Raw genomic sequence first — 57,671 nt, 5'->3', positions numbered from 1 at the left:
CAGAATGGTAGACCAGGATAGTCCGGCCTGCGCACCTTCGAGCACAAGCATCTCAAAAAGTTCACGGTCGTTGTGGGTTGGCACACCCCATTCTTCATCGTGGTATTTGGTGTATAACGGGTCATCAGCAGGTGCCCACCAGCAGCGGTTTTTATTTTCCTTCATCTTCTTCACGGTATGTATATCCGGCTTCTGTTTTAATGTCGGTATAGTAAATCAGCCAGTCGGCTTCTGTTTTAAAACTGGTAAAATAAATTATATAATCAGCTTCGGCTCGTATATCGGTAAAATACCATATACCACTTCTTTTTTTAGCTTCTGTTGGGATGTCTGTTAAATATACCCATACATCAGCCTCCGTTTTATACTCGGTTTCATAGGCAACAAAATCAGCTTCCTGTTTAAAGTCTGTTTTATAAATTTTTTGTGCGCTTGCATTAGTAGAAAACAAAATGCTTAATGCGATGAATATAAGAATTCTCATATCAATGGGCCTTTGTGTTTTTAATAGATGGCTTTTATTGCTGTAAAACATTACGTTTTCACTAAATTTTATACTAAATTCGCTAAAAAATTTCTAAAAGCACAATTATGAGAAAACATATTTTTAATGCAGGCCCTTGCAAATTACCAGAACAAGCATTGGAAAACACAGCACAGGCTGTAAAAGAGCTTGGCAAAGCCGGACAATCAATCATGGAAGTTTCACACCGCAGCAAAGATTTTCAGGCTGTGATAGACGAAGCACAGGATCTTTTTAAAGAATTACTCAACATACCCGGAAATTATGAAGTGCTATTCCTCGGAGGTGGTGCATCCATGCAGTTTGCCATGATTCCTTTTAACTTTATGAGCAAAAAAGCTGCTTATGTTGATACAGGCTCATGGTCTTCAAAAGCCATTAAAGAGGCTAAAATGTTTGGCGAGGTTGAGGTAATCGCCAGCAGCGAGGACAAAGATTTTGCCTATTACCCAAAAATCGAAGTGCCTAAAGATGTGGATTACCTGCACATTACTTCAAACAACACAATTCGCGGCACCGAAATTTTTGAAGATATCGATACCGGTGGTGTTCCATTAATTGCCGACATGTCGTCCGATATGATGAGCCGCAAAGTGGATGTGAGTAAATATGCCATGATTTATGGTGGAGCACAGAAAAATGTAGGTCCGGCTGGAGTTACATTCGTAATTATCCGTAAAGACATGCTCGACAAAGTGGTAGATCGTCCTATTCCAACCATGCTCAAATACGAAACACATGTGAAAAAAGGCTCTATGTTCAATACACCTCCTTGTGTAAACGTATTTGGTGTAAAAGAAACCCTCAAATGGGTTAAAGCCCAGGGTGGCGTGGAAGAGATGGAACGCCGCGCAAAAGAGCGTGCCGATATGCTCTATGGCGAAATCGAACGCAATCCTATGTTTAAAGGTACTGTAATTGAAAAGGCTTCACGTTCACGAATGAACATTACCTTTATTTTCGAAGAAAAATACCAGAACCTTCAGGACGACTTCCTGAAATATACCGCTGATAATAATATCGTGGGCATCAAAGGTCACCGTTCAGTGGGTGGTTTCCGTGCTTCTACTTACAATGCCAGCAACGTTGACGATGTAAAAGCACTGATAAACTGTATGCAGGAATTTGAAAAGCAACATGCATAAATGAATTCAACAGCAAGCATATAGCAGGTCACGCTTTCCAGGGGGAGAGTGTGACTTGTTCTTTTTACAAGTGTTAAACTAAAAAAATAAAAAATTATGGCTAAAATATTGGTAGCAACTGTAAAACCATTTGCCCCTGCGGCAGTAGAAGGTATAAAAGATATTGCCCAAAAAGCCAACTACGAAGTTGCGCTGCTGGAAAAATATGAATCCAATGATCAACTTCTTGAAGCAGTAGCTGATGCCGATGCGTTGATTGTTCGTAGCGACAAGGTTACAAAAGAGGTAATTGAAGCCGGAAAAAAACTGAAAATTGTAGTGCGCGGCGGAGCCGGTTACGACAATGTAGACCTTGAAGCAGCTACGGCCAACAATGTAGTGGTGATGAACACACCCGGACAAAACTCTAATGCAGTGGCCGAACTGGCACTTGGTATGATGGTTTACCTTGCCCGCGGTGGTTACAATGGCAAAGCCGGTACTGAATTGCGCGGAAAGTCCATTGGAATTCATGCATATGGCAACGTAGGACGCTATGTGGGCGAAATTGCCCAGGGTTTTGGCATGGAAGTAAAAGCTTTTGATCCGTTTAAAGAAAAAGTAGATATAGAAAAAGATGGCGTTAAGGTTGTCGACAGCGTTGAAGAACTATACAGCACTTGCCAGTATGTATCATTGCATATTCCATCGAACGATAAAACCAAAAAATCTATTGGTTACGACCTGTTGAATAAAATGCCTGAAAACGGTGTGTTAGTCAACACAGCCCGCAAAGAGGTGATTGATGAAGAAGGATTGGAAAAAGCAATGGAAGCACGCAGCGATTTGCAGTATATTTCAGATATTGCACCAGATAATAAAGATGTAATTGCTGAGAAATTTGAAGGCCGCTATTTCTTTACCCCGAAAAAAATGGGTGCCCAAACCGCAGAGGCCAACATCAATGCAGGCATTGCAGCTGTAAACCAGATTATTAACTTTTTGGAAAAAGACGATCGTACATTTCAGGTGAACAAATAAAAGTAAATTTATTGTGTAATGATGGCGCAAACCTTTGCGCTGAAATAATTGATATAAAAATGGCGAAAATTAAACCATTCAAAGGCGTAAGGCCTCCAAAAGAGTTGGCCAGCGAAGTGGCTTCGCGCCCGTATGATGTTATGAATTCGGAAGAAGCCCGTGAAGAAGCAACCGAAAAATCACTTTTACACATTATCCGTCCCGAAATTGATTTCGAACCCGGGTATGATGAGCATGCTCAGGAAGTGTATGACAAAGCCCGTGAAAATTTTGCCAAATGGCAGGAAAAAGGGTGGCTCATTCAGGACGAAAAAGAAAAGTACTACATCTATGCACAAACCATGGATGGCCGCACACAATACGGACTCGTAGCTGGTGCACATGCCGATGATTATTTTAACGGCATCATTAAAAAGCACGAACTTACCCGTCCCGAAAAAGAAGAGGACCGCATGAAGCATGTGGAGATTAATAATGCCAACATGGAACCGGTATTTTTCTCTTACCCTGCTGTGGACGAGCTTGATGGTATTGTGAAAAAAGTGGTGGAAAGCAAAGCGCCCGAATATGATTTTACTGCTGTAGACGGTTTTGGTCATCATTTCTGGGTGGTCGACAGTGAGGAAGATATCAAGCGTATTACTGAATTGTTCCAAACCAAAGTACCCTATACCTACGTGGCCGATGGTCACCACCGCACAGCTGCCGGTGCCAGGGTTGCCAAAAAGCAGGCCGAGAATAATCCTAACCATACCGGAAACGAAGAGTACAACTATTTCTTAGCTGTACATTTTCCTGATAATCAATTACACATCATTGATTACAATCGCGTGGTGAAAGACCTCAACGGCCATACAGCCACCCAACTTCTTGAGAAACTACAGAAAAACTTTGATGTTTCAGAAGTAGGCACAACTGCTTTTAAACCAGAAAAGCTACACAGTTTTGGCATGTACCTCGAAGGTAAGTGGTACAAACTGGAAGCCAAAGCAGGCACCTACGATGATGAAGACCCCATTGGTGTGTTGGATGTAACCATACTTTCGAACCTTGTATTAGATGAATTGCTCGGAATCGAAGACTTGCGTCGCGACAAGCGCATCGACTTTGTTGGTGGAATTCGTGGTTTGGGTGAATTGGAACGCCGCGTAGATAATGGCAAGATGAAAGTGGCCTTTTCTATGTACCCGGTAACCATGAAACAATTGATTGATATTGCTGACACAGGCAACATCATGCCGCCTAAAACAACCTGGTTTGAACCCAAGCTGCGCAGTGGTTTGGTAATTCACAAATTAGACCAATAAGAAACATATTTTATACGATAGAAAAGCTGCTTCATATTTTTGAGGCAGCTTTTTTTTCTAATAACATGCGATGCCTCGGGAATTGGATTTGTTTTTATAGATATGTGATGCCTCCGGCATCAGTACAGAGATTTTCAAAACAACCTGGCCACAGCCTGTACCTCAAAAAACACCACCGCACGGTTCCCGATAAAATTTAACTGGTCATTAGTCAACCATTCTATCAAACCACCAATCCAACCGCACACCCCTGACCTCCCGATTTAATATCGAGGCTCTAAAGGGGAACCCCAACGCGCAACTGGTGAGGGATAATGACAACGTCCGGAAAATTGAAACGGGATTGTTGGAAACGTACCGGATAATAATCACGAAACAAAATTTGGAAACGGAATTGTAGAGACGCACGGCCTGTTGAGACGCACGGCCGTGCGTCTCAACGTCGGAAACCCATTACCGGCCGTGCCAAAACCATCGAATGTGCGAAAATCACCGACCGTTGACAACAACCAACGTCGAAAACAATAATAACCAGTCAACCAATCACCCATTCACCCAATCAACCAATCAACGAATTAACCAATCACCCAATCTACCAATTAACTTACTAACTGAATTAACCACAATCACCTCTTTATCACCACCCGTTTTTGCTGTGGATTAAGTTCATGCGCTTTGTCGAGGGATTTTTGTGCTGCATCAATCTTGCCGAGTGCATTCAGGCTAAGGCCCAGGTTATACCAGGCACTGGCATCGTTGGGTTTGAGTTTTACCACCTTTTCCAACTGGGTTGCAGAAGCTTTGTAACGTTGGGTCAACCCATATACCACGGAAAGGTCTTTAAGTGCTTTCACATTTTTGGGTTTCACTTGCAGGGCTTTTTTTAGATAGGTTTCGGCATTCTTTAGGTCATTCAGGTGTTTGCCATAAATATTACCCATCTGGTAGTTGATTTCGAAGCGATTAGCATCTATATTAGATAATTTTTTGTACCATTTTAACCGTTTTTCAGGTTCGCCTTTCTGCAACACGGCCAGTGCATTTTTCCATGCACTTTGATGTCTTGAAGCACGACGGAGAATACTCAAATAGTGTGGCATAACCGAATCTAATGGCTCTTCTGATGCAAACCGGGTATTGCCGTATAAAAGATGGGCATCATTATAAGTTGGGTGTATTTCAATGGCCTTTTTGAGATGTGTCCGGGCCCGTTTGAGTAATTTCTGTTTCTTTGTTTTGTTTTGAGTATCTATGGCTTTTTCATAAAGCTGACCACCTGCCACACAGTTTCCCTTGGCACTGTTTTCAGAAATTTGCACATCATGTGTAAACAAGGTAAAATCATCTTTCCAGTCATTGTTGCGGTCGATGGCTTTTACACTGTAAGCCACACCAATTAGTATTATAGCTGCATATCCGGCCCGCGCAAATGCTTTGCGTTGCATGAGCCAGTAAAGTCCATAACCCAAAGCCACACAAAAGGCCAGGGAAGGCATAAACATGAAGCGCTCGTTCATGAAAGTACCTACTGAAAAAAACAGGTTCGACATCAATAAAAAGGTACCGATAAAAAACCAGATCCAATATCCATAAAACCTTCTGTTGATTAGGCTTCTGACAGCAAAAAACAGCATAATCAGCGCTATGAACACGGTAATCCACGGATAAATATTTTCCCAGCCGGTAACGGGCACATGGTAAGGATAATAGTCGTATGTAAGGGGATGGGGTACAACAAGTATCCGCAGATACCATATCCAGGTAAGCAAAATGGTAGCAAACCGTTCATTGATGTCCATTTCCACAAACGGATTATTCATCAGGGAGGAGCTTTCCTCTATTTGCATACCGCCAAGCACCTGGTAACGAACGAATACAAAAAGCGCAGCGGGGATAATTACGGTAAAAGCGGTTTGTACAATTTCATTGCGGGGCCGCTTCAGATAGTACAATGCCAACGGTAATAACACCACAAAAGCGATTGCATGTTCTTTAGACAGCATGGCCAAAAACATTGAAATTGCAGCAGCGCTGTATACCAATAACCTATTTTTTTGGCTATATAAAACCCATTTTACAGCAAGTAAAACAAAAAGAAACGCCAGTATTTCGTCTCTTCCTTTAATGTTGGCTACAGCTTCGGTGTGAATGGGGTGGAGCGCATAAAGCAAAGCAATGATAAAGGCCAGGTCTGTGGTAATCAGTTGACTTTTTCTCAGCACCTGGAAAATTAATAACACGACCAGGGCATAGAGTATGATGTTGATTGCATGGGAGATGTGTGGGTTTTGACCAAAAAATTCATATTCCACGGCAAATGTGGCTATGGAAAGTGGCCGGTAGCGACCACCGGCAACCAGTTTTTTATCAAAACCAAAAAAGCCGGTAAACGATTCGGTAGAAAAAATATCATCAATTCCATCGATACCTTTTTTTACAAAACTGTTTTCAGTAATTACAATGGCATCGTCGAGGGCATATTTATTAGTGAGGGTATTGCCGTAAACCAATAAAGTGAGGGTAAGCAAAATAACCTGCGGATATTTACGAATCCAATTCACCATATTCATAAAGCTATAAATTTCAGTTTATTGCACTACACTGATTAATTCAATGTCGAATATCAAATCGGATTTTGGAGGAATAAGGGGCGGATTACCCTGTTCTCCATATCCCAGCTGCCATGGTATAATCACTCTGGCCATTCCGTTTGGTTTCATTTGTTTCACAGCATTATTAAGTCCTTTAATAACCTGACCCTGATCAATGGCAAATATCACCGGATCATCGGTTTTGAGTGAGGATTGGAAAAGTTCTCCATTAGCAAAATAACCCGAAAAGTGAATTTTAACCACATCGCCTTTTTCCGGACTTGTTCCTTTTCCCTGTTTTACTGGAATGATCTGTAAGCCTGAATCGAGCTTAATGGTATCTTTCCCGGATACATCAAAGGGTTTCACTTCCTTTTTTTCGGAAACATGAATCAATTCAAGGTCAAAACGCAATTCAGTACCGGGAGGCACAACACCGGGCAGCCCGGCTGAACCATAACCCAAATCTGGTGGCACAATGATATGATAACGCCCACCAACCTTCATTTTTTGCACCATTTCGTCCCAGGCAGGAATGACATCCTCGGCTCCGGGATTAATCCGTACCGGCTCGCCCCGCAATTTTGACGCATCAAAAATTCGCTGGTCAGGCAGGTAGCCTGTATAATGTAAATAGGCCCATGAATTGGTATCTGGTCTTAGGCCATATCCGGAGTCAATAACCATATAACGTATGCCGGAAGCCGTACTGAGGGTATCTAAACCTTCGGTTTTAAAAGTATAAAAAGCTTCATTGGGCTGAATATCAATAAGTTCGATTTGAAAATATAGTGTTGAATTGGGCGGAATATCAAGCACCCGCCTATTTCCATAACCTAAATGTGGAGGTACAACCAACCTGGCCGATCCGCCTTTGCTCAACATTCCTATTGCCTGGTCCCATCCGCGAATGACCTGTCCAACACCATAGTTAAAAGTAAGTGGTTCTTCACGCTGGTACGAATTATCGAACGTTGTACCATCTTCAAGCTGACCGATATAATGAACCGCTACCATATCACCCGGCTCCGGCTTTGCATCACTGCCAGCATCAATGATCTGGTAGACCAGGCCGGTTTCTGTTGTATCCATATTTTTCGACCATTCATCTGGCGAATTGACTGGCGTTCTGTTTTGTGCCATTAAAAAAGTGGAGTATACAATCAAAAATGGCAAAAAAAGTATTTTGGTTCTATTTATCATGATTATTAGTTTTAACATTATCAGTAAGACTGCAATTTATAAAAAAGCAATGAATATTCGTAAACGTAATGCCGGTAATGAAAAATAAACAAAAGGGAGCTGCATCGAAATTCATTTATTACGTGAACGGATGAAGCAAGATAAAATCCAATGGTTTTCTTAACTTTGAAGTCTTGAGTACTAATAATGTATTACCTATGACCAGTAATAATGATATTTTAAGACGTATCCGCTATATTTTTGATTTTGGTGATGATGAAATGATTAAGGTTTTTTCAAACGCTGATTTCGTTGTTACCCGCTCGCAGATTAGTGAGTGGTTAAAAAAAGATGATGATCCGGAGAAACACGAAATTTCTGATCAATATCTTGCAGCATTCCTGAATGGACTAATCAATGTTAAACGCGGTAAAAAGGAAGGCACCCAGCCAATACCGGAAAAACGGCTAAATAATAACCTGGTCTTGCGAAAACTTAAAATTGCCCTTAACCTGCGCGACGAAGATATGATTGATATTTTTAATCGTGCCGGGATAAAAATAAGTAAACCTGAGTTATCGGCTTTTTTCAGAAAACCCGGTCACCAAAAATACCGCGATTGCCAGGATCAGTATTTACGAAATTTCCTGAAGGGTTTGCAAATTAAACACCGCAAATAAAAAAAACGCCACCTTTCTCAAGATGGCGTCCCAAAGGCTTATTTCAATTCCGGAAAATTTTCAATATTACTAGAGAGGATGTAGTAACTTAAATACATATTTACTGCATACTATTAGTAAAGCCTTCAAAGCCCGTTAAACTTATCAAATACATTTATTCTAATGTCCTTATCTTTGGGAGCTTTCCAGAATGAATAAACTTTCGGGCTAAAACAAAAAAGAGAATGCTCCAAATTAATTATTGTAAGTTATTACATTTATTGCTATAAGTCAAATTATTTCATTATTTTAAGTAATTTTTAACTTTTGACAATGAGGAAATTACGTATTTATAGGTATGAAAATAGGTAGGTTGCAACTGGCGAATTGTAACTTGTTTTCTTTACAACAATAGATTTAAAGTACAGTGTTTAACAAATGTTAATCGAAATTTAGACGTAAACATTTGAAAATTTCTATTGTATAAACTTTTTTAGGCATGCAAAAAAGTTGCAGATCATTAAAAATGCAGAACCGAAACAGGTTTATAAAAATAAATAGCGATATGACGAACTTAGTTTTATTCCAACGAATTAATCAGCCAATAGTTTTGTTTTTAATCATTGGTGTTTTGATGCTTAATTGCCCTGATTTGTTTGCACAAATCAACCAATCAAAGCTTAAGAATCCGGAATCATTGGAGTCAATATTTCCTAAAACGCTTGCTGATGGTATTAATAAGGCAGGCTTCAGTACCCGGAAAAGTGAAACGGTTAATTGGGCCGGCACAAGTTATATGAGTAACGGTGGGGCAATTTTGCAGGTAGGAATTTGGTTATATACACCCAAAACATTCAAGAAAACCAAACGCAAAGAACTAAAGAAACGCGATCTTATTAATTCCGCAAAAGGTAAAATTTATTACCGTGAATACATCGGACAACACGACCTCAAAATGTATTTTGATAAAGGTATGGCTGTACGCCTCACGGCAAGTCCTGATATAAGTAAAAAGCAAGCTGTTGCCATGTTTAAAGCATTGGCCATAGATGAGATAAAGGCCATTGACCCCAGGTAAAAAAAACATTTCTCATAAAATATGTGTTTGTTAGGGATGATTACACATGTTGTTGCTTTACTTGATTAAGCCAGTTAACAAGGGTGTCTAAAAAGTTTTGAAATCGTTAGATTTTTGACTTTTTAGACACCCTGCTAAGTTGAGTGGGAATCGCTCAATTTGGATTCTATTTAAAAGCTTTTTCCTGCAAACCGTCACCTTCAAGGGCCAGTCTTTTCAGGTAATCCGGCGCTTTTTTGCCCGTCACCGCATCCACATACATTTTGGCGAGATACATGCCCAGCATAAAGCCCTGTCCGCGCAGTCCGACGAATAGGCCTCTTGAAGGGTCAATAATCATGTGTGGTTCGGTATAATACCCCGACCAAACAGCCTGGAATCCAACAGAAGAAAGTTCCGGAAGCCAGTCTATAAAAACCTCAGAAACGATTTCAAGGAAATCCTTATCGTTAATTTTGAGGTTTTTGCCTGTTTGTAAAGGTTCTACACCTGGTGAGGCACAACCAATAATCTGTCCGGTTTCTGCAAGTTGCTGGCCATAAACGGCTGTGAAACCTTTGTAAGGTCTGCGGTCTATAACCATGTTCAACGGCTGATTATTCACACCTAAATAGGGCAGGCGGCGTGTAATAAAAGCCTGGTGTTTGACCGGGAATAATCCGGTGTCAATGCCAATCATATCAGCGAAGTCGCCCGCGTTACCACCCAATGCGTTTACGAAATGTTTGGCCTTATACTTCACGTATTTGCCTTCGTGGGTTTTAACCAGCGCAATGTATCCTTTATCGGTTTTTTCCAGGTCGATGAGTTTGGCATCTTCGTGAATCATTCCACCATGGTCGATTCCGATTTTGCGAATCAGGTCAATGACCAAACCCGGTGTGGCCTGCCAGCAGTCTTTTGTGACCAGAGCAGCCAAATATTTATCATTGCTTGTGCTGAATCCCGGTGCTATGTATTTTGGAAAGTCTTTCGGTTCAATCATCATGGCGTTGCTCCAGGCTTTTGATGCTTCCAGCGCGTCGTAAGTAGCCTGGTCGTGTGCCAGCGTAATATAATTAATGTCTGTTAGGTGAATATTGGAAATTTCTTGTAACTCCTTAAATATTTTGCGGTTATTGCCGGCAATATCGGCCAGTTCCGGTACGCTGAACACCGGACGGCCACCTGCAATATTGCGCCACGATGAGCCGCGTTCGTAATTTATAAGAATGGGGTTTTCACCGGCTTCGGCAAAGTACCGGAATAATGCGCTTCCACCAATGCCGCCACCTGCCACCAATACGTTGGTTTCTATGGTTTCAATTTTTTGTCCGTTCAGATTCGGAATGGTCTGCTCGTGCAGGTCATTTGGATATATTTCACCCATGCTTACCTGATTCGACATTGGTCCCCGCGGTGTAGCTTCTCCTACAATCTGAATTCCGGAACCTGCAAGTGCAGTTTTCAGTCGCTTAATGCATCGTTTACCGCGGCAGGCACCCATACCCAGACGAGTTGTGTGCTTAATTTCGTCTACCGAAATAAATTTACGGTCGCCAATAACTTTCATTACTTCATCCATGGTTACATCATCGCAATGGCAAATAAATTCTTTACTTTCAATATTGTTGGAAGATTGTGCAAATTCCACCTGTTCCGGGTAGTTTGCTTTGGTTATAAAGCCACGCGCATTTACCAAATCTTCACCATGAATATCTGTTGATTTGACTCGTGCCAGATTTGTTTTATTAGGTTTCTTCATGATTTTTTCCAGTATGCCTTCGCCTACTCTATTTCCCTCATTATCAACCAAAACCACTTCTTCTCCATGGTTCACTTCATATTCTACCGGAAAAAACAACCAGTCTTTTTTCAGGTTGTAACCAAAAATGGCCAAACCGGGGCAGAGCGTTACACATTGCATGCAGCCCACGCATTTATCGAAATCAATGACCGGAACCGTACTTGATGATGTTTTGGTTATAGCATCGTGTGGACAGGCAAATGCGCAGGGGTTGCAGGCAAATCCGTATGTGCAATCAGCTATCACAAAAGGCTTTTGCATGCGTTCCCGTTCCGGCATCTCCGGCTCTTCAATAACTTTTGTAGGATGCTGTTGAGAATCGATGTATTCTTTTGACAGTGCCAGATAATCGTCGTAATTATACCTGAGCGACATCTCTTCCATAATCTCGTACGCTACCTGTTTACCACGAAGTACAGCACTGGTACCTTCGCCAATGCGAATCGCATCGCCGGCCCCGTGTACATTTCGACCAAACACCTCTTTGCCTTTGCGCAATAATGCATCATCTGAAACCAGACCAGTACAAATATTAATGGTATCAATGCCTTCAATAATTCGCTCTGTGCCGGGAACAGGCATAAAATTTTTTGCTTCTGCCACCACGGCGCCAGTTATGCCCGTGTGGTCTTCGTTGGGAATAGCTTTCACAAGCATATTCGACAGATAAATCGGGATACCAAGCCTCCGCACCCGGTTGGCTTGCACAGGAAAACCACCTTCGCGGTCCTGTGCTTCAAGTATCGCTTTTACATTGGCGCCGGCCTGCACAGCCTGGTAGGAGGTGAGGTAGCCAATGTTGCCTGCACCTACAGTCAGTATGTTTTTTCCCAACAGGGTGAGTTCATTATTCATCATTTTCTGGACAACAGCAGCGGTATAAACACCAGGCAGGTCATCGTTTTCAAACGATGGCATAAAAGGTACAGCGCCTGTTGCAATGATGAGATGCTCAGCATCTACATAATAAATTTTGTCGGTTTTAATATTTTTAATGGCTATACGTTTACCTTCTAAAAGATCCCAAACAGTTGAATTGAGCAATATTCCTTCATTATTGTCCATTGTAAGTTCAGTGGGGATATCGAAGCCACGCATACCGCCATATTTTTTCTCTTTTTCGAAGAAGAAAAACTGGTGTGTTTGCATTGTAAACTGGCCACCAATGGTATCGTTATTGTCTATTACAAGATTGTCAACGCCATGTTCATTCAGAGTTGCTCTTGCAGCCAAACCTGCCGGCCCGGCTCCAATGATGGCAACGGTGGTTTTATGCACTTCAATGGGATTTTTGTCCGGGTAGTCTGTTTTTGATGGTTCATAGTCTTTGGGAATTTCAGAAACTTCTTTAATGCCATCGACCTTGGTGATACAAATTCGTCTGACTTCACCATCGACAAGCATTTCGCAGGCGCCGCATTTTCCAATACCGCACTCCAGGCTGCGATTGCGGTTGGTTAAACTGTGGCTATGAACCGGATAGCCAGCCTGATGCAGAGCTGCTGCAATGGTTTTGCCCTTTTGAGCTTTAATTTGCTGATCATTATATGTGAAATATACTTCCTTTCCTTTTGGGATATCTAAAATTGGGTGCTCGGTTATTTTATACATAACGATGTGTTTTATTTGTGCTGTTAAAGTGGCATTATAAATCGACACAATCAATGAGTTTTGTCAGGGTTTGAAAATTTCAAAGCAAATAGTTAGGGAGTAATACACCTGCATGAAAAACAAATCGGCTGCACAAAACTAAGTTATTTAGGCTAATAAAGGCCATCGAGATTCAGTTGGGTTTCTATTGCACTATTTTTGACAAAGAAATTGTTTGGCTAAAAAGAAATGACCGGAAATCCTTGGCTTTGGGTTTTATTGATCAACTTTGTTAGTTGGCTGTTTCTATTTAATAGGTTATGGCGCCAATGCGTTTTTTGCCATCAATCATGATTTTAATTGGTGCATTGAGCCGGTAGTGTTTAAAGTAATGCAGCTCCTGCTGAATCGGCTGATTTTCAATAAATTCCCAATTAATCATTTGTTTTTTATCATTTTGGTTAACGGAGAAATAGCCCACATTCATGGAGGTTACATTATGGAAAAAGTGGGATCCTGAAGATGCATCAAGCGGAAAACGCTCCATATCTGTTTCTACAATAACCTTGGCATTAGATATCTGTGGCCAGTCTACAGGTATTCCTATCCACCGATCGCGTGTACCCCAACGGCCCGGTCCAATAAGCAGGTACTGCCGGCCCTCTTTTTTCATGGTTTCATTGATTTGGTTGACTTCATTGGCCATTTCGATGGTTCCGGATTTTTCGAATTTTTCGCGATCTATGATAACAATATCTTCAATGTCTTCTATTATGCCATTACCCATTGCCTTATCGGTATAAAGTAGCATTTTTTCATCCTGAAGTGTTTCTTCATCAATTGAATATCCTTCCCAGGTGCTTATTTGTGGCTTTATTTGTAATAAATAAAATGAAGCTTTGCCATCCTGATCTTTGTTCAGGTCTACGGCCCATTCAATTTCTACTGGTGAGCCCAGTGCTTCTTCTACAATATCCAGAACTGCCTGCAGGGTTTTAGCCAGGGGAATATAGTTGTGTTGTAAAATATTGGCAAAGTTAATGATTCTGGGTCCGGCATGGTTTAAGCCTGGCATAAGCCGGTCTCCATCGGGTTCGTAAACTGATGCCAGGTGCTTTATAGTACCATGCATCTCAGCATCGTCAATATCCAGCCTGATGAGTCCGGCCATATCGCCTTTTTCAAAGTCAATTTGATCCCGTTTCATGTCCACCGCATAAAACTCTACCTGCGAATTTTTATACAAATCTTTCAGAGAGTGTACAAGAGTTTGGGGGTATTTGGGCGAAAAACGGTAAGCTTTTTCACCATCAACAACATATTTACCCAGACCGAGGGCAGCCACAGCCATTCCATCTTCGGGATTCATGTGTGAAACAGGGTAATAGTTATAAGATTGTGCTACTCCACTTATATGCGGGTAATAATAGTCTCCGAATTGGTTCCCCGCAACCTCCTGAATTATAACGGCCATCATTTCTTCTTCTATTTTATAACTTATGGCTTCCACATAACCTCTTGCTAATCCGGAGAATACCGAGGCGTATACCAGTTTCACAGCTTTTTCTAATTGTTTTAGCCTGATTAGAATATCGCTGTGGTTGTTGGGCAGTATATAAGTTTCAAAAATACCTGCAAAGGGTTGATGAAGGCTATCTTCAAACATACCGGAAGATCTCACGGCAATAGGTTTTTCGACAAATTTCAGCAGTTTATATAATTTGTCTTTCAGGTTTGCTGATAGCTCACCATTCAAAAACCATTTTTTTATTTTTTTCTCATCTTTTTCATTATAAACGGTTTTATTGAGCTTGTTTATTTCAAGAAACTGTTGAAATTCATCTGTTCCAATGATAGAGGTATTGGGTGTGCGAATATTGATACCCGGCACATGTTGTGAGAAATCGTAATTATAAATCAGCGTGTTAATGAAAGCTAACCCCCGGCCTTTACCTCCGAGGTTTCCTTCACCCAGCAGTACTATGCTTGTATCGTCGTCGATATCGGAGACATGAAAAGGTACTACTTTTCCTTTGTTTTGTTCATTTCTGAACTTAGAAAGCACATTAATGATAAATTGCCGCAAATCGTCGGTGCTGGGAAAATCTGCAATTTGCGCAGGATGAATAATATGAGCAACCTGTATTTCGCCACGAGCCATTAACCACAGGGAAAAGTGGTTTTTCTTGCCATGAAACAAAATGGAATCGTCTGGGACTGTATGCAACAGGTTTTCAAATTCCCTCAGTGTTTTGGCAACTGCTATTTCTTGCCCATGCATATTTCTGAATACAAAATTACCAAATCCAAGATTATGCAGAATAAAAGTACGCAAGTCCTGCATGAGGCTTTCTGACTGTTTATTGATAAATGCACATTCAAGTTCACCGGCAATTTCTGCATATTTTTCGTGCGAAGACTGTATAACGGTTGGTAGTTCCTTTCGGTCGGTTTTTATTTCTTTTACCAGTTTTAGGCCTGCCTTTTTATCGAGCTTACCCGCTCGTTCAAATTCTACATCGGTAATTAAACATAAAAGCTGGCTGCCATATTTTTCATAAATATTCATGGCTTCTTCATAGGTTGTTGCCAGCAAAATCTTAGGTCTGGTTCTGAGCCTCAAAACTTTGTAAAGGTCATCCGTACTTACGTCATCAATAATGCGCCGGGTTTGTTCCATAACAATATTGTAGAGCATGGGTAAATAGCGTGAATAATAAGGAACGGCGTCTTCAACTAAAATAATGACACGAACCAGGCCCAGGCGGGTATCATTGTCTACATTTATTTTATCCTCAATTAATTTGATCATGGTAAAAAATACCCTTGAATCGCCCTTCCAAACGAAAATCTTGTCGATTACGGGCGTTTTTTTTCTGCGTTCTTCGAGTCTAAGCAGGTTTTCATTATTATTGAGCAAAGCAAATACGGGCAAATATGGAAAAGATTCTTTTATGCGTGCTGCTAAATTGAAGGGTCTTCTGGTATCGAGTCCAACCATCATTATAACCATGTCGTAGTGTTTACTGCGTAAATGCTCCATGGCCTCTTCGGGGTCAGAAACTCCTGTAATGCGAGGAACTGAGGTAAGGTTAAGCCGCTCGTATTGCCTCAAAACATATTCTGAAAAACGGCCACCACTTTCAATACTGAAAGCATCGTAAAGGCTGGCAACGAGTATAATTTCTTTTATTTTAAAAGGCATCAGGTCGTGATAAAGGTCCCTGTTGTAATTGTTACGATTCAGGAATAACTGTAATAATTTTCGTCTACGGGGTTTTTCTACAGAAATGGTTTCAGGCGAGCTGTAAATTTGGTTAGGTCTGCTCATTTTATTGGCAATATCGCCATCGAGGTAACCTTTAAAAAGACTTGTCAGGTTGTCAATTAAATCGCGTTCTTCTTTAAGGAATGGACCTTCATCTATATCAGGATGCTTGCGTGTGTAAAAGATTTCTATTGCCCCAACACGTTTGTCAATTGTATCGAAGGTTTGTCGCAGTACCCATTGCGAACCCCTGAAATTTACACTGGTAAAAACTTTACCATCATAGGTAATACGTGCAGTGGTATCTTCCGGATATTGCATACCTCGAGGAATGGACTGTGTAATTTTTTGCATGGCCTCTTCTATATTTTTTGCACGCTTGAGAATTTGTGTAGTTTCATTAATGCATGCCAACTCCTTGAGTCGTTCTTTATTTTCTGCTTTGAGCTTTTCGTATTGTTGACGGGTTAGGTCTTTTTCAATGTCTCCATAACCTCTGTTATTCTCCTGATCACTTTTTTGATTCATTTGGTGCACTTTTATGCATTAATAGTCCTAAACAAGATTAACTTTTTCAATTTACATTTTTTGGAGTTCAATGACAAAAAAACCTATAGAATAAGATTGATAGGTACGGTATCGCATTGAAAAACAGAAAAAGGAATCCTAACTTCTTTCTGTTTATACAAAATACTATGAATCAGTTAAAATATGTTTGATTTTATCGATTTTATACTGTAAATTGAAAGTGCTAACTAAAATTTTACCTTATGGAAAACATGCATCAACAAGCACTAAATGTCTTCATGTCCAGGATTGAAATGAAAAATCCGGGTGAAGAGGAATTTCAGCAAGCGGTTAAAGAAGTAGCCGAATCATTAATCCCATTCATTGAAGAAAATCCGCAATACAAGGAGGCAAAGGTCCTTGAACGTATTGCAGAGGCGGAGCGCATGATTTTGTTCCGCGTACCATGGGTCGATGATAAAGGCAATATACAGGTGAACCGCGGCTATAGAATTGAAATGAACAGCGCCATTGGGCCTTACAAAGGTGGATTGCGATTTCACCCCACGGTGAACTTGAGCATCCTGAAATTTTTAGCCTTTGAACAGGTATTTAAAAACTCACTTACTACTTTACCAATGGGCGGTGGTAAAGGAGGTTCGGATTTCGATCCTAAGGGGAAATCTGATTATGAAGTGATGCGCTTTTGTCAAAGCTTTATGAATGAGTTACATCGTCATTTAGGACCCAATACAGATGTTCCGGCAGGTGATATTGGCGTAGGTGGCCGTGAAATTGGATTCTTATTCGGTATGTATAAAAAACTCAGAAATGAATTTGTAGGTGTATTTACCGGCAAAGCCAAGGAGTGGGGCGGATCTCTTATAAGACCCGAAGCTACCGGCTACGGAGCTACTTATTTTGCCGAAGAGATGTTAAAGACCCGTGAAGAAAGTTTTAAAGGAAAAGTGGTTGCTGTATCAGGTTCTGGTAATGTGGCGCAGTTTGCTACAGAAAAAGTAACTGAAATGGGTGGCAAAGTCATTACGCTTTCAGACAGTAGTGGATTTATTCATGATCCAAATGGGATTGATAAAGAGAAATTGAATTTTGTTATGCATCTTAAGAATGTAAAACGTGGTCGAATAAAGGAATATGCCAGTAAGTATGGAGTTGAATATCATGATGCTCAGCGTCCTTGGAGTGTAAAATGTGATGTGGCCATGCCATGTGCAACGCAGAATGAGATTAATGAAGATGAAGCCAAAACACTTGTAGCAAATGGTTGCTATGTGGTTTCGGAAGGAGCCAATATGCCTACTACACCTGAAGCAGTTGAGGTTTTTCAGGAAAAACGGGTACTGTATGGCCCGGGTAAAGCGGCAAATGCAGGTGGAGTAGCTGTTTCGGGGCTGGAAATGACCCAAAACAGTATGCGCCTGCCATGGAGCAGGGAAGAAGTGGATAACAGGTTGCAAAAAATTATGAAAGATATCCATTCTACATGCGTAAAATTTGGAAAACGTGACGATGGTACGATCGATTACGTAAAAGGTTCTAATATTGGTGGATTTGTAAAAGTTGCTGATGCTATGCTCGATCAGGGTATCATTTAACAACTATTTTTATATTTGTTATATCGAATTGAGATAACTTTATAGAACCTGTCATTAAGCTCCGCCTGAAGTGGGGCTTATTTTTTACATGTCATTTGTATAAGCATATAATCTCGAAAACCAAGGGGCAAAGCACAAATATCAACACAGACATTTTTTCGTAACCCAATTCCTTCGTAAATTCGTTCCGCCATAAGAACAATAAATCTATGAGGTTGTACCGGTTATATTTTCCTTTTCTGATGTCTGTTTTTTGTGCCATAGGCGCTGCTGGCCAGTCAACTATGCTGGATAAATATGTACATGAAGGTCTGCAAAATAATATAGTTTTAAAACAAAAAACACTCGACTACCAAAAAAGTCTGGAAGTCATTAAGCAAGCTAAAAGCTATTATTGGCCTGAAATAACAGTAAATGCCAGATTTTCTAAAGCCGACGGCGGTCGTACAATCGACCTTCCAGTGGGAGATATGCTTAACCCTGTATACAGCACCTTAAACCAACTTACCGGAACGACCATGTTTTCCCAGATTGAAAACCAGCAATTTGACTTTTTACGAACACAGGAGCACGAAACCAAAGTGAGGCTAACACAACCCATTTTTAATGGTGAAATTTATTACAATCACCAGATTAAGGAATCCATGAGTAATGTAAAAAGATACGGGCGCGATGCTTATGCCCGAAAACTCGTGTCTGAAATAAAACAAGCCTATTTTAATTATTTGAAAACTGCGGAGTTAATGGATGTGTTGCAGAATACAAAACGCATTTTAGACGAAAATTTGCATGTAAATAAAAAATTATATCAAAATCAGAAAGTAACCTTTGATCATGTATTGAAGTCAGAAACACGCCTTGCTGAATGGGAGGAGGCTTATGCCGAAGCAGAGGAAAAAAAACAAAAGTCCGGAGCATGGTTCAACTTCCTGCTAAATAAAACACTCGATGCTGAAATTGAAAAAAATGGAGTCTTTGATACCATTATGCCCATAAATAGAATTGATTCTTTCCAGCAAACTGCATCTCAAAGGGAAGAAATAGATCAGCTCTATGCTGCAACGAAAGCAAGTCGCTTGAATAAACAGTTAATGCATTCAAACTATTGGCCGGAATTAACATTTATTTTTGATTATGGTTTTCAGGGTAAACATTACCAGTTTGAAGGTGATGATGACTTTTACATTGCTTCACTTGTGCTTCAATGGCCACTATTTCAGGGGATGAGACGCAGTTCTAAAATAGAGGAAGCCCGTATTGCGCACCAAAAAACGAAGTTAGAAAAAGAAAAAGTACAGAAACAAATAGATATAGAGGTTATTAACGCCTATTATAGCTTACGGGCAACGTATAAAAAATACCACGCAAAATCTTTACAGGTTAAAACCACACGAGCCACCTGGGAGATTGTAAATAAACAATACAAACAAGGGATGGTAACTCAACTGGAACACACCAATGCACTGGAAAAATTTCGCATTGCACAGGAAGAACAGGTTATTGCCCGATATGATTTTTTTATAAAGAAGGCATTGCTGGAAAAAGCTGCTGCACAAGTAAACCTCGATCAAAAATATGATCAATATGAAGAATAAACTTTATTTAATGGCCTTGTTGTTTTCATTAATGGGCTGTGAGGTGGATAAGCCGGACAATAAAAGCCAGGCTTTACGCCAGGTTGCAATAAAACAGGTAGAAGCGGTAAACTTACAGAAGCCGGTTCGCACCGTAGGGACTATCCAGGCAGATAAAAACCTGAAGCTCAGTTTTAAAATCGGAGGTATTATCGATCGCATTAAAGTTGAAACTGGCGATCAGGTGGCGGAGGGGGAACCCCTGGCGTATTTAAATACAGTTGAAATTGACTCCAGGTTAAAGCAGGCCCGACTTGCTTTAGAAAAGGCTAATCGCGACTTTGAACGTGTAAATAATTTATACAACGACAGTGTAGCAACGCTGGAGCAATGGCAAAATGCTCAAACTGCCCTTGAGGTGGCACGCGCCGATCTGGAAATGACCAGGTTTAATCGTCGGTATGCTGTAATAAAAGCACCACGCGAAGGTATTTTATTAAAAAAATTGGCGCAGCCCGGTGAAATTATTGGTGCGGGATATCCAGTCCTGGTTTTGGGAACAACAGAAAAACAACACCGCATTGTCGCTCAGGTAACCGACCGGGAATGGGTTCTGTTGCAAAAAGGAGATAGTGCAACGGTATCTTTAGATGCTCATCCCGGCAAAAATTTTCCGGCTCGTATTGAACAAATAAGTCCTGTAGCTGAAAAATATACCGGTACTTATGAAACCAAACTGGTCTTTACAAAAGCCACTCTGCCGCTTACTACTGGTATGATTGGCCGTGTAAAAATATTTCCGGGAAAGCAACAACCTTATTTCAAAATACCTGTCGACGGCCTTGTGGAAGCAAGTGGGAAACAAGGGCATGTTTATGTTGTTAAAAATGGTAAAGCCGCATATCGCTCTGTGCAAATAGACCGCACAGACAAAAAAAATATGTACATAAAAAGCGGATTGAACAAGGGTGACAGTGTAATTACAAAAGGTAAAAGTTTTGTGTCAGCAGGAGAGCCGGTAAAAATTATAGAAAAAGATTAAAACTATGGGCATCACATCGCTTGTACTGAAACATCATAAATTTGCTACCATTATATTTCTGCTGTTATTGGTAACGGGAATGAACTCATTTTTGAATATGCCCCGTACTGAAAATCCTCAGATAACAGTACCTGCAGCCACTGTTTTTGCTATTTATCCCGGTGCCAGCCCCATAGATTTAGAGCAATTGATTGCCCAGCCCATAGAAAATGCCATCAGTGAGCTGGAAGATATTAAACGGGTTTCCACGTCTATACGTGATGGATTGGTAGTGGTAAATGTGGAGTTTTACTTTGGTGTTGATACCGATGAAAAATATGATAAGATTGTGCAGGAAATCAACGGCGTACGCGAAGATTTGCCGGATGATTTATACAGCCTTGAAACCATTAAATGGCGGGTTTCTGACCAGGTGCTCATGCAGTTGGCCCTAACAGCCGACAGTTTACCCTATCACGTTTTACGAATGAAGGCAGAACAAATTCAGGACGCCGTTAAAAAACTTTCATCCATTCGGAAAGTTGAGGTATTGGCAGCTCCGGAACAAGAAGTGCGGGTTGACCTTGATATGGGAAAAATGGGCGCCCTGAATCTTGGCATTGACCAGGTGGCGCAAGCTATTCGGAGTAATAATGCTAATATCCCGGGTGGTTCGGTAAAGCTTGGAGGGCGAAGTTTTGCCGTTAAAACCAGTGGTGCTTATGCTGATTTAGAACAAATAGCCAAAACTGTCGTGCATGTTCATGAAGGGCAGTTAATCAGGATACGCGATATAGCAACCGTACGAATGGGGGATGAGGATGAAAAGTATAAGGCCCGTTTCAAGGGTATTAAATCTGTTTTTGTCGCCATTTATCAAAAGGAGGGGCGCAATGTTTTTGAAACCACCGAGGCAGTAAATGATGTTTTAGATAAACTTAATGATCAATTGGGTAATGATATTCAATTGAACCACGTGTTTAAACAATCAAGGGAGGTCGAAAATAAGATTTTAAGCTTTCAGGGTAATTTATTTCAAGGCATTGTCCTGGTGGGTATTTTAATATTTCTTGCCCTTGGGATTCGTTCGGCTTTACTGGTCATTATTGCCATACCACTCTCAATAATTATTGGATTATTTGGGGTAGATATCTCCGGGTTTGCCATGCAGCAAATGACCATCGTGGGACTAGTAATAACACTTGGCTTGCTGGTCGATAATTCCATTGTAATGATTGAAGGGATCAACCGGTATATCGATAAAGGAAATAAACCTGCCAAAGCTGCTGTTTTAGCTTCAACAGAGATAGGCTGGCCCGTTATAACAGCCACATTAACCACTGTTTTAGCCTTTGTACCTATTATAGCCATGCCCGATAAAGCCGGGGTTTTTATACGAAGTATGCCGGTAACTATCATAATTACGCTGGCGGTATCGCTGCTGCTGGCACTTACACTAACACCTTTATTGGCCAGCCGTTTTTTCAGGAAACGCAGTGATTTGGCATCTTCGGGCTCGGCGGAAAAGGATGCGAAGGGCATTAAGCGTTTGTTAAAATACCTTGTGGAGCACAGCTACCGCGACACGATTATTTATGCATTAAAACACCGTTCGCTTGTGTTGTGGAGCGCCCTGGGCATATTTGTAATCACGATGGGTGTTGCAATTCTGTTTCTTGGTATTAGTTTTTTTCCAAAAGCCGAAAAAGGCCAGTTTTTAGTACGAACACATCTTCCGCAAGGTAGTACTCTAGAACAAACCAATGAAACTGTCAGGTACGTGGAAAATGTTCTTGACACAATTGCAGATGTGGCTTTTTATGCCAGTAATGTAGGCCATGGTAACCCGCGGATTTATTATAATGTGCTTTCAAAAAACTACCAAAAAAGTTTTGGGGAGGTATTTGTTCAATTGGAAGCATATGACGTGGAAGCATTTGATGCGCTGGTTAATCGGTTACGTGAATTATTCGATACTTATCCCAATGCACGAATCGAGGTCAAAGAATTTGAGCAAAGTCCTCCGGTTGATGCTCCCATAATGGTTTACATAAAAGGAAATGAGCTGGAGCGTTTGCGTGATATATCAGAAGTTTTTGAAAACCTGCTTGCCGGGCAGCCCGGCGTAATAAACCTGGACAATTCGCTATCGAAAGTTCGCACTGATTTATTTATTGATATAAACCGCGATAAAGCCAACATGTATGGAGTACCCGTACATGCTGTTGATAAAGCTGTAAGAACAGCTGTAGCAGGCATTCAGGTAGACAAATACCGTGATCAGAAAGGAGAGGAGTACCCCATTATACTCCGTATGCCCCAGGGAGATACATTTGGCCCCGACGATTTTAGAAAGGTGCATGTGAAATCAAAGGCCGGATATGCTGTTCCGCTCAACCAGCTTGCAACGTTGAAGTTCCAAAAGGCCCCCAACGAAATCAGACGCTTCAATTATGAACGTACTGCATTGCTCACGGCTGATCTTGAAAAAGGAGCGAGCCTCGACGAAGCTTTGGAACCCGTAATTGAGAAACTGAAAAATTATAAGTTCCCGGAAGGCTACGATTACTACATTGGGGGTGAACTGGAAAGCCGGAAAGAGAGTTTTGGTGGCATGCAACGCGCTGTGCTTATTGCAATTCTGATGATATTTGCGGTATTGGTGCTGCAGTTCAGGTCTTACACCCAGCCCTTAATAATTTATGCAACCATTCCACTGGCCCTGATTGGTTCAGTGTATGCACTGCTTATTACCGGCAATACCTTTTCTTTTACTGCGTTTATTGGCCTGACGAGCCTTGTGGGCATTGTCATTAATAATGCCATTATTCTTGTCGACTATACCAACTGGCTAAGAAAAGAAGGACACTCAAAATTTGATGCTTTACGCATGGCTGGTGAAACAAGATTTACACCCATTATTCTGACCACACTGACTACTGCCGGCGGATTATTGCCTCTGACCCTACAAGGCGGTGACTTATGGGCACCAATGGGATGGACCATCATTGGAGGATTGCTTATCTCTACATTTTTAACGCTTGTGGTAGTGCCGGTTTTATATAGTGTTGTGGTTAAGGAATAGTAGTGAACCCCTAATATAAAAAATTGGAAAAAGCAGGCAATTAAAATAATTATTGTGCATTTTTGTGTCATCATAAAAATCATCAAGGCTAAATGAAGAACTATTTGCTGGTTATAATTTTGCTGTTAACCATAAGTGCCAAATCCAGCAATGAGATTAAAATAAGCTTATTAACCTGTTCAGAAGGTGATGCCCTGTATAGCGCATTTGGTCATACAGCCCTCAAGGTCTATGACCGATCTACTCACAGTAACCTGGTCTACAACTTCGGACAGTTCGATTTTAATACACCCAACTTTTATTTAAAATTTCTCAAAGGGCAGTTACATTATCGGTTGGGAATACACAATTATTATGAGTTTGTGGCAAAGTACAGTGCCGATAACCGTGCAATTGTGGAACAAGAGCTTAACTTGCCGCGTGAAATAAAGCAACAACTGGCCGATACGCTAAGGATACTCTATAAGCCACAGCACAGGTACTATCTTTACCATTTTATGGATAAAAACTGTACTTCTAAAATACGCGATTTGATTTTTCATTTTTTAAACCTCCAATCATCTTTTGTTTCCCAAAAAACAGACCGCACCTTCAGGCAAATGCTCAATTATTATCTTGAAGATAAACCTGCTTTGCAGGTGGGTATAGACCTGATAACCGGTAGTGAATTTGATTCTGAATTAAATAAGTTCCAAACCACGGCCCTGCCATATACTTTAATGAATGCCATAGACACACTGCAGTACAAGGGAAAACCTTTGGTAAAAGAAAAAATGAATGTTGTAAGTTATGAACGGGAAAGTTCTCCATGGAGCCAGATTATTGTTTTTGGCATGATAGCTCTATTTACAATAATTTGGTTATCTACCCATTCCATTATACTGTCAAAATTTATTTGGATTCTTACGGCATTGCCCGGTATATTAATTTTTTGGTTACCATTTATTAGTATGCATTCTGAGGTTTTAAATAATTGGAATTTATTGTGGGTACATCCGTTTTATTTGTTGCTTTTAAGCGCTCGATTGCGCTCTAATAAGATGGCAGTAAGGACGTTAGTTGCTGTGTTTTTAATTGCTATAGTAATACGCATCCTGGTGGCGCTAACAGGTATTCAGGCTCTGAATCCCGTATTTGTATTTTGGATGTTACTGTTGGTGCTTACTTTAGCAGCATTCCCATCAATTAGGCAGTTGCGCATTGTGTCTATAAAGCGTGTAAAACCGGACTAAAAATACATCAAACTTAAAATTGTAATTGTGCCAGCCATGTATATCAGCGTGAGGGGAAACCCTATTCTGAAAAAGTTTTTGAAAGTGTAGCGCCCCGGACCATAAACCATGAGGTTTGTTTGGTAACCATGCGGGGTTATGAAGTTTGCAGCTGCAGCAAAAGCCACAACCAGTATGAAAGGCATAGGATTTAGGTCCAGGTTGGCTGCCAGTGACAATGAAATGGGGAAGATCAGGGCAACGGCAGCTTTATTGGTAATATAGGCAGCCAAAATCGCTGTTACAAAATATATACCTGCAAGTAGTGCGACATGTCCCCATGGCAGGAAAGCCTCAATAAAGAGATTTGCCACCATATCAGCCACACCTGTTTTGAGCATTGCATTTCCAAGCGCAATGGCCAGGGCTATAATCAGAATCAGGTCGTAATCTATGCTTTTATGCAGATCTTTGGGGCTGGTAATTTTCAATGGTAAAAGTATAAGTAATAACACCATTATCCCCATAAACAATGGAATTATCCGGAATGCCGAAAGCATAATAGCTACAAGTGTGCCGCCAAGCAACAGGGTGGTGCGGAAGACACCTAATCTGCGCACTTCCTTGATTTGTGAGATGTAGTACACATCGGAACTATAAGTGATGCGTTCTTCAAACAGGTCATCTACCAGCAACAGAAGGACATCGCCTGCACGCAATTTTTCATCATCAATAACTCCTGTTAAACGTTCACCATTGCGGTGTATAGCAATAAGTGCACCATTAAATTTAGATCTGAAATTAATCTGTTGTACCTCTTTAGAAATGAGTGTGGAGTTATGTGAGACCACTACTTCAACCAACTCGGTTTTACTTTTATGCTTGAGCATCCCAACCTTGGGGAAGGTCAACCCGCTGGTATCGCTCAGCAGGTCAGCCACATTGTTTGACTCTGCTGCAAATCGCAGCATGTCGTTCTCTTTCAATATAAGTCCTTCATCACTTACCTTGATGGTTTGTTTGTTGCGGATAATTTCAAATAAAAAGAGCCCTTCAATACCAATTAATCCGGATTGATGCAATGGCTTATTAATCAGATGCGATTTGGGGCGAATCTGTGCTTCGAGGATAAATTTTCTTGATGAACGCGAAATATCAGATAAAGCATCTTTATTCCAGGGCAAAAGCTTGTCGCTGAATAATGTCAAATAAAAATAACCCAATATTAGCATGGGAACGCCCACATAAGCAAAATCAAACATATTGAGCGGTTCCAGATTGGGTATAATGCTTTGATCTTCCACAAAACCACTCACAATAAGGTTGGTAGAAGTACCTATGAGCGTGGCACAACCTCCTAAAATAGCGGCGTACGAAAGGGGAATCAATAATTTTGACGGTGATTCGTTATGCTTTTTTGACCAATTGTGCACAAAAGGCATCATGATAGCTACAAGCGGGGTATTGTTTAAAAAAGCAGAGAAAAAACCTACCATGAGCATCATACGATTGCGGAATCGGGAAACTGTATTGGACCGTTTAAAAATGCGTTCAAAAGCAATTTCAATCACCGAAGTACGTCGTATGATATCGCCCAATAGTATCAGCAGAATAATCACGGCCAATTGCTCATTGGCAAAACCTGACAGTATTTCAGATGGTGACAATACGCCAAAAATCCCCAAAAATATCACGGCAACCAAAAATGTATAGGCAGGCCCGATCCATTCGAGGTAAAGGCTTAAAAGAATAAAAACCACAGCAATAATAACCAATGCACCACCAAATAGATCCATACACTAATGGTTTATTTCATTTACCGGACGAAGTAAATAATTCCGTTGAAAATTCAATAAAAGCATTTTTTCATTGATAAATCCTGTTCCGGGTTGTTGTTGCTCGAAATTGAACTGCATTTGAAGTAAGGTAGGATAGTACCGGTCAAGACAACAATGGAAACGCTCGCCAAATAATTGATAAGCATGCATAAAATAGTAACTTATATCGTACCCGTAAAAAGCATACTTGCCGGGTTCTTTTTCGAAAAATTTGCGGTATTTATAGATAAAATCAAGTACATCATCGGAATCGTAATCAATATAATTCAAATTAAATATATGGGTATTCAGGTTATGAAAAAACTGAACATCAATATTTTCAAAATTAATCATTCTTGGATGGCCAAATACCGTGATATGATGATCTTCACTTAAGGTATTGAGCCTGGCTATCACATCGCTAACAAAAGCTTTATCTGACGAGGGTAATATTACAAAATTGTGCAGGCTATCCACAAATGGATCAAGGTTGAGGTCTTCATCACCTGCGTAATAAGTGATTTCTGCGTAACCAATATGATCTATTTCGTCCAATGTTTTACCTTTAAAAAATTCATTTTTAAAGGCCTCGACAAAATCGTTTTCAGGGCGGTTGCCGTTTTTAATGATGATAAAATTATCGGCATTAAATGTTTTTGTCGTTGCGATGGTTTTTTTATTCAATATTTTCTCTGTAGGGCTTACCTGAAAACCATGAACATAATGCTGAAGAAATTTTTGTTCAGTACTCAAGGGGCTAACTACCGGTATTTTAAATTGTTTGGCTTTGTTTACAACAATGGGCAGGTTTTGGCTGTATACAGGGCCTATAATCAGGTCAAAATAGGGGAATAGCGATCCTTCTGTAATGGTTTTTACTTTTGATGTGTCGTTTTCTGTATCAAAAACATGTAAATCTATTTCAATGCCTTTTTTGCTCAATTCATCAATCGCGAGCAGCACACCTTCATAAAAGTCTAAAAAGATGCGGCTGTGTTTGTATATTTTCTGGTAAGTAAGATTCCGGTTCAATGTATCGTTTGTATAGCTGTATAATGGCAGCATTAAAGCCACCTGCATTCTGTCTTTACTGCCATCAGCAGGGCATTGACAGGTATCTTGCAACATTACAACTTCAGTCTTTCCAAGGGAATCGGCAAGTATGTGGCTTTTTTGCCTGGGCAGTGATATTTCGTTTCTCGGTAATTTAATATATTCGCCGGCAAGTAATTCGCGATTCAGGAGTTGAGGATTGTGCTCAATAATTTTTTCGTCGGTTGTTTCATAGCGTAATGCTATGGAATAAAGCGTTTCTGCTGGTTTAACGGCATGATAATAAAACTTCGTACTATCTTCCAATGGTTTTTTGTCTGTATACTTTATAATATTTTTTTCAAATTTTATTACCTGTCCGGGCTGTAAATCATCCGGATTAATATTGGGGTTTTCTTTTTTTAAACTTCGCGCTTTAACGCCATAGCTTCTGGCTATAGAGTATAAAGTTTCGCCTTTTTTAATAATATGATAAATGTAATTGTTGTCTTGTAGAACTTTAGTTGAGGTTGTATCGGGTTTATGCGGCAGGAATATTTTCTGACCACGATATATGGCTTCTTTAGCTCCTGGATTGAGTGCATATAAATTTTCAAGCGCAACACGATATTTTTTAGCGATAGAGTAGGCGGTTTCACCAGAGTCAACTACATGTACACGTGGCAAATCGTCTTGTTTATTGGTTGCATTCTGCTGCTTACTTATTGGAATTTTTACAGGTTGCCCAACAGATAATCCTTCAGCCTTGATATTGAAATTTTCTTTTTCAATATCTTCTACAGTAACATTATAAGCTTTGGCAATTCTGTAAAGCGTTTGCCCCCTTTTTACAATGTGTATATAAAAGGGTTTACCTGAAATAAATACCTTATTGTTACTTTTGTTTATATTCAGGGTATCCTGAGCTGTCATTGGCTTATGTAGCACAACAATGGCAAATATGGCTAACAATACATATTTGTTTAAACGCATTATATATGATTTTTCGTAAAGCTTTTCCAGCCTCAAACCTACATATTTTTTTTCATGTAGGTTAAATCAAATTGCTTAAAATTTATGTGTAGAAAGGGATTTTAATTAGTTTATTTATTTTTTCCTGGTTGTGTTTTGATTTACAGCGTATTAAAATAAAAGACCCGGAAATCGGGAGAAATCCGGGTCTTAATCACTAACTAAATTACTGCATATGAAAAAATAGCCATGAATCAGTCTAAAATGTACAAAACCTATGCCACAAATTATGAATATAAGTCATCATCGGTATAGGTATTTTCAAAATAAAATGTTCGTCTTATTTGTAAAATATTATTAATCATGTTAATTGACGTGGTTGCTTTTTTATAATCAGGTTTAATTTCCAATACATGTTTATAAACATTAAGCGCATCGCCATATTGCTGTTGCTTGGTCAGGATTTTTCCTCTCAAACACAGGGCTTCAATATTCGTATTATTTTCTTCTAAAATGTTATCAATTTCTTGCATGGCAACTTCCAGCTTGTAATGCTCAATAAGGTCATATATTTTTTCCATTCTTAATGGTTTATCCATATCTTTATATTTTTATCAGGGGATTCGAAATTATATATTTTTGTTTATCATAAAATACTAAACTAATATGGGTATTTATATACATGAAGCTACGTCAGATTTACCATCGATTACATTAGATAAACGCACCGGAACTTTTGAAATTGGTGGTGCATCTTTTCCGGAAGATGCACGTGATTTTTTTAAGCCGGTTCTGCAATGGATCAATGATTTTATGGATGATCCGCTCGATGAACTCTGTCTTTGTTTCAAATTAACATACTACAATACCTCTTCTTCAAAAATAATTCATACAATATTAGAAAAATTCGAGGATCTGTATGACAAAGGTTATGCCATTACTATTAACTGGTATTACGAAGCCGAGGATGAAGATATGTATGAGTCCGGCTTAGCTTATAAAGACCGTATAGATATTCCATTTGAAATTATAGAAATGTAGATTATGCAAGATTTTTCAGCACTACTCAAACGTCAATCTGTATTTTTCTATGAAGAGGCTGATTTGAATATAGATTTTCGCATTAAAGCACTGAATAAACTTTCTGAGGTTATAAAAAAATATGAAGACCCCATTCATGCTGCCCTTAAAACGGATTTGGGTAAAAGCAGTTATGAATCATTTATTACAGAAACCGGTTTTGTGCAGCACGAAATAAGTTTCGTGAAAAAACATTTGAAAAAATGGGCCAGACCTAAAAAGGTAAAACGGTCGTTAAGAATGTTGATCACTGCTAAAAGCTTCATACATTACGAGGCCCGTGGACAGGTGCTTATTTATGCGCCATGGAATTATCCTTTTCAATTGTTTATGTCACCGCTGATAGGCGCCATAGCAGCCGGCAATACAGTGGTACTTAAACCATCAGAACATGCACCTGCAGTATCAGTCGTATTGGCAGAAATGATTGCAGAGATTTTACCTGAAAAATATATTGCTGTGGTGCAGGGAGATGCCGGAGTGGCTCAGGAACTATCCAAACTTGACTGGGATATGATTTTCTTTACTGGATCCACTGCAATAGGACAAAAGATTTATGAACAGGCAGCCAAAAAAATTATACCTGTGGTTTTGGAGCTTGGTGGTAAATGCCCGGTGCTGGTGCATAAAGATGCGAACCTCAAAGTGGCTGCAAGGCGTATCGCATGGGGTAAAATCCTTAATGCCGGACAAACTTGTATAGCGCCCGATCATGTTATTGTACATAAGTCAGTTAAAGATCGTTTGTTAAAGCTTTTGTGTAAAGAGTTTAAGGAAATGTTAGGCAAAGACCCAATAAAGTCAGCGGCTTATGCCAGAATTGTCAATAAGGGGCATTTTGAGCGATTGGTTAATATGCTGGATCAAACAGACATATATTGTGGCGGAAATTATAGCGCTGAAGAGCGTTTTATTGAACCTACCATAGTAGATAATGTGCAACCTGCTCATGCGCTCATGAAAGAAGAAATATTCGGACCTATACTACCTATACAAACTTATGATGATATAACAGATGCAATTTTGTTTATCAATCGGTTAAATCCGCCACTGGCTGTTTATGCTTTTACCGGATCAAAAAATACATTTGAGCAGATTCAACGCCATACACAAAGTGGCGGCATAGTGAAAAATGATGTCATTATGCAGCTGACAAATATGTATTTGCCGTTTGGTGGCGTGCGCCAAAGTGGAATTGGTCGTTATCATGGGCGGTTTAGTTTCGAGGCATTCTCTCATCAGCGCTCTGTATTACGACAAAGCACGTGGACAGATCCTGCTATGCGTTATCCGCCTTATTCCGAGAAAAAATGGAAGCTTATTAAAAAAGTTTTAAAGTAGCACATGGCTATAAAATAACGAGCTTCGCTCTATGGTTGTTTCGGCCATTTATTAGCAATTCATTTTAACTTAATAAGGTTAAATCCGGAATGCTTAACAAGAATTTTTACGCACTTTGCACTTCATCGAGTAACGAATCGCCTTGTGATTCCAATACGTTTTGTAAGGGCTTAAACTGAGTACGCATAACCTGCCAGCGATCTGGATAAAGACGTGCAAGGGTTTGAATTTTTTGATTGTGTTTACGCAAAGCATCTGTTATGGCCGGGGCACTAATAGGGGGTTCCCAGGCTTGTCCCACATTTACGCCGGTAAGGCGTAAACCATTTTGCACAACACGCTGACCGGCTGCTTCGAGTTTTTCCAGCAATTCGAATGTACGATTGTATTTCCCATCATGCCGGTAATCATTGGCGGGTATGGTTTGTGATTCCTGTGAGGGCTTAACCACATGTGTTTCTTCAATCGTTAAATCGCCATAGGAAGGGCCAAAATTACTAAGCCAGGCAATGGCTTCTTCAAGTATCTGCTTTAGCTGAGAAGGTGTAAATAACTGATTTGCAAGGTAATTAATTGCTTCCTTCGAAATTCGAATATTCGCACCATTGGTTTTTGCCTCCTCGTTAAGGAAATCATTAATCCAGGCTTCTATAAAAGTGCTTTGATCACTGTTTTGCTGCACTGCAGTCATTCTTTGCTGCATAGTACTGATTCGCTGAGCCACCTGATTATCGGAATTGTGGCGTTCACATTCGTATGTAAGTAAATGATAAATGGTGTGAGCCACTAATTCTTTATGTTCTGTAGATAATCGGCTGTCGGTGCGTGCGCCTGTGAGGGCTTGCTGGTCGTTAAAGAAAATGTAAAACATCATAAACTGATCATCGACAGGTGGAATGTACAGATGGAGAATCCGGTTTTTATATTCATCAAAAATATTGAACTGTTTTTGGGTCTCTTTATCAGCCGTCAAAGGTGTTTCATTTAAGCTAGTCCATCTGTAAAAATTCTTAGAATTCAGGTAGTTATTATTCTTTACCTCAACTTTATTTACAAGTTGAGCCTTATGGTTTTCCTGATTGGCTTCGTATAAGTTAAAATTATCAGTGTCTTTGTCTTCAGCAATTAGCCACACCTTATCAATGCCCGGAAAGGTCCGCAGTAACAGCCTGGAGAGGACATCATGAAGTGGCTTTTTAAAATAAAACTGAAGCATGGCTATTATCTTTTCAGCAAAATTAAGCAAATTCAGCAACACTTAAAAATATTTAAGCATTGCTTAACTAAAATTAAGCAATTGTTTTTGCGCTTAATTTGTCAATTTATTTACTTAAAAGGGTTTACAGGGCTTGGGCAAGTTAGTAAGTTTGTAGAACAAAACAAAAAATTAAGTATCACTTAAAAATTTACTGATTATGTTCTACGTTATCGTCATATCCATGCTTATTGCTTTTATAGATTATTCCCGCAAACAAAAGCGGCAGAAATGGAACGCCAGGAGCCATAAAGAGTGAAAATCAGCCTAATCTTTATGCTGATGCAAGATATAGCCACTTCCATGCACGTTTTCGATATATAGTGAAGGGTCGTCTTGCAGGTATTTTCTTAGTTTGGTGATGTAAACATCCATGCTGCGTGTGGTAAAATAAGAACTTTCGCCCCAAATTTCGCGTAAGGCCAGATCACGGTTTACAACCTGGTTAATATTGCGTGCAAACAAGTGCATCAGAGCCCCTTCTTTGGGGCTCAGCTTTTGCTCCTTATTGCCAAGTTTCAATATACGACGCGAAACGTTATATGTGTATTTGCCAACTTTCACCTCTTTTTCATCTTCCTGATTAATGGATTTACGGCGTAAAATGGCTTTTATTTTATAAAGCAAAACCTCTGAATCGAAGGGTTTGGTAATGTAATCATCAGCACCAATTTTAAAACCTTCAAGAATATCTTCTTTCATTGACTTGGCAGTAAGGAATATAAAAGGAATATGTGGGTTAATTTTACGTATTTCTTTTGCAATAGTAAAACCATCGATATGAGGCAGCATGACATCCAGAATACAAATATCGTACGATTGCTTCTGAAAAGCTTCAAGTGCTTTTTTCCCGTCGTCGATCCAGGTTACAGCATATTTATTCATCTCCAGATATGAGCGCAACACAGTGCCAAAATTGATGTCGTCTTCAACTAAAAATATTTTATAAACCTTCATGGTATTATGTTTTATTCAGAATCAGTTTCTTTAGTAACCACCGGAACTTTTAATGTAAAAGCCGAACCTTTGTTTAATTCGCTTTTCACCAGAATATCTCCGTTATGACGTTCCATTACAGCTTTTGCATAGCTAAGTCCCAGTCCAAATCCTTTTACATTATGTACATTACCTGTACTGGCGCGGTAAAATTTATCGAAAATTCTTTTCAGTGTATCTTTCGACATGCCAATACCATTATCCACAACGGAAATAAAAGCAAAATTGTCTTTCTTCCATACCTTAACGTCAATCTCTGGTGCAGTAGTGGTGTATTTTATAGCATTGTCAATAAGATTGTATAGTACGTTGGCAAAATGGTCACGATCGGCTTCAATATATATTTTATTGTCACTTAACTCCAACTTACTTGTACCTTCCTTTTCATGTATCCGTAATTTTTGATTTTCCAGCACATCTTGTACAAATTCATTAGCTTCGATTGTCTCTGGTTGTATTTTAAATTCATTTTTGTCTATTCGTGCCATTTGCAGAATGTGCTCCACATGTTTGTGCATCCGTTCGCTTTCCTGTTTAATGATTTTGGTAAAACCTGCAGCAGAATCATTTATTGTACGGTTCATTGCATCCGATGCCAGATTAATTGTGGCAATGGGCGTTTTAAGTTCATGCGTCATATTGTTGATGAAATCGTTTTTGATTTCCGAGAGTTTTTTCTGCTGAATAATGGTTCGCACGGATAAATAGAAAGCTACCAGAATGATAAGCGTAAATAGAAGTGAAAGCAGCAGCAACCACTGAATTGAATGCATTAAAAATCGTTGCTTGCCGGGAAATTGCACAATTAGCTTTGGGCTGCTACCCAATACATCGTTTGGAAAAAGATCTGCTTTGTAAGTTGCGTCAGTATTATGGGTATTGTAATTTTTAGAGGTGATGGCAGGTTCATTGGACTCGGGTTTCATAACGGCATATTGCATAGGAATGGTGATATTGAAATTTCTTTTCTCTGCCATTAATATGGGTTCCAATCCGCTAAGCTGCAGTCGTTTTTCTAACGGCATTTGTTTCACTTCAGCTTCAAAGCTTAACCATTGATACATGGATTGCAGTTGCTGGTCCTTTTCCTGCATACGTCGATCCATCATAGACTGCATACTGTCGAACTGGTCAAGCACTTTGCTTAGGTCCTGTCCAAAAGGAGTTGATTTTGTCATGGAGCGCATCTGTTCCATTGACCGTTTATTAAGATCACGGAAAATAGAATCCATTCTTGCACCGGAATTACTGGTAGGAGCCTGATATTGACGAAAGCTATGAGGTTTTAACCGGTACATCAACGCTACCTCATTGCGTTCTGTTTTTTGAACCACTCGGTTCAACATGGCAAATACTCTGGCACTAAAGCGTTTTTCGTTTTCGGAAATGGTATTATTGATCCACAATAGTTGCACGAGCACAATTCCGGCCAGGGCAAAACTCACCAATCCAATGATGTATTTTATTCTTTCTTTTTTCAAAATGGTTTCATTTCAACTTTTCATTGACAAATCTAACACCTATTTTGGATTATCAAAGTTACTTTAACCTTTCTTTAACCCTTTTTAACCGAGGTTTAACCTATTGGTTTACAGTTATGTTATATATTTGTACCAGAACTTAAATAACATAATCACTTATTTTTATTTAGAACTTTATTAGATTTTCATTATTAGTTTAATGTTTGCTTCTTAAAGGCCCGGAAATCCCGGGCTTTTTTTAGCACGTAAAGTTATGCTGAAAAGTATTTAATACGCTTAAAACCAGCATAATATGGAAGATAATTATTTTTCAAAAACAAGGTTTTTAGCTATCAATTGCAGCAACCTATACATTAAATAAAAGACAAAATTTTGATAGGCTATAGTAGAGCCTGGTAGGAACTGAAATATAGTACTTGCAACTTCCAGTAATAAAATGGCCAAATTTTTTTCTAATATAAAAAATAAATCCTATTTTTGCAGGCCGTTAAGCAAATCAAAGCATAAGTTGCTTAATCAGAACAAATTCATTAATAACTAAATTTTTTCAAAATGCAGAAACAGTACGAAACCGTTTTCATTGCAAATCCCGTTTTATCTGGAGCACAGATGAAGGAAGCGGTTGGTAAGTTTCGTGAAATGATCCTATCCAAAGGAGGAGAGGTTATCCACGAGGAAGACTGGGGACTTCGAAAGCTTGCCTACCCAATCCAAAAAAAATCAACAGGGTTTTACCATTTGATTGAATTCAAGGCCGATCCTGAGTTCATAAACAAATTGGAAGTAGAATTTCGTCGTGACGAGCGCATCATGCGTTTTTTGACAGTAAGTCTGGACAAATATGCGATTGAATACAACGAAAAAAAGCGAGCTAAAAAAGAACAAGCAAAACAAAAACAAGAGGAGGAATAAACAATGGCACAAGGAAAAGACGATATCAGATATTTGACGCCACCTTCCGTGGAAATCAAAAAGAAAAAGTATTGCCGGTTTAAGAAAAACCGCATCAAATATATTGATTACAAAGATCCGGAATTTTTGAAAAAATTTCTTAACGAGCAGGGGAAAATTCTTCCACGCCGTATCACTGGTACTTCGCTTAAATATCAACGTAAGTTATCTGCGTCGATCAAGCGTGCTCGTCACCTGGCATTATTGCCTTATGTAACCGATATGATGAAATAATAAAATTTTTCAGATATGGAAATTATACTCAAACAAGATATAGCTAACCTGGGGCATGTCGACGACATAATAGACGTGAAAGATGGTTATGCACGCAATTACCTTATTCCAAGGGGTTACGCTGTTATGGCCAATGAATCGAACAAGAAGATGCACGAAGAAAATAAGCGTCAGCGTGCCCACAAAGAAGAAAAATTAAAAGAAGAAGCAGAAGCACTTGCAGGACAAATTAAAGGTAAAGAGCTTAAAATTGGTGCCAAAACCAGCTCTGCCGGTAAAATATTTGGTTCTGTAAATACCATTCAAATTGCTGAAGCACTTCAGAAAAAAGGTTTTGACATTGACCGTAAGAAAATTGCTATTGATGGCGATGCCATTAAAGAAGCTGGTACCTACAAAGCTACCATAAGCTTACACCGCGATGTAAATGTTGAAATTGAATTTGAAGTATTTTCTGAATAATCAGAAATCATAGATAAATCAAGGCTGTTCGATTTCGATCTTACAGCCTTTTTTTTGTTTTCAATGCAAAAATTTTGTTTTTTTACTTATCCAAAAAGCGGAGAGATGATTCACGTTTTGGTTAATCAATTTTTTACAACAATTGTTAAAAACTAAATATATATTCAAAACAGGCATTTCATTGTCGTTAATGTTATTTGGGTGCTTATTGCTAAAAGCACAAGAGAGTGATAGCTTACCCAAAGACACGCTTGTATTATTGGGCGGACAACCCGTTAAAACCAAAGAAATTGAAATGACTAAAAACGCATTTTTAAAAACGGGTAAAATTGATGTAAACCAGAAAGGTTGCGCTGTTCAACAATATACTTACAGTATGTTTGCCCTGGGACATGATATCCGGGAAACGGTTCATGACAGCTTAATGCCAAAAAAATTAATAAATGCCGTCTTAAACAACAGAATCAATTATCGTTATATAAATATTGAAGGAATAATCATCCGGCACAACAAAGATAAACTTACAACACCGGAGATTGATACAGTCAAAGTTAAATTTGTTTACCAATGAAGCATATTCTAATAGTAGTTTTCTTGCTTATGACCCTGGGGATGGCCGGGCAAACCAGTGATTACTCAAAATCAAGGTGTATTGATTATCATAGAAACAATTGCGAAAAATCTACCAACAAATATTATAAGTATCACTCTGAATCGCGCAGCGGACTTTTTCATAAAGGACAAAAATCAAGGACCCTGCTGGAAGCCTTTAACGGAAGAGATTACCGTATTTCCATATGCCATGATGATGTTTTTGATAAACCCATTATCATGCGCGTAATAAATAAAACCCGTGACGAAGTGTTATATGATAACAGTAACGATAATTATGCTCAGGATTTTGAGTTTACTGTTACTTCTACTATTGATTTATGGATTGAAATTGAAGTGCAAGGGAAATCTTCCCTGGCCAAATTGGAAAACCAATCAATTATTCGTCGTGATTCCAGTGTAGGATGTATAGGATTACTTATAGAATATATGGTAACGCCCCGAAAAGGCTTTTAATCATTGTATCTGCTTTTGTGTTGCTTCTTACGGCAAATAAAGTAATGGCCCAGGAATGTGTAAAGTTTTACCAAACCTACTGCATTTCTTATGAGGAACACGGATACAGGCCCATGCAGCAATCAAGAAACTTTAAACTTGCCAAAGGAGATTTTGCTCAACAGGAATTGCACTTAAACAATGGGCAGGATTATCATATTAGTTTGGCTGTCGATGATGTTTTTGCCCAGCAATTGTTTCTGCAAATTATAGATACCAGCTCAGAGGATGTGCTTTATGATAATACAAAGGATGATATGAACCTGGACCTTGAGTTTAGTGCCATTAAAGATGTAAAGGCGAAAATTTACATAGAAACACATGCACCGGTAATCCGGGACACACTGCATGAGATTAATGGATGTATAGGCCTGTTAATTGAGACAAGGCCAACGCCACCTACCGGTTTTTTAAAATAGTTTTTAGTTCAGAAGCCATCTGTTGCGTATCAATACCTGTAGCACATTCAAAAGTACCAATTGGGCAGGCTTTTTTGCCATGAAGGCCACAAGGGCGGCAGCTAAGTGGTTTGCCGATTTGAACAACTTTGGCATCATCGCTCAATGGGCCAAACCCAAAAGCTGGCACAGTAGAGCAAAAAATCGCCCTAACAGAAGCATTTACCGCCGAGGCGAGGTGCAGAGGTGCCGAATCGTTTACATAATTCATAACAGCTTTTTCCATCAATACCGCAGATTCAAGCAGAGATAAATGGCCGCAAAGGTCATGGATTTGATGCGTAGCGCAGCTGCTTTGAATAGCAGCTACAATTTTACTGTCTGATGGAGCTCCCAGCATATAAACGGGCAAATCTGCAGGTAACTGAGAGATGAACTCCACCCATTTTTCTACAGGAAACTGTTTGGTAAACCATACCGAAGCAGGAGCAATGCATATATAAGGTTGGTTCAGGTAAGGTGCTAATTTATTGTAATGGCCTTTATTCGGTTGTAAAACAGGCCTGTGAGCTTGATTGTCTGTAAAAGAAGCAATCAATTTCTGATTGCGATCGGTTTCGTGTAGGCCATCGCCGATTTTGTGTTTTACTGTGTGGTTGAACAAAAAAGATAGTGGATTTTTATCAAAACCATACGTGTCTTTACCATGGCTAAGGCTGGTCATGAGTCCGGATGAGAGAAAACGTTGCAGATTAATTACTTTGTGATACCGCACTTTTCTTATTGCTCTGATCAAGCGCCACAGATTCCGCAGCTTAGCCGCTTTTTTATCCCATATCCACACATGGTTTACAAAATCCAGATGATCGACAAGTGTTTCGTTACCTTTGCGCACCAGATAGTCTATTTGGGCATCAGGATAGTGAAATGCAATTTTTTTGGCTACAGCGGTAGATAAAATCACATCGCCAATGAAAGCTGTTTGTATGATTAGTATTTTTTCCAAAATTTTAATTTTAATACCGGTTAATTATGCAATGCATATTCAATGATATTGGCACCCATTTGCAAAGCTTCCCGGTGTTTCTCTGGACTATCATTATGCACCGACGTATCTTCCCATCCATCGCCTAAATCGCTCTCATATGTGTAAAACACAATAATGCGCCCCTCGTGCATAATGGCAAATCCCTGGGGTGGTTTACCATCGTGCCGGTGAATTTTGGGTAGCCCGCTTTTAAACTCAAAAGTTTGATGGTAAATAGGATGGGAGAAAGGTAACTCTGTCAGCTTTTTATCGGGAAATAGTTTCTGAAGTTCCCTTCGAATATATTCATCCATACCATAATTGTCGTCAATATGTAGAAATCCTCCGGCAAAAAGGTATTCACGGAGGTTTTGTCTTTCTGATTCATTAAATATTACATTCCCGTGGCCTGTCATATGCACATAAGGTACGTTGAACAGCTCTATGGCACCGGGTTCAATTTCCATATAATCCGTATGAAAATTGGTATTAAGCTCCTGATTACAAAATCCAGCCAAATTAGGGAGTGATGTGGGGTTGGCATACCAGTCGCCACCACCATTATACTTTAAAAGTCCAAGCTTAATTTGCTGGCCCTGCACTGAAAAACTTAATCCGAGTAAAATTAAAATGATAAATTTAGATTTATTCATAATGCATTGCTACTATTGTTGCAGATACTACTCCTGCTGTTTCTGTTCTGAGACGGCTTGCGCCAAGACTCACTGTTTTAAATCCGTGCTTCAGTGCATCCTGGTGCTCTTCGGCACTGAACCCACCCTCGGGGCCAATAAGAATTAAATTATTTTGACCTTTAAGTGTGTTTTTTAAATGTGCACGCTCTTCTCCGAGGTATGCAATATACTTGCCTGAACTCTTATTTTGATCGATAAGTTCCCGAAAACTTGTAATGGGTCTCAATAAAGGCTTCCATGCTTTTTTCGACTGCTTTGTAGCTGCAATAATGATTTTCTCCAGCCTCTCTGTCCTGATTGTTTTTCGCTCAGAATGTTCGCAAATTATGGGTGTAATTTCACTGATTCCAATTTCCGTGGCTTTTTCTAGAAACCACTCGAAGCGCCCTATGTTTTTAGTAGGCGCAATACCTATATGTAGTTGATTTGGTGCTAGATCCACATTTTCAATTTGTATATCTGTAAAATCAATATGCTTTTTCCCGATAGAATTGATTCTCGCTGTAGCAATTGATCCTCTACCATCAGTTAAGGTAATACTGGTATTCTCCTTTATTTTCAGAACTTTGGCAATGTGGTGAAATTCATCTTTACCCAATTCGATAAAAGTTGATTCTATCTTGTCGGCATAAAAATAATATTCCTCCAGGGCCTTGTTATGCATATTTTGCTTGGTTTTTATTTGTTTTCTTTCTCCGGCTCACCTTTTTTTTGCTCATTTTTTGGTATAGCCTCTTTATTATTCTCAGGCACAGACTTTTTGGGTGTTTCGGGTTCTTGTTCTGCTTCTTTGAAACTTTCCAGGAACCGGTTTTTATCTCGCATGGAACCCAGATGATAATAAAATTTCGGTTCTCCGCGATCTACATCTTGCCTCCTTTGGCCGGCTCTCAGGTCATTAATAATTTCATTAAATGCAGGATCGCTCGAAACGGCCATCATGATACCTCTTTTGTACTTGAAGAAAAACCAATAAGATGGGCTTAACTCAAGATAAATGGCATAGTAATCGCCAGTGCGGGAGGTGCCGGTTTGTATGGCGCCTTTTACTTTTTTATTCACCTGGATGTCCATAATGCTGGTTATTCCGATATCTCCGAAAGAATGGAACGTTCCATCGCGCTGAACCCATTTAAAGTTGGCATTTGATATAACCAGCGTATGCTTTAATTCTGCAGGGAAACTCTTGTAGGCTCCGAATAGCTTTTGTTCATTAAGCAATTGGTCTGTAAGGTTATAACCAATTAAATTTTTCAATCCATTTCTGTAGTCTTCAGATAGCATGTTTACAGGCTCCAGCCCGGTGAAATTTTTCATCGTGTCGGCCATATATTTTAATCCGTCTTTTGTGAAAAAGAAGTCAATGGCCATAAATAAATCCATTATAACTTCGTTTCGCTCGTGGAAATAGTGGACATTTCCGAAATTTTGAAATTTGGCCTGACCATAATCACCTGTAAAAGATAGTTCGCCCTCTCCATATAGGTTGCAGGTTTCTGTATTGGCCGATATGTAGTTAAGCAAAGTATCTTTATCTGTTAATTTTGCCTTGCTGGCAATTTCATATTTTTTTCCATATTCATCGTACTGAAGATAACCATTGGCCGTTGATACATAGTAATTTGTGTAATGATGACGGGGTGTAAAAAATCTTGGTAAAATATGTATGGAATCGTGTTCCAGCATAATTCCTTTATAAAGTCGCTTGTTGTTTATATCTACAGTCACCGAATCGACCGGAATCTGAATGGTTTTAGGATTCAGCGTTTCCTCAAACTTTACCCACCGCTGTTCGTACATATCGCAATTTTTTGACAACATAAAATGGCCGTCGTAGGATAAATGCTTTTGTTGCGCGTATAGATAAATATCTCCACGATAGGCAAACGCCGGGCTAAGCGAGAAATCATCATCACCTAAAATTTTTCCTCTTGCATACGTATTTTCTGTGGAATCAACACTAATGATATCGAATCTAATTTGTTGCTTTGTTCTGTTTTTATCTATATAATCGTAATATCCGCTTGCAGAGTACATCTTACGGGACGTAACATTTACTGTAGCCTCGTAAAACTTGTGATACTTTGTATCATTATTGGCTTGTATTTCGGCATCGGCAAGTGTTTTATATTTGGCATCCGGCTTTATGGTAAAATCGCCATCACCCGGATAAATTGTGGCATCGGCTACATCAATGAATTTAACTTCGTGTGATTCGATGATATTTTGATTCAGGTCCAATTCGGTGGTGGGTGAAACATAATTGAGCTCATACTGAAGCGGATGCGTAGAAACAAAGAGGTTACCTCTTTGATGGCGCTTATCCGGTGTAGCTTGCAGGGTGTGTTTTCCATCTTCATACCTGTGGACCGATGTGCCTTTTAATGCCAGGGCATTTTGGTCTATGCTCCATTCAAAGGTGTTGACAAATGCCTTGTACTTGTTAATAGGGAAAAACATAGGTTTAAGCGGGGAGAGGGCCGTAAATTGGGCTGTTCGTGAAGGAAAATCCACGGTAGTTTTAATGCTGTCTGCCTCAAAAGCCAGCATTTCTTCTTCTAACCCTTTAATTTTAAAGTCTGTTACATCGGCTTTTGCCTGATCGGCCAGAAACTGATAATTTTCAGAGCGGAACCTGCCTTTATCCAGGTTAAACCGCCCTTTACCATCAATGCCTGACGGGGTGACATAAAAAGTTCCTTTTAAATCTGCCTGCCCGGCATACATTAGCGCGGGTTCATCGGGAGTTGTCATACAAATCATATTATCCTCACTCTGTTTCCAGAGTATGTTGAGTTGCTCTGCTGCGATTTCCGGGCCATCAAAAGGCGACTTTTGTTTTTTGTTTACATACCGGTTTGCCATAGTCCGCATGGTATCCGGATAAAACATAAATTCATCAGACCAGGCTGTGGATGTGAGGTATTCAAGCTTACCATCCCCCTTCAGACCCTGGTTACTCATCGCTATAGAATCGTAATACCGGCCTTTACCCTGATAGATGGGTAAACCCGCTTCTGCAGTAACATGATCGAATCCGAGCGAATTGTCTTCTTTAAGTTTTAGTTTTTCGTCAATGGGCGGAAAGATACCTCCTGCATGAAAGGTTCCGGTATATTTCATACCCTCGGCATCAAAGCTGTTCAGGCTATCAATTTCGTAAGGGTCTATACGGAAGTAAAAAGTGTCTCTTTTGTATACGCCTTGTGCGATAGAATTGGCATCGTAATACACATAAGAATCTTTTGTGGAGCGGAAAATGGGATATTCCGGATTGTCCTTTATGCCGGATTTATTACCGGGATCATCTATAAAAACATTACCGGTAATGTTTTCAATGGTACTTTGAACTGGTTTAAATACCGGATCACCATAATTATCGTAGTAGTCGACCACTTTAATATGCAAAGAATCAATATGTTCGAGGTCTACACCGAAAGTCTTATAGTTAAAATGAAAATTATCACCAAAAAATGTATAGTAACCTGTTTCTATCACACCAGCGAAGTCAATACTACGGTTCTTTTTCAATATTATTTCTTCCTGTCGTGGAAAAATATTAACCCGCTTGGCATTCGAAATGCGCACCTGTGGTACGCCGTTGACAAACATATCGAAATTTCGAAGATTCAGTACTGCATTTTGGGTGTTCCCATGGGTGGTTGATTCTATTTTTATGAGGTCGTAATCCTTGCGTCCTGTCACATTAAGGAGGTAATCGAAAAACTTTTGTTTCATTTTACCCTTGTGGGAAGAATTGTCATAATCGGCAAATCCGAGGTAGGTCATATGGAGCAAAAACTTTCTGGCTTCATGCTCCGGCTGGTCGATTATATGGGCAATTTCCTGTGCGGTAAAATTCCTCGATTCTTTTTCGTTTAAATAGCGTCGAATCCTAAAAAAGGGATGCTTAAAGTCGTGGCCCTGAAAAACATTATAATATTCGCGGTTAAAAAGGTTATAAGAAAGAAAGGCAGCATTGTTAATGGCACTGTTTCTTAAAGATGAAAAGTTGACAGCATGGCTGCCTACCTTCCATTTAACAACTGGCGCATCAATTTCAAACATGTGGAAACTGTCGTAAAAAGGACTGCGCGACATATTTGGGGTGTTATCATCTCTTAAGAGGGTAACTTCGTTGTCTTTTTCCAAATACGTAAACTGCAGCCCCGGATGATAAAGCGAATCCTGGTTAAGCAACATAACCACTTTGGCATTGCGTGAGAGAATATATTTGTCGGTAAAAACAAAGAATTCGCTTAATCCTTTCATAAAAAGCATGTTTTTGATCAGTGTATCGCCGTTTTCAACATATTCTACATCACGATATATGTCGACGCGGGCACTGTTATTCTCATCTCCTGAACCATATAATTGTGCTCCGCGCATCATAAAGCCCCCTGTAAAGTTGATGTTATTAAAAATGCCTTTAATCACAAAGTTCGACTGATAAGATTCAAACTCGGGGTATGTGGCATTTTTTGGGGAAGGAATTTCGATTACTTTATCAGATAATTTTCCGGTGAGTGGTTTTTTGTAAAAATGGAAGTTATAAAACCGGGCGCTATCGACTTCAAACTTGCTCAAACGCATATCTATACGATAATTGTCATAAAGCGCAAAAACAGAATCGCGGTGATACCCTGCTCGTTCCCAATACGTTTGCCCTGTCTCCCCATGCCAAATACGCTCAATGGGATCAAATGCTCCTTTGGTATTATAAACTTTTATACTGTCTCTAACTGCGGTGCAGGTCAACGTGCTTAACGGAAACTTAATGAGCATTGTATCGGCAGTGAACTCAAAAGTGTGTGATGTAGCATTACTTTTCCAAACGGTGGAGCCATTCTTGCTAAGTCGGTTAAATTCTTTGAGTTCGCGTATGGTTTCTATAAATTGCTTGATATGTCGTAATCTTATATCACTGGCATTACACATATTGATAATAGCCGTTTGGTAGGCGAAGAAATTATCGTTGACTTCATCATTTTCCAGGAATTGGGCCGTGGTATTCAACCATCCGTCAAAATGCGGGAAGGGCCTTCCGCGACGTTCCTCTAAGGTGTTGGCAACTTTATACATCAATGACTGTACGGTATCATCTACACGACCTGCTTCCCAAAGTATTTCAATCCGGTTGACTGTTTTTTCGCCTTGGTCCTCAAGTCGTTTGACATTTTCCATGAAATCATGCAGGTCTTCTATAAACCCGGCCGAATCGGCCCTGAAAGCTCCCTGTTCCTGCGATTGTGCACTGAAGCTAAGTACCATGAGAAAACCCCAGTACAGCATGCTGATGATACTGTTTTTAAATGCCATGATAGTAATATTTAATTTAAAGCTTTAAAAACCATTGCCTGCCATTGATCTTCCGACAATTGATCTGTCAGTTTAAGTTGATATGATGCTGCCTTTTGGGCCACAATCTGCGTGTCAGCTTCAAGAAAACCACTTAAGAATAACTGTCCGCCTTTGTTGAGGTGCTTTGCATAAATTTCAATATCAGCCAGCAAGATATTACGATTAATGTTGGCCAGAATCACATCATAACTGCGTGCAATTTTCTCAGCATCCCCCAGTACTACATCATTAAAATTAACGTTATTGCGCCTGGCATTTTCGACAGTGTTTTCTACAGCCCATTGATCAACGTCAATTCCATCAACAATTGAAGCTCCGGTCATTTTGGCCAGAATACCTAAAACCCCTGTGCCACAGCCCATATCTAATACCTGTTTGTTTTTCAGCTTAATACCACGCATAAGCTGAATCATTAAACGTGTAGTAGCATGATGCCCCGTACCGAATGACATTTTCGGCTCTATTTCTATTTGATAATCAAAACCTTCAGCCGGCTCGTGGAATGGTGCTCTGATATAACAATAGTTGTCAATGCTTATGGGTGTGAAACTCGATTCCCACTGTGCATTCCAGTTTTGTTGTGGAATGGTTTTCGCTGTAAAACTAAAATTATCAAATTGTGCACTTAATTCCTGAAGATCTGCTTTACTATATGCATGGCTTGGAATATAAGCACGTAAGTACTGCTTTTCTTCCAAGAAACTTTCAAATCCCAGATCACCCAATTCGGCAATTACTATGTCTTGCATAGTACTCTTTAGGGACGTCAGGTCTATACTTATTTCGGTGTATTCCACTCGATTTGCTTATTAGGAGTTAATAATGGCACGAAAATCTTCGGCCTTTAAAGATGCGCCGCCAATAAGGCCACCATCCACATCTTGCTGACTAAACAATTCAGTTGCATTGTTTGGTTTACAACTGCCACCATACAAAATACTCATGTTTTCGGCAGTTTTTTCATCATATTTCTCCACTATGAGTTGTCTGATAAATGCGTGCATTTCTTGTGCTTGCTCAGGGCTGGCTACTTTACCCGTGCCAATGGCCCAAACAGGCTCATAAGCCAAGATAAGTTTTTCAAAATCAGATTTAGGTAGTTTAAATACCGTTTCTTCCAATTGCTTTTTTACGGTAGCCTCGTGTTGTTCGCTCTCACGCTGAGTAAGTTGCTCCCCAATGCAAAAAATAGGGTTTAATTGGTTTTGCAAAGTCAACTGTGTTTTGCGTAGTAACGTTTCACCGCTTTCATTAAAATATTCCCGGCGCTCCGAGTGACCCAAAATAACATATTTAGCTCCTGTAGCAGCAATCATAGCGGCTGATACCTCACCGGTATATGCACCGGATTCTTCGCTAGCGCAGTTTTGAGCAGCAAGGTGTATTGACGTGTTGGTAATAAGGTTGTTTACAGCATTTAAATGTGTAAACGGGGGTGCAATGATAATACCTTTTTCGCCCTTATAGTCGCTTAATAAGTCAACCAACTCTTTTACAAGTTTTTCACCTTCGGGCAGGGTGGTATTCATTTTCCAGTTTCCGGCAACAATCATTTTTCTCATAATTATTTATTTTTTAAAGATTGATAACGTATTCGGGGATCGAGCCAACGATAAATTACGTCGACTGCCATATTAATCAATAAAAATAGGAAAGCTATCGTTAGAATGCAACCCATTACGATAGGAAAATCATAATTATTCAGTGCATTAACCAAAAGCTGCCCAATACCTTTCCATCCAAAAATATATTCTACAAACACAACTCCAGCGAGCATAGAAGCAAACCAACCAGAAATTACTGTTATAACCGGGTTTAGGGCATTTTTCAACGCATGATTGCGCATGGCGCCGGTTTTAGAATTGCCTTTGGCCAGTGCAGTTACGAAATAGTCGGAGCTTGTTTCCTGCAATAAACTATTTCTTGTGAGTTGAATAAATACACTCAGAGGTCTGATAGAAAGGGTTAATGCAGGTAAAATTAAATTGTGCAGGGCAAGATTCTGTGCTCCGGTAATCGGATTCATCTCGTACAAACTTCCTGTTAAATTGAGGTGTGTATAGGATTCGAGCAAATAGGCAAATATCCATCCCATAAGAATGGCCGCAAAGAAGGAAGGTAAACTCATTCCCAAAGCAGTGAGCGAAACCATACCTTTGTCAAATATACTTCCTTTGAAATAAGCAGCCAGAAACCCTATGAGAATCCCTAAAATAGCAGCTACTGCAATACTGACTAAAGCGAGTATTAATGTTTGTGGCAGTGCATTAGACAATAGTTGATTCACGGGTTGTTTGCTTTGGTACGAATTTCTTAAATAGGGCCATTTCAGCACAAGTTTCGTTTGGGTTCCGAGCGGTACTAACGATAAATAGTTTTTAAATCTGTCGGGAGTGGGAGCAAATCCTGATGAATTTTCTTTTATTATACTGATGGGCGATAAATCGTTCAGATACATTAAATATTGTATTCCTACAGGTTCATTAAACCCGTATTCATTTCTGATATTGTTTAATGTTTGTTCATCGCTCCGTTGTCCAACCATCATTTGAGCCGGATCGCCCGGCAAAATGATGAATAACAGAAACACCAGTGATACTACCCCGTACAGAACCAGTACAGCATAGCCAATTTCCGATAGCGTTTGCCGAATCACGAATACCGGGATTTAAATCCAACAATTTCAAATATGGCTGACAAGAGCATCCAAATCAAAATAAAGAAACCTGTCAGCATCAAAGTATCGTTATTTTTCGATTCAAGTGAAGCTTTATACAAATTATATTCGTCCATTTTATTTGCCCCTGGGAAATCATCGAAATGCCACTTTTTAAGAATAAGGCCTGATTTCATAAATACAATACCTGGATTGCTTCTAACAATTGTTTTTAGGGTAATGGGATCGGCAAAATAGGTCGTGGTCATTAAAGATTGATCGCGTTTAAACTGATTGACATCAGCCGGGTTAGAGGCTGTAACCATAAAAACCTGAAAACCATTGGCTTCGCCGATATCCGAAATGCGATGAAGCGTGGTGTAAGATTCCTCAGGCATTTTTTCTATATCGTAAGCTACTACCATCAGCGTAAATCTTTCGTCGTTGAGCACCATATCGGTTACATCCTGCTTGCTGCGATCAGTAAGATGAAAATTTTGAATTGGGGGTTCGTAACCTTTCTCAATTTGCTTACTGATGGTTTCTACCCACTGCCATGTACTGTCAGGCAAATTATCTGTGGTAAAGGTCTTTTGTTCGCCATCTTTTTCATACACAATTTTTGTTTCGAACTGAGGTTGCGGTGCACCTTGCAGCTCTTCGCTCATACCAAGCCGAATGTCTGTTCCCACATTATAAGCCCTGAAATCAACAGCCGGCAAATGATTATAGCTCTGTTTTGAAATGTATAAAGATATTAGCACGCCTATAATTACGATGATTAGTTGTGCGCCCCGATTAAAGCACGATGCAAAATGATTTCTCTTCCAGAATACAATGCTGGCCGGTATCATGAAAACCAGGTTTTTATAAAATGTTTGCCAGTTGGTTAATTTTATGGCATCGCCAAAACAACCACAATCGGTTACAGGGTTGGTTAGTGCCAAATAAAAGGTAAGTACTGTAAAAAAACTCATAAAAATAAACATGATCACACTGATTACACGTGTGAATACATTGTTTATAAGAGCAAAACCTATGGCAAATTCAACAGCTGACAAGGCCACCGCAAAAAACAAAGCGGCTGGAGAGAGCCAATCCATGCCGAATGCCATAAAATAATCGGTGAATTTGTAAGTTGACCCCAAAGGATCAACAGCTTTAACAAACCCACTAAAAATAAACAATATGCCGATGAGTAATCTGGAAAAATTCCGTAAGAGTTTCATATCTCAGGTTTAAGTTATACTTTTTATTAGAATGTTTAACTGATTGAAGTATAGTAATGTAAGCTTTTATATAATGCTATATTGGTTCATTAAATGTTTTATTTCCTCAAATATTTTCTGTGCGGGTTTCATTTTTCCATCCAATGCACAGTTTAACCTTTCAAACGTCGAATCAAGTTTAATGGCCTCAAGGTATTCCTTTCTTACAACTTCCTGAAAACTGCTGTGTGCCTCATGAATATCTTGCTTACCTTGCAAATATGCTCTATCGCTGCCTTTTCGTTCATTTTCCAGATTATGCTTTACAAAATCCATCGGTACATCAAGAAAAACAGATAGTCCGGGCCCTGGTATTTGATAATAATTGTATTCAAACTGAAATATCCAGTTGCGTAATCTTTCTTTATCGGCTTCATTGCTAAGTTTAGCACACTGAAATGCAATATTTGACATTACATAACGGTCTACAACCACAACTGAACCTATAGAAAGCCATTCTCTGATGTCAGTCGATGCAGCATGTCTGTCGCCGGCATAAAGCATAGCTACCAGATAGGGATCTACTGCGTCTAAGGGGCCAAATTCGCCGCGTAAAAAACGGGCAATCATTTGTCCGAAGTAGGGCGTTGCTGTTTGTGGGAAATGCAGGAATTTATAATTGATACCCTGTTCATCAAAATAGCGTTTTAATAAATCGATCTGAGTCGATTTACCTGACCCATCTAATCCTTCGAGTACTATAAATTTATTCATTGTAGTCGGTTTTGATCTTGTTGAAAATTGAAATAATGCACCAGAAGACACATACATGAGGCCATAGGCGAATTAAGCTTTCAAATATACTAAGCATTGACTACAGTAAAAAGTGAATAGGTTGTTTTTTATAAACACGTTATTCAACAATCACAGGAAATTGAACAATTAAATTGATAATGGGCTACGCTTTGTCTGAAAATAATGTTTCCACATCGAATTTTATGCATAAAATTGTACCTTCGTACTGAATTTTAAGTAGCGTTATTGCTTAGAAATTTTGCAATGAAAGGAAAGCATACAATAAAAATACATGATCACCTGATTGAACTGAACCGGCCACATATTATGGCTGTATTAAATGTTACGCCAGATTCGTTTTATGCCGGCAGCAGGGTGCAGGGTGAAAAAAAAACAGCGCACAGAATTGCTCAAATTATAAGCGAAGGAGCCGACTGGATTGATGTTGGTGGCTATTCTTCGCGGCCCGGAGCCGAAAATATATCTCCGCAATTAGAAAAAGAAAGATTGGCCCCGGCTTTAGATATTCTGGCCACTAATTATCCTGAGTTTCCTGTATCTGTTGATACTTTCAGGGCGGAAATAGCCAATTGGGCTATAGAAAAGTACAATGCAGCCATCATTAATGATATATCAGGGGGACAGCTGGATCCGGAGATACTCGAGGTTGCCGGCCGCCACAGGTTACCGTACATTGGAATGCATATGCGTGGCACACCTCAGGATATGCAGCAATATACGCAATACGATGACATTGTAAGGGATATTACCCTCTATTTTGCCGAAATGGTAGAAAAGGCATCACAGGCTGGAATTGACGATTTAATAATAGACCCGGGGTTTGGATTTGCCAAAAAAATAGATGATAATTACTTGTTGCTCAGTAGGCTGCGCGAACTTTTAGTGCTGGACAAACCTATCCTGGTGGGCATGTCACGAAAATCTATGATATATAAAATGCTGAATATTAGCCCTGAGGATAGTCTTTGTGGAACTATTGCTTTACATACTATAGCCATGCAAAATGGCGCTTCTATAATCAGGGTACATGACGTTAAACCTGCAGCACAGATGATTGCAGTAGTTAATAAAACACAAGAACAATATGATTGAAGGATTTATTTCACTCCGGTTTCTGGATATACTGGATATATTGTTGGTTGCATTTCTAATGTACCAGATTTTTTTGCTCATTAAAGGTACTGTAGCCATCAATATTTTTGTGGTTATTTTTTCTGTTTATCTTGCATGGCAACTTGTAGAAGCCCTTGAGATGGATTTGTTAAGTACCATTTTAGGTCAATTCATGGGTGTGGGTCTGGTAGCGCTCATTATAGTTTTTCAGCAGGAGTTACGCCGTTTTTTACTCATGATTGGTACACGCGATTTTTTTAGCAGGAGCTTTTCAGTAGAAAAGTTTTTTTATAAAAATCGTAAATCACTTTCAGATAAAGAAGTAGATGAAATTGTTAAAAGCTGTGTAAACATGTCAGCCACGCGTACAGGTGCCTTAATGGTGCTTACGACAAGAGCCGAACCCAGTCCGGTAATAGAGTCGGGAGACATCATTAACAGTAAGGTATCGGGAAGGTTAATTGAAAGCATTTTTTACAAAAACAGCCCGTTGCACGATGGAGCCATTGTAATTTTTAATCGTAAAATTGTAGCAGCCCGATGTGTGCTTCCGTTATCAAAAACAACTGATTTGCCTGCTCAAATGGGGTTAAGGCACCGGGCAGCCAAGGGAATGACAGAGAATTACCATTCATTGGTTGTAACGGTTTCTGAAGAAACAGGCAGCATATCTATTTTTGAACCTAATACGTACCAGTACAATATCAATAGCCAGGTATTAAGAAGTAAGCTCGAAAACTGGTACGGTATTAATGAACAAAAGAAAGAGGAAACATCACGTCCGAATAATTTATTGGCTAATGTTTTCCGTAAATTCTGACTTTATTTTCAGTGCCTTTCAGCAGCCGCATAATATTACCCCGATGACTCAGAAAAAGAATGGCAGCTAACACAAATGCAAAAATTTTCAAATATAAATCTGCATCAGGAAAAAAAACAAAAATTACCAATGGATAGGTAACAGCTGCAACCAATGATCCCAGGGAAACATATTGTGTAGTAAAAAATATCAGGGCAAAAGCACCCAGCGCTATTAAGGCTCCGGGTGTATGGAGGGCCAATACTACACCAAGCATAGTAGCTACACCTTTTCCTCCGTTAAACCCGGCAAGAATAGGGTAAATATGACCTATAATGGCCATTAATCCGCTGGCAATATAAAACAATGCAGCAAATTCATGATCTGCTATACCCGATATTTGTGTGAAATATACAGCCAGAAAGCCTTTTACGGTATCGGTTAAAAAAACTACCACCCCCGGCCTCCAGCCCAAAACGCGAAAAGTGTTGGTGGCACCGGCGTTACCAGAACCATGCTCACGCACATCAAGGTTATATCTTGCTTTGCCAATCCACACCGCAGTGGGTATTGAGCCCAAAATGTAGGCTAATATGATGGTAGCTATTGCAATAATCATAGTATTTTACTTTTCTTTTTCCGAAATAATGGATTTGATGGTTTCAACGTCCACTCTTTTGGCAATAATATTTTTTTCTTTATCTAAAAGATAAAGTGTTGGCGTGCTATATACATCATACTTATTACGAAAATCAGTGAAATTATTGGGGTCCCATACGTTGATCCAGTCTGTGAGTCCTTTTTCTTCTAAAAACTTGCTCCATTCTTCTTTATCGGCCTGTGTATAAAAGGAATAAACCTGCACACCCAAATTTTGCATTTCTGTATAGACTTCTTCGTGCAGTTTTGGGATTACTTTTTTACAGTGGCCGCAACTGGGTTCCCAAAAGGCAATTACTGTATATTTGGCTTCTACTTCGTGCAGGGGATAAAAATAACCTTCAATGGATTGAGCTTTATCCAATTTCGGAGCATCGTTGCCGATTAAATTGGGCTTTAATTTTTCAACCCTTTCACGAAGCTTATCCACGTATTCTTCAGATACCCAGTCGGCTTTACCATTCAAATAATAGTTTTCTGCCAGATGCACCATCACCTGATCAAAACCCATATACTTGGTTTGTGCATATTTATTGAATATAAATGCAAGGGTATACTGAAAATACTCCGTTTTATCTTCAAGCTTCTTTAAAAGACGGTCGGCTGCAGCTATTGTTGAATCCGGACGTCTGATGACCACACGTTCAAAGAAATATTTTAATTTTCGATGATAAATAGGTGAATACAGTAACTGGTTGTCGCTGAAATCAATGTGGTCAAAGAAATGATTCTTATAATAATTATATTGGTATAAACTATCAATGGTATTCCCATTTTTATCTTTAGGGGCTTCAGGAACGTCGACCTCTGAGAGTGCACTAAGCATTTTATCAAGAAATGAGCCGGGATACGACTTTTGAATGCTATTCCACTCGGATTTGACCTGCTTGTTTAAATTTTTTAGTTGCTTTTTCAGTTTTTCATTATCAGGATCGTTTTTAAGTGCCTGGCGCAAATTGTTCGATTCCTGGTTACGCTCTATCATAAACAATTGATATTCAACAAATCGTTTATTAATTGCTGAACCTTTTATTTCCATACTTTTAATGTAGTTCTGTGCATTCGAACCATTATCTGTTGCTATAGAAAATTGCTGATTTTCCGGCATTATAAATTCAAAATATGAGCGATCGGGGAAAATGCATAAATAAAGACCTTGTGGAAAGAGGGTATCTGCTTTTAATGTCGCCGAACCTTCGATATTAAGCTGCAGAGTGTCATCCACTAAAGTGTTTTCGCCGAAATGATGAGCAATAATAATAGCTTCATTCTCCAGGCCATTTATTTTAAAGTCAATATTAACTTCTTGTGCCAGAATGTTGCCTCCGGCCATTAATAAAGTAATTAGCAATAGATGGATTTTTAACAATATTTTCATACTTTTATATTTTCATTTTTGTAAGTACAAATATGACACATTCAGAAGACAAAAATAATTTTTTAGATGATAATTTTGGTGAAAACTCGCTTTCGACCAAAGAACTCTTCGATACACTGCAATGGAGTGTCCTTCAGCAGGAGGTTATAGCAGAAACTATTCCATTATTAAGTAAAGACAGCGAAATTTCGACTGATAACATTCAGGAAACACTGAAAAAAATCGCAAAAGTATCTGCCGAACCCATTGCTATTTACAGGATTGATGCCGAAAAATCGCAATTTATCCGGAAAGGTATACATTGTCAACAGGATGCTGAAGTTGCTTTATTTCCCGACAATATACCTTATAAAGCCAATGAGAATGTTATAAAGTTACTTCGCACCATTCAAGTTGTTTATTTGTCTCAAAACGGTTCTGATGCTCAACCATTACAAAATTATTTATCCGGACATTTTGATTTGACTTCCGGGTCATGGTGGATTTTCCCTGTGCAGATTAAAGATAAGGTATATGGGTTGTTGGCAATTCGCAATCCAAATCTCAATACGATAAACAACCTGCTGTTTTCATTTTACAAAAGCGTTGCTTTAGTATTTGCACAGGCTTTTGACCGCGTCGCAGTGATTGCTGCTAATAAAGAGATGCTGACCAGGGTCGATAAGGCTAATCAGCTTAAAACAGCTTTCCTCACCAATATTTCACACGAAGTACGAACACCCGTGAATTCTATAGTGGGGTTTAGCGATTTATTGGCCGACCCGGATCTTACAATTGATGAAAGGGAAGAATTCATAAATTTAATTACCCAGAGCTCCAGGAATCTTGTCAGAATGTTCGACAATATTATCGATGCCAGTAAGTTACGCAGTGAGCAAATGCGTTTTAGACAGGAGTGGAAAAATGTCAACACCATTTTAAATGAAATTGAAACTGACTATGACGAAAAACAATCCATATCTGCAACCGATAAAGTATTTACCCAGATCAATAAACTACCGGATGATGTACAGGCAGAAATTTACGTGGATGTTTTTCGATTAAATCAAGTTATCAATATTTTGTATGAAAATGCCCAGGAACATACCACAGAAGGTTCAATCGAAATTGGTGCTAAGTTGAATCAGGATGGGTTAATGTTTTTCATTAGTGATTCTGGTAAAGGAATCGACAAAGAAAAACACAGCGAAATATTTAATCTTTTCGAAAGTACAAAACATGCTTTTACATTCGAAAGTGGTGGTTCTGGTCTGGGACTTAGTATTGCGAAAGAAATGCTTGAACAAATGGGCGGTAAGCTTTGGTTTGACTCTGAGATTAATGAAGGTACAACATTTTATCTGGGTTTTCCCGAACGTTTTTTCAGAGTTAAAAAAACTGAGGGCAAAAAAGAAGTGCATGAAAGTGATAACTGGACCGGAAAGAATATTTTAATAGCCGAGGATGTTGAGTTCAACTTTATTTTTCTGCGTGAAATTATTAATCCAACGGGAGCTAATGTTATTTGGGCAAAAAATGGAGTAGAAGCCTGCCAAACCATAGATGAGAATCCTGAGATTGACCTAATCTTAATGGACTTGCAAATGCCTGAAATGAATGGTTATGAAGCTGCTACATATATAAAAGATAAAAAACCACACATTCCAATTATTGCTCAAACAGCTTTTATGATGGCTGATGAAGATGAAAAATGTTATAAAATAGGCTGTAACGACTTCTTATCTAAGCCCATAAGACCCAAGCAATTGATAAAAACAGTTGGTAAGTACTTCAAATAGCTGCTAACTGAAGTTTCGTCATTTGACAAACCTGTTAGGTGCTTACTTTTAACCAATTATCAGTTAATTAGCAATATAACAGTATTCGAACAAAGACTACTTACAATACTTGTCCAGGCTGTATTTAGCTTCTCTACTTCCTTTTCGTTTAGCCTTTTTATAATATCGGCAGGCTTGTTTCAAATCACCACGATGCCTTAATATTTGTGCTTTTACAAGCAAATAGTCAGCGTTATCTTTTTCAAAGTTAAGTGCTTTATTAGAATATGCTAAAGCCTCGTCAAACTGCTTTTTTTCCATATATAAATTGGCCAGCATATAATAGGCGCGATGATAACCCGGCCGCGTGGATAAAATGCTCTTGTACAGCTCTATACTCTTATCAAGTTGATGTGTTTGTGTAAAACAGAATGCAAGTTGCAGTCTGGCATTCAGGTTTTCAGGATGGTTTTGACTATACGTATTCAAAAATGGAATAGCTTTTTCAAAACTTTGTTGGCGTATTAATTGCATACCATAGTCCAGTAAAGTATCGTTTTTCTGGGCATAAGAGCAATCAAGGAATGAAACCAGCAAAATGAGCATTAAATATTTTTTCATATTCGGCAAATTTTAACTTTTTTTGTTAGGCTTAAGATATAAAATATTAATAAAACAATAATGGGTAAAATTACGGGTTGTTTTTAATCCATGTACATTATTAGTTCAGGCAGGCAATTGCAGTCATACCTGAGCAAGGTAAAAGAATATTTATGAACATAAAGTATTTCTTTATTGCTTTACTGTTTTTCCTCCCAACCATCATGGTTGGTCAGGAAGATGTTTTTGTCGTTTTTGGCAAATTGAAAGTTAAAGGGGGCGATGAAGAAAAGTCTACCATTACCCTTATCGAAAATGGAAACAAGGTAAAAGAAGTCAACCCGCCGGGTAATGGTAAGTTCGATTTCGAACTGGAATATGGTAAAACCTACATACTGTCTTTTGCCCGCAAGGGTTATATCACAAAAAAAATACAGGTAAACACCAAAGTACCTGCTGCCCCTAAAAACGACCCCTTGTTGTTTCCTTTCAGACCCTACGAATTTCGTGTTGTACTGGAGGAGCAGCAAGAAGGTAAATTGGTAGTTTTCAATCAACCCGTTGGGCTGATAAAATACGATCCTTCAATCAGAGATTTCGGCTATGATATGGATTATTCCAAATCCATCCAGTCCAAGATCGATCAACAGAAAAAGGAACAAGAACAAGCACAGGCCAGGGAACAAAAGGCCCAGGAAAAAGCCGAACAAGCTGCAGCAGAAGCTGAAGCCAAAAAACTGGCTCAGAAAGAAGCAGAGCGACGTGCTGCTGAAAAAAGAGCCAGGGTACTGGCACAGGAAAAAGCCCGGGCCGATAGTTTAAGGCAAGTTGAAGCAGCACAACGGAAAGAAGATTCCATTGCCCGGGCTCGCGAAATTGCCCGTCAAAAAGCCAGTGCCGATAGCCTAAAACGCGCACAGGCAGAGCAACAGCGGCAGGATTCTATTGCAGAGGCTAAAAGGATTGCAGAAGAGCGCGAGCGCAGGTTAGCCGAAGAAAAACAGAAACAGGATAGCATACAAAAAGCCAAAGAAGCCGCAGAAAAAAAGCGTTTGGCCGAACTTGAGCGCCAGCGAAAAGAAGAAGCAGAACGCAAACGCCAGGAAGCACTTGCCCGGGCACAACGAATGGCCAAAGAAAAAGCCCGGGCAGACAGTTTAAACAGGGTAGAGGCCCAACAGCAGTATCAGGACAGTATTGCACGTGCCCGTGAAGCTGCACGTGTAAGAGCCAGATCAGATAGTTTGAAACAAGCAGAGGCGGAACAGCGCCGGCAGGATTCTATTGCAGAAGCCAAAAAAGCAGCAGAAGC

At 39.4% G+C, this 57,671-nt stretch carries 45 protein-coding genes and 1 pseudogene (1 of these 46 running past the window's edge); 22 read left to right on the top strand and 24 right to left on the bottom strand.

What is annotated here, in order from left to right; genetic code table 11:
• Both ACTB0Y_RS09635 and ACTB0Y_RS09630 read right to left on the bottom strand, forming a co-directional pair.
• Positions 1–165: the beginning of a DNA-3-methyladenine glycosylase I gene (locus ACTB0Y_RS09635; protein WP_463206610.1), read on the bottom strand. The gene continues 408 nt to the left of window position 1, outside the view; 165 of the gene's 573 nt are visible here — the first part of the coding sequence; it begins with the start codon at positions 163–165; the stop codon falls past the left edge of the window.
• Positions 152–484: a 7(1) septoil knot domain-containing protein gene (locus ACTB0Y_RS09630; protein ID WP_463206609.1), complete on the bottom strand. Its 333-nt coding sequence runs from the start codon at positions 482–484 to the stop codon at positions 152–154. Before ACTB0Y_RS09630 ends, ACTB0Y_RS09635 begins: the two co-directional genes overlap by 14 nt.
• Before the next feature lie 107 nt (positions 485–591).
• Between ACTB0Y_RS09630 and serC the strand changes: the two genes are divergently transcribed.
• The 3 genes from serC to ACTB0Y_RS09615 all read left to right on the top strand — a co-directional run bounded on the left by serC (position 592) and on the right by ACTB0Y_RS09615 (position 3,995).
• Positions 592–1,668 (top strand): 3-phosphoserine/phosphohydroxythreonine transaminase, encoded by a 1,077-nt coding sequence (gene serC / locus ACTB0Y_RS09625; protein WP_463206608.1) that lies wholly within the window; start codon positions 592–594, stop codon positions 1,666–1,668.
• 96 nt (positions 1,669–1,764) lie between these two features.
• Complete coding sequence (locus tag ACTB0Y_RS09620; protein WP_463206607.1) at positions 1,765–2,688, top strand: NAD(P)-dependent oxidoreductase; 924 nt, start codon at positions 1,765–1,767, stop codon at positions 2,686–2,688.
• Positions 2,689–2,747: 59 nt separating this feature from the next.
• Complete coding sequence (locus ACTB0Y_RS09615) at positions 2,748–3,995, top strand: DUF1015 domain-containing protein (protein WP_463206606.1); 1,248 nt, start codon at positions 2,748–2,750, stop codon at positions 3,993–3,995.
• A gap of 626 nt (positions 3,996–4,621) precedes the next feature.
• On the opposite strand, the gene ACTB0Y_RS09610 is transcribed toward ACTB0Y_RS09615, so the two are convergent.
• Complete coding sequence (locus ACTB0Y_RS09610) at positions 4,622–6,565, bottom strand: tetratricopeptide repeat protein (RefSeq protein WP_463206605.1); 1,944 nt, start codon at positions 6,563–6,565, stop codon at positions 4,622–4,624.
• A gap of 18 nt (positions 6,566–6,583) precedes the next feature.
• Entirely contained in the window at positions 6,584–7,789 is a 1,206-nt protein-coding gene (locus ACTB0Y_RS09605; protein ID WP_463206604.1) for an FKBP-type peptidyl-prolyl cis-trans isomerase, read from the bottom strand.
• Between the two features lie 197 nt (positions 7,790–7,986).
• Between ACTB0Y_RS09605 and ACTB0Y_RS09600 the strand changes: the two genes are divergently transcribed.
• Both ACTB0Y_RS09600 and ACTB0Y_RS09595 read left to right on the top strand, forming a co-directional pair.
• Positions 7,987–8,448 carry a YehS family protein gene (locus ACTB0Y_RS09600; protein ID WP_463206603.1) on the top strand — a complete coding sequence of 154 codons (462 nt, stop codon included), beginning with the start codon at positions 7,987–7,989 and terminating at the stop codon, positions 8,446–8,448.
• A gap of 544 nt (positions 8,449–8,992) precedes the next feature.
• Complete coding sequence (locus tag ACTB0Y_RS09595; RefSeq protein WP_463206602.1) at positions 8,993–9,505, top strand: hypothetical protein; 513 nt, start codon at positions 8,993–8,995, stop codon at positions 9,503–9,505.
• Between the two features lie 166 nt (positions 9,506–9,671).
• Here the strand turns inward: ACTB0Y_RS09595 and ACTB0Y_RS09590 are convergent, their stop codons facing one another.
• Together ACTB0Y_RS09590 and ACTB0Y_RS09585 are read right to left on the bottom strand one after the other, a co-directional pair.
• Positions 9,672–12,902 carry an FAD-dependent oxidoreductase gene (locus ACTB0Y_RS09590; protein WP_463206601.1) on the bottom strand — a complete coding sequence of 1,077 codons (3,231 nt, stop codon included), beginning with the start codon at positions 12,900–12,902 and terminating at the stop codon, positions 9,672–9,674.
• 289 nt (positions 12,903–13,191) lie between these two features.
• Entirely contained in the window at positions 13,192–16,677 is a 3,486-nt protein-coding gene (locus ACTB0Y_RS09585) for a PEP/pyruvate-binding domain-containing protein (protein WP_463206600.1), read from the bottom strand.
• A 242-nt stretch (positions 16,678–16,919) separates the two neighbouring features.
• On the opposite strand from ACTB0Y_RS09585, the gene gdhA reads away from it, so the two are divergent.
• The 5 genes from gdhA (at position 16,920) to ACTB0Y_RS09560 (ending at position 25,184) form a co-directional block, all read left to right on the top strand.
• Positions 16,920–18,272 (top strand): NADP-specific glutamate dehydrogenase, encoded by a 1,353-nt coding sequence (gene gdhA, locus ACTB0Y_RS09580; protein ID WP_463206599.1) that lies wholly within the window; start codon positions 16,920–16,922, stop codon positions 18,270–18,272.
• Between the two features lie 209 nt (positions 18,273–18,481).
• Positions 18,482–19,867, top strand: a complete 1,386-nt coding sequence (locus ACTB0Y_RS09575; RefSeq protein ID WP_463206598.1) for a TolC family protein — start codon at positions 18,482–18,484, stop codon at positions 19,865–19,867.
• Entirely contained in the window at positions 19,857–20,888 is a 1,032-nt protein-coding gene (locus tag ACTB0Y_RS09570; RefSeq protein WP_463206597.1) for an efflux RND transporter periplasmic adaptor subunit, read from the top strand. The genes ACTB0Y_RS09575 and ACTB0Y_RS09570 overlap by 11 nt, the downstream gene beginning before the upstream one ends.
• 4 nt (positions 20,889–20,892) lie before the next feature.
• Positions 20,893–23,952 carry an efflux RND transporter permease subunit gene (locus ACTB0Y_RS09565; protein WP_463206596.1) on the top strand — a complete coding sequence of 1,020 codons (3,060 nt, stop codon included), beginning with the start codon at positions 20,893–20,895 and terminating at the stop codon, positions 23,950–23,952.
• Positions 23,953–24,044: 92 nt separating this feature from the next.
• Entirely contained in the window at positions 24,045–25,184 is a 1,140-nt protein-coding gene (locus tag ACTB0Y_RS09560) for a lipoprotein N-acyltransferase Lnb domain-containing protein (protein WP_463206595.1), read from the top strand.
• On the opposite strand, the gene ACTB0Y_RS09555 is transcribed toward ACTB0Y_RS09560, so the two are convergent.
• The 3 genes from ACTB0Y_RS09555 to ACTB0Y_RS09545 form a co-directional block, all read right to left on the bottom strand.
• Positions 25,181–26,959: an SLC13 family permease gene (locus ACTB0Y_RS09555; RefSeq protein WP_463206594.1), complete on the bottom strand. Its 1,779-nt coding sequence runs from the start codon at positions 26,957–26,959 to the stop codon at positions 25,181–25,183. The genes ACTB0Y_RS09560 and ACTB0Y_RS09555 overlap by 4 nt on opposite strands.
• 3 nt (positions 26,960–26,962) lie before the next feature.
• On the bottom strand, positions 26,963–29,005 hold the full coding sequence (locus ACTB0Y_RS09550; protein ID WP_463206593.1) for a LysM peptidoglycan-binding domain-containing protein: 2,043 nt from the start codon (positions 29,003–29,005) through the stop codon (positions 26,963–26,965).
• A 266-nt stretch (positions 29,006–29,271) separates the two neighbouring features.
• Positions 29,272–29,583 carry a hypothetical protein gene (locus ACTB0Y_RS09545; protein WP_463206592.1) on the bottom strand — a complete coding sequence of 104 codons (312 nt, stop codon included), beginning with the start codon at positions 29,581–29,583 and terminating at the stop codon, positions 29,272–29,274.
• Positions 29,584–29,650: 67 nt separating this feature from the next.
• Here ACTB0Y_RS09545 and ACTB0Y_RS09540 point away from each other — a divergent pair, with 67 nt between their 5' ends.
• The gene (locus ACTB0Y_RS09540; RefSeq protein WP_463206591.1) at positions 29,651–30,025 is read left to right on the top strand and encodes a DUF1987 domain-containing protein; all 375 of its coding nucleotides are present in this window, start codon (positions 29,651–29,653) and stop codon (positions 30,023–30,025) included.
• Between the two features lie 3 nt (positions 30,026–30,028).
• Entirely contained in the window at positions 30,029–31,405 is a 1,377-nt protein-coding gene (locus tag ACTB0Y_RS09535; RefSeq protein ID WP_463206590.1) for an aldehyde dehydrogenase, read from the top strand.
• Between the two features lie 106 nt (positions 31,406–31,511).
• Here the strand turns inward: ACTB0Y_RS09535 and ACTB0Y_RS09530 are convergent, their stop codons facing one another.
• The 3 genes from ACTB0Y_RS09530 to ACTB0Y_RS09520 all read right to left on the bottom strand — a co-directional run bounded on the left by ACTB0Y_RS09530 (position 31,512) and on the right by ACTB0Y_RS09520 (position 35,137).
• Positions 31,512–32,621 carry a hypothetical protein gene (locus tag ACTB0Y_RS09530; protein WP_463206589.1) on the bottom strand — a complete coding sequence of 370 codons (1,110 nt, stop codon included), beginning with the start codon at positions 32,619–32,621 and terminating at the stop codon, positions 31,512–31,514.
• 306 nt (positions 32,622–32,927) lie between these two features.
• Positions 32,928–33,617: a response regulator transcription factor gene (locus tag ACTB0Y_RS09525; RefSeq protein ID WP_463206588.1), complete on the bottom strand. Its 690-nt coding sequence runs from the start codon at positions 33,615–33,617 to the stop codon at positions 32,928–32,930.
• Positions 33,618–33,628: 11 nt separating this feature from the next.
• Entirely contained in the window at positions 33,629–35,137 is a 1,509-nt protein-coding gene (locus ACTB0Y_RS09520; RefSeq protein ID WP_463206587.1) for a sensor histidine kinase, read from the bottom strand.
• Positions 35,138–35,689: 552 nt separating this feature from the next.
• On the opposite strand from ACTB0Y_RS09520, the gene rpsF reads away from it, so the two are divergent.
• The 6 genes from rpsF to ACTB0Y_RS09490 all read left to right on the top strand — a co-directional run bounded on the left by rpsF (position 35,690) and on the right by ACTB0Y_RS09490 (position 38,310).
• Positions 35,690–36,049 (top strand): 30S ribosomal protein S6, encoded by a 360-nt coding sequence (gene rpsF / locus ACTB0Y_RS09515; RefSeq protein WP_463206586.1) that lies wholly within the window; start codon positions 35,690–35,692, stop codon positions 36,047–36,049.
• A 3-nt stretch (positions 36,050–36,052) separates the two neighbouring features.
• Positions 36,053–36,322 (top strand): 30S ribosomal protein S18, encoded by a 270-nt coding sequence (gene rpsR, locus ACTB0Y_RS09510; RefSeq protein ID WP_463206585.1) that lies wholly within the window; start codon positions 36,053–36,055, stop codon positions 36,320–36,322.
• Positions 36,323–36,337: 15 nt separating this feature from the next.
• The gene (gene rplI / locus ACTB0Y_RS09505; RefSeq protein WP_463206584.1) at positions 36,338–36,784 is read left to right on the top strand and encodes a 50S ribosomal protein L9; all 447 of its coding nucleotides are present in this window, start codon (positions 36,338–36,340) and stop codon (positions 36,782–36,784) included.
• A gap of 181 nt (positions 36,785–36,965) precedes the next feature.
• The gene (locus ACTB0Y_RS09500) at positions 36,966–37,355 is read left to right on the top strand and encodes a hypothetical protein (protein WP_463206583.1); all 390 of its coding nucleotides are present in this window, start codon (positions 36,966–36,968) and stop codon (positions 37,353–37,355) included.
• A complete protein-coding gene (locus tag ACTB0Y_RS09495; protein WP_463206582.1) occupies positions 37,352–37,852 on the top strand; it encodes a hypothetical protein in 501 nt (166 codons plus the stop codon). The genes ACTB0Y_RS09500 and ACTB0Y_RS09495 overlap by 4 nt, the downstream gene beginning before the upstream one ends.
• Before the next feature lie 44 nt (positions 37,853–37,896).
• The gene (locus ACTB0Y_RS09490) at positions 37,897–38,310 is read left to right on the top strand and encodes a hypothetical protein (protein WP_463206581.1); all 414 of its coding nucleotides are present in this window, start codon (positions 37,897–37,899) and stop codon (positions 38,308–38,310) included.
• Here the strand turns inward: ACTB0Y_RS09490 and ACTB0Y_RS09485 are convergent.
• The 9 genes from ACTB0Y_RS09485 to tmk form a co-directional block, all read right to left on the bottom strand.
• Entirely contained in the window at positions 38,291–39,295 is a 1,005-nt protein-coding gene (locus ACTB0Y_RS09485; protein WP_463206580.1) for a glycosyltransferase family 9 protein, read from the bottom strand. The two genes, ACTB0Y_RS09490 and ACTB0Y_RS09485, sit on opposite strands and share 20 nt — an antisense overlap.
• 20 nt (positions 39,296–39,315) lie before the next feature.
• Positions 39,316–39,969, bottom strand: a complete 654-nt coding sequence (locus tag ACTB0Y_RS09480) for a DUF4159 domain-containing protein (protein ID WP_463206579.1) — start codon at positions 39,967–39,969, stop codon at positions 39,316–39,318.
• The gene (locus ACTB0Y_RS09475) at positions 39,962–40,675 is read right to left on the bottom strand and encodes an RsmE family RNA methyltransferase (protein ID WP_463206578.1); all 714 of its coding nucleotides are present in this window, start codon (positions 40,673–40,675) and stop codon (positions 39,962–39,964) included. Before ACTB0Y_RS09475 ends, ACTB0Y_RS09480 begins: the two co-directional genes overlap by 8 nt.
• 14 nt (positions 40,676–40,689) lie before the next feature.
• On the bottom strand, positions 40,690–45,330 hold the full coding sequence (locus ACTB0Y_RS09470) for a hypothetical protein (protein WP_463206577.1): 4,641 nt from the start codon (positions 45,328–45,330) through the stop codon (positions 40,690–40,692).
• 11 nt (positions 45,331–45,341) lie between these two features.
• Entirely contained in the window at positions 45,342–46,169 is an 828-nt protein-coding gene (gene prmA / locus ACTB0Y_RS09465) for a 50S ribosomal protein L11 methyltransferase (RefSeq protein ID WP_463206576.1), read from the bottom strand.
• Between the two features lie 12 nt (positions 46,170–46,181).
• Complete coding sequence (tpiA, locus tag ACTB0Y_RS09460) at positions 46,182–46,934, bottom strand: triose-phosphate isomerase (protein ID WP_463206575.1); 753 nt, start codon at positions 46,932–46,934, stop codon at positions 46,182–46,184.
• 2 nt (positions 46,935–46,936) lie between these two features.
• The gene (locus ACTB0Y_RS09455) at positions 46,937–48,028 is read right to left on the bottom strand and encodes an ABC transporter permease (protein ID WP_463206574.1); all 1,092 of its coding nucleotides are present in this window, start codon (positions 48,026–48,028) and stop codon (positions 46,937–46,939) included.
• The gene (locus ACTB0Y_RS09450; RefSeq protein ID WP_463206573.1) at positions 48,025–49,257 is read right to left on the bottom strand and encodes a BT_3928 family protein; all 1,233 of its coding nucleotides are present in this window, start codon (positions 49,255–49,257) and stop codon (positions 48,025–48,027) included. The genes ACTB0Y_RS09455 and ACTB0Y_RS09450 overlap by 4 nt, the downstream gene beginning before the upstream one ends.
• A 66-nt stretch (positions 49,258–49,323) precedes the next feature.
• Complete coding sequence (gene tmk / locus ACTB0Y_RS09445) at positions 49,324–50,010, bottom strand: dTMP kinase (RefSeq protein WP_463206572.1); 687 nt, start codon at positions 50,008–50,010, stop codon at positions 49,324–49,326.
• A gap of 285 nt (positions 50,011–50,295) precedes the next feature.
• Here tmk and folP point away from each other — a divergent pair, with 285 nt between their 5' ends.
• Together folP and ACTB0Y_RS09435 are read left to right on the top strand one after the other, a co-directional pair.
• Entirely contained in the window at positions 50,296–51,144 is an 849-nt protein-coding gene (gene folP, locus ACTB0Y_RS09440) for a dihydropteroate synthase (protein WP_463206571.1), read from the top strand.
• Positions 51,137–51,985, top strand: coding sequence for a diadenylate cyclase (locus ACTB0Y_RS09435; protein ID WP_463206570.1), 849 nt, complete (start codon positions 51,137–51,139; stop codon positions 51,983–51,985). The genes folP and ACTB0Y_RS09435 overlap by 8 nt, the downstream gene beginning before the upstream one ends.
• On the opposite strand, the gene plsY is transcribed toward ACTB0Y_RS09435, so the two are convergent.
• Together plsY and ACTB0Y_RS09425 are read right to left on the bottom strand one after the other, a co-directional pair.
• On the bottom strand, positions 51,963–52,583 hold the full coding sequence (gene plsY, locus ACTB0Y_RS09430) for a glycerol-3-phosphate 1-O-acyltransferase PlsY (RefSeq protein WP_463206569.1): 621 nt from the start codon (positions 52,581–52,583) through the stop codon (positions 51,963–51,965). The genes ACTB0Y_RS09435 and plsY overlap by 23 nt on opposite strands.
• A 6-nt stretch (positions 52,584–52,589) precedes the next feature.
• Positions 52,590–54,002 carry a thioredoxin-like domain-containing protein gene (locus tag ACTB0Y_RS09425; RefSeq protein ID WP_463206568.1) on the bottom strand — a complete coding sequence of 471 codons (1,413 nt, stop codon included), beginning with the start codon at positions 54,000–54,002 and terminating at the stop codon, positions 52,590–52,592.
• Between the two features lie 32 nt (positions 54,003–54,034).
• Between ACTB0Y_RS09425 and ACTB0Y_RS09420 the strand changes: the two genes are divergently transcribed.
• Positions 54,035–55,780 (top strand): hybrid sensor histidine kinase/response regulator, encoded by a 1,746-nt coding sequence (locus tag ACTB0Y_RS09420; protein ID WP_463206567.1) that lies wholly within the window; start codon positions 54,035–54,037, stop codon positions 55,778–55,780.
• 96 nt (positions 55,781–55,876) lie between these two features.
• Here ACTB0Y_RS09420 and ACTB0Y_RS09415 read toward each other — a convergent pair whose 3' ends face one another.
• On the bottom strand, positions 55,877–56,380 hold the full coding sequence (locus ACTB0Y_RS09415; protein ID WP_463206566.1) for a tetratricopeptide repeat protein: 504 nt from the start codon (positions 56,378–56,380) through the stop codon (positions 55,877–55,879).
• A 152-nt stretch (positions 56,381–56,532) separates the two neighbouring features.
• Between ACTB0Y_RS09415 and ACTB0Y_RS09410 the strand changes: the two are divergent.
• Positions 56,533–57,671: pseudogene (locus tag ACTB0Y_RS09410) on the top strand (hypothetical protein); the annotation flags it as partial.

The sequence above is a fragment of the Salinivirga sp. genome (genome assembly GCF_055145285.1).
The sequence above is the reverse complement of the archived record's forward strand: the minus strand, read 5'-3'. Positions and strand labels throughout refer to the sequence as shown.

Coding starts and splice junctions, on each gene's coding strand:
- ACTB0Y_RS09565 (WP_463206596.1), top strand. CDS start 20,893: ATGGGCATCACATCGCTTGTACTGAAACATCATAAATTTGCTACCATT.
- ACTB0Y_RS09630 (WP_463206609.1), bottom strand. CDS start 484: ATGAGAATTCTTATATTCATCGCATTAAGCATTTTGTTTTCTACTAAT.
- ACTB0Y_RS09595 (WP_463206602.1), top strand. CDS start 8,993: ATGACGAACTTAGTTTTATTCCAACGAATTAATCAGCCAATAGTTTTG.
- rpsR (WP_463206585.1), top strand. CDS start 36,053: ATGGCACAAGGAAAAGACGATATCAGATATTTGACGCCACCTTCCGTG.
- ACTB0Y_RS09620 (WP_463206607.1), top strand. CDS start 1,765: ATGGCTAAAATATTGGTAGCAACTGTAAAACCATTTGCCCCTGCGGCA.
- ACTB0Y_RS09425 (WP_463206568.1), bottom strand. CDS start 54,002: ATGAAAATATTGTTAAAAATCCATCTATTGCTAATTACTTTATTAATG.
- ACTB0Y_RS09525 (WP_463206588.1), bottom strand. CDS start 33,617: ATGAAGGTTTATAAAATATTTTTAGTTGAAGACGACATCAATTTTGGC.
- ACTB0Y_RS09530 (WP_463206589.1), bottom strand. CDS start 32,621: ATGCTTCAGTTTTATTTTAAAAAGCCACTTCATGATGTCCTCTCCAGG.
- ACTB0Y_RS09610 (WP_463206605.1), bottom strand. CDS start 6,565: ATGAATATGGTGAATTGGATTCGTAAATATCCGCAGGTTATTTTGCTT.
- folP (WP_463206571.1), top strand. CDS start 50,296: ATGAAAGGAAAGCATACAATAAAAATACATGATCACCTGATTGAACTG.
- ACTB0Y_RS09570 (WP_463206597.1), top strand. CDS start 19,857: ATGAAGAATAAACTTTATTTAATGGCCTTGTTGTTTTCATTAATGGGC.
- ACTB0Y_RS09560 (WP_463206595.1), top strand. CDS start 24,045: ATGAAGAACTATTTGCTGGTTATAATTTTGCTGTTAACCATAAGTGCC.
- ACTB0Y_RS09550 (WP_463206593.1), bottom strand. CDS start 29,005: ATGCGTTTAAACAAATATGTATTGTTAGCCATATTTGCCATTGTTGTG.
- ACTB0Y_RS09605 (WP_463206604.1), bottom strand. CDS start 7,789: ATGATAAATAGAACCAAAATACTTTTTTTGCCATTTTTGATTGTATAC.
- serC (WP_463206608.1), top strand. CDS start 592: ATGAGAAAACATATTTTTAATGCAGGCCCTTGCAAATTACCAGAACAA.
- ACTB0Y_RS09585 (WP_463206600.1), bottom strand. CDS start 16,677: ATGAATCAAAAAAGTGATCAGGAGAATAACAGAGGTTATGGAGACATT.
- ACTB0Y_RS09475 (WP_463206578.1), bottom strand. CDS start 40,675: ATGCATAACAAGGCCCTGGAGGAATATTATTTTTATGCCGACAAGATA.
- ACTB0Y_RS09575 (WP_463206598.1), top strand. CDS start 18,482: ATGAGGTTGTACCGGTTATATTTTCCTTTTCTGATGTCTGTTTTTTGT.
- ACTB0Y_RS09535 (WP_463206590.1), top strand. CDS start 30,029: ATGCAAGATTTTTCAGCACTACTCAAACGTCAATCTGTATTTTTCTAT.
- ACTB0Y_RS09555 (WP_463206594.1), bottom strand. CDS start 26,959: ATGGATCTATTTGGTGGTGCATTGGTTATTATTGCTGTGGTTTTTATT.
- tpiA (WP_463206575.1), bottom strand. CDS start 46,934: ATGAGAAAAATGATTGTTGCCGGAAACTGGAAAATGAATACCACCCTG.
- ACTB0Y_RS09590 (WP_463206601.1), bottom strand. CDS start 12,902: ATGTATAAAATAACCGAGCACCCAATTTTAGATATCCCAAAAGGAAAG.
- ACTB0Y_RS09615 (WP_463206606.1), top strand. CDS start 2,748: ATGGCGAAAATTAAACCATTCAAAGGCGTAAGGCCTCCAAAAGAGTTG.
- ACTB0Y_RS09490 (WP_463206581.1), top strand. CDS start 37,897: ATGGCCCAGGAATGTGTAAAGTTTTACCAAACCTACTGCATTTCTTAT.
- ACTB0Y_RS09480 (WP_463206579.1), bottom strand. CDS start 39,969: ATGAATAAATCTAAATTTATCATTTTAATTTTACTCGGATTAAGTTTT.
- rpsF (WP_463206586.1), top strand. CDS start 35,690: ATGCAGAAACAGTACGAAACCGTTTTCATTGCAAATCCCGTTTTATCT.
- ACTB0Y_RS09450 (WP_463206573.1), bottom strand. CDS start 49,257: ATGAAACTCTTACGGAATTTTTCCAGATTACTCATCGGCATATTGTTT.
- gdhA (WP_463206599.1), top strand. CDS start 16,920: ATGGAAAACATGCATCAACAAGCACTAAATGTCTTCATGTCCAGGATT.
- ACTB0Y_RS09435 (WP_463206570.1), top strand. CDS start 51,137: ATGATTGAAGGATTTATTTCACTCCGGTTTCTGGATATACTGGATATA.
- ACTB0Y_RS09540 (WP_463206591.1), top strand. CDS start 29,651: ATGGGTATTTATATACATGAAGCTACGTCAGATTTACCATCGATTACA.
- plsY (WP_463206569.1), bottom strand. CDS start 52,583: ATGATTATTGCAATAGCTACCATCATATTAGCCTACATTTTGGGCTCA.
- ACTB0Y_RS09420 (WP_463206567.1), top strand. CDS start 54,035: ATGACACATTCAGAAGACAAAAATAATTTTTTAGATGATAATTTTGGT.
- ACTB0Y_RS09600 (WP_463206603.1), top strand. CDS start 7,987: ATGACCAGTAATAATGATATTTTAAGACGTATCCGCTATATTTTTGAT.
- tmk (WP_463206572.1), bottom strand. CDS start 50,010: ATGAATAAATTTATAGTACTCGAAGGATTAGATGGGTCAGGTAAATCG.
- ACTB0Y_RS09470 (WP_463206577.1), bottom strand. CDS start 45,330: ATGGCATTTAAAAACAGTATCATCAGCATGCTGTACTGGGGTTTTCTC.
- ACTB0Y_RS09415 (WP_463206566.1), bottom strand. CDS start 56,380: ATGAAAAAATATTTAATGCTCATTTTGCTGGTTTCATTCCTTGATTGC.
- rplI (WP_463206584.1), top strand. CDS start 36,338: ATGGAAATTATACTCAAACAAGATATAGCTAACCTGGGGCATGTCGAC.
- ACTB0Y_RS09545 (WP_463206592.1), bottom strand. CDS start 29,583: ATGGATAAACCATTAAGAATGGAAAAAATATATGACCTTATTGAGCAT.
- ACTB0Y_RS09495 (WP_463206582.1), top strand. CDS start 37,352: ATGAAGCATATTCTAATAGTAGTTTTCTTGCTTATGACCCTGGGGATG.